At 60.0% G+C, this 55,141-nt stretch carries 50 protein-coding genes and 2 pseudogenes; 33 read left to right on the forward strand and 19 right to left on the reverse strand.

Going from position 1 to position 55,141, the window contains the following annotated elements:
* Positions 1 to 76: 76 nt before the first annotated feature.
* Positions 77 to 1,638, forward strand: a protein-coding gene (locus AB5Y97_RS17405; RefSeq protein ID WP_088813959.1) for an IS3-like element ISAs20 family transposase whose coding sequence is annotated in 2 segments (ribosomal slippage) — positions 77 to 539 and positions 539 to 1,638 — 1,563 coding nt in all. Because the reading frame shifts where the segments join, the coding sequence is not laid out codon by codon here.
* A 35-nt stretch (positions 1,639 to 1,673) separates the two neighbouring features.
* On the opposite strand, the pseudogene AB5Y97_RS17410 reads toward AB5Y97_RS17405, so the two are convergent.
* Positions 1,674 to 2,354 (reverse strand): annotated as a pseudogene (locus AB5Y97_RS17410) (MBL fold metallo-hydrolase); the annotation flags it as partial.
* Between the two features lie 126 nt (positions 2,355 to 2,480).
* Here AB5Y97_RS17410 and AB5Y97_RS17415 point away from each other — a divergent pair.
* A complete protein-coding gene (locus AB5Y97_RS17415) occupies positions 2,481 to 3,380 on the forward strand; it encodes a LysR family transcriptional regulator (RefSeq protein WP_005362277.1) in 900 nt (299 codons plus the stop codon).
* A 66-nt stretch (positions 3,381 to 3,446) separates the two neighbouring features.
* On the opposite strand, the gene AB5Y97_RS17420 is transcribed toward AB5Y97_RS17415, so the two are convergent.
* Positions 3,447 to 4,226 (reverse strand): BPSS1780 family membrane protein, encoded by a 780-nt coding sequence (locus tag AB5Y97_RS17420; RefSeq protein WP_021229782.1) that lies wholly within the window; start codon positions 4,224 to 4,226, stop codon positions 3,447 to 3,449.
* A 303-nt stretch (positions 4,227 to 4,529) separates the two neighbouring features.
* Between AB5Y97_RS17420 and AB5Y97_RS17425 the strand changes: the two genes are divergently transcribed.
* Complete coding sequence (locus AB5Y97_RS17425) at positions 4,530 to 5,351, forward strand: peptidoglycan DD-metalloendopeptidase family protein (protein WP_201946267.1); 822 nt, start codon at positions 4,530 to 4,532, stop codon at positions 5,349 to 5,351.
* Positions 5,352 to 5,439: 88 nt separating this feature from the next.
* Here the strand turns inward: AB5Y97_RS17425 and AB5Y97_RS17430 are convergent, their stop codons facing one another.
* Positions 5,440 to 6,777 carry an MATE family efflux transporter gene (locus AB5Y97_RS17430; protein WP_201946269.1) on the reverse strand — a complete coding sequence of 446 codons (1,338 nt, stop codon included), beginning with the start codon at positions 6,775 to 6,777 and terminating at the stop codon, positions 5,440 to 5,442.
* Positions 6,778 to 6,932: 155 nt separating this feature from the next.
* Here AB5Y97_RS17430 and mscM point away from each other — a divergent pair, with 155 nt between their 5' ends.
* The 10 genes from mscM to AB5Y97_RS17480 all read left to right on the forward strand — a co-directional run bounded on the left by mscM (position 6,933) and on the right by AB5Y97_RS17480 (position 19,352).
* Entirely contained in the window at positions 6,933 to 10,214 is a 3,282-nt protein-coding gene (mscM, locus tag AB5Y97_RS17435) for a miniconductance mechanosensitive channel MscM (RefSeq protein WP_368158572.1), read from the forward strand.
* Positions 10,215 to 10,238: 24 nt separating this feature from the next.
* Positions 10,239 to 10,922 carry a glycerophosphodiester phosphodiesterase gene (locus AB5Y97_RS17440; RefSeq protein ID WP_201946273.1) on the forward strand — a complete coding sequence of 228 codons (684 nt, stop codon included), beginning with the start codon at positions 10,239 to 10,241 and terminating at the stop codon, positions 10,920 to 10,922.
* A 155-nt stretch (positions 10,923 to 11,077) separates the two neighbouring features.
* Positions 11,078 to 12,955: a methyl-accepting chemotaxis protein gene (locus AB5Y97_RS17445; protein WP_005335052.1), complete on the forward strand. Its 1,878-nt coding sequence runs from the start codon at positions 11,078 to 11,080 to the stop codon at positions 12,953 to 12,955.
* A gap of 509 nt (positions 12,956 to 13,464) precedes the next feature.
* Positions 13,465 to 15,249, forward strand: a complete 1,785-nt coding sequence (frdA, locus tag AB5Y97_RS17450) for a fumarate reductase (quinol) flavoprotein subunit (RefSeq protein WP_005335056.1) — start codon at positions 13,465 to 13,467, stop codon at positions 15,247 to 15,249.
* Entirely contained in the window at positions 15,242 to 15,976 is a 735-nt protein-coding gene (locus tag AB5Y97_RS17455; protein WP_005335057.1) for a succinate dehydrogenase/fumarate reductase iron-sulfur subunit, read from the forward strand. The genes frdA and AB5Y97_RS17455 overlap by 8 nt, the downstream gene beginning before the upstream one ends.
* Before the next feature lie 16 nt (positions 15,977 to 15,992).
* On the forward strand, positions 15,993 to 16,391 hold the full coding sequence (locus tag AB5Y97_RS17460) for a hypothetical protein (RefSeq protein WP_005335058.1): 399 nt from the start codon (positions 15,993 to 15,995) through the stop codon (positions 16,389 to 16,391).
* A gap of 10 nt (positions 16,392 to 16,401) precedes the next feature.
* The gene (frdD, locus tag AB5Y97_RS17465) at positions 16,402 to 16,758 is read left to right on the forward strand and encodes a fumarate reductase subunit FrdD (protein ID WP_040066869.1); all 357 of its coding nucleotides are present in this window, start codon (positions 16,402 to 16,404) and stop codon (positions 16,756 to 16,758) included.
* Positions 16,759 to 17,009: 251 nt separating this feature from the next.
* On the forward strand, positions 17,010 to 17,738 hold the full coding sequence (locus AB5Y97_RS17470; protein ID WP_005335061.1) for a nucleoside recognition domain-containing protein: 729 nt from the start codon (positions 17,010 to 17,012) through the stop codon (positions 17,736 to 17,738).
* The gene (locus tag AB5Y97_RS17475) at positions 17,735 to 18,202 is read left to right on the forward strand and encodes a YjiG family protein (RefSeq protein ID WP_005335063.1); all 468 of its coding nucleotides are present in this window, start codon (positions 17,735 to 17,737) and stop codon (positions 18,200 to 18,202) included. Before AB5Y97_RS17470 ends, AB5Y97_RS17475 begins: the two co-directional genes overlap by 4 nt.
* A gap of 25 nt (positions 18,203 to 18,227) precedes the next feature.
* Complete coding sequence (locus AB5Y97_RS17480; RefSeq protein ID WP_201946275.1) at positions 18,228 to 19,352, forward strand: M20 family metallopeptidase; 1,125 nt, start codon at positions 18,228 to 18,230, stop codon at positions 19,350 to 19,352.
* An 89-nt stretch (positions 19,353 to 19,441) separates the two neighbouring features.
* On the opposite strand, the gene AB5Y97_RS17485 is transcribed toward AB5Y97_RS17480, so the two are convergent.
* The 3 genes from AB5Y97_RS17485 to AB5Y97_RS17495 all read right to left on the reverse strand — a co-directional run bounded on the left by AB5Y97_RS17485 (position 19,442) and on the right by AB5Y97_RS17495 (position 22,223).
* Complete coding sequence (locus tag AB5Y97_RS17485) at positions 19,442 to 20,227, reverse strand: ABC transporter substrate-binding protein (protein WP_201946277.1); 786 nt, start codon at positions 20,225 to 20,227, stop codon at positions 19,442 to 19,444.
* Between the two features lie 55 nt (positions 20,228 to 20,282).
* A complete protein-coding gene (locus tag AB5Y97_RS17490; RefSeq protein ID WP_368158574.1) occupies positions 20,283 to 21,509 on the reverse strand; it encodes a winged helix-turn-helix domain-containing protein in 1,227 nt (408 codons plus the stop codon).
* Between the two features lie 72 nt (positions 21,510 to 21,581).
* Complete coding sequence (locus AB5Y97_RS17495) at positions 21,582 to 22,223, reverse strand: class I SAM-dependent methyltransferase (RefSeq protein ID WP_201946281.1); 642 nt, start codon at positions 22,221 to 22,223, stop codon at positions 21,582 to 21,584.
* 144 nt (positions 22,224 to 22,367) lie between these two features.
* On the opposite strand from AB5Y97_RS17495, the gene AB5Y97_RS17500 reads away from it, so the two are divergent.
* The 7 genes from AB5Y97_RS17500 to AB5Y97_RS17530 all read left to right on the forward strand — a co-directional run bounded on the left by AB5Y97_RS17500 (position 22,368) and on the right by AB5Y97_RS17530 (position 28,981).
* Complete coding sequence (locus AB5Y97_RS17500; protein ID WP_201946283.1) at positions 22,368 to 23,042, forward strand: thermostable hemolysin; 675 nt, start codon at positions 22,368 to 22,370, stop codon at positions 23,040 to 23,042.
* Positions 23,039 to 24,535, forward strand: a complete 1,497-nt coding sequence (locus AB5Y97_RS17505; protein ID WP_368158577.1) for an AMP-dependent synthetase/ligase — start codon at positions 23,039 to 23,041, stop codon at positions 24,533 to 24,535. The genes AB5Y97_RS17500 and AB5Y97_RS17505 overlap by 4 nt, the downstream gene beginning before the upstream one ends.
* On the forward strand, positions 24,532 to 25,185 hold the full coding sequence (locus AB5Y97_RS17510) for a TenA family transcriptional regulator (RefSeq protein ID WP_100645292.1): 654 nt from the start codon (positions 24,532 to 24,534) through the stop codon (positions 25,183 to 25,185). The genes AB5Y97_RS17505 and AB5Y97_RS17510 overlap by 4 nt, the downstream gene beginning before the upstream one ends.
* Before the next feature lie 42 nt (positions 25,186 to 25,227).
* Positions 25,228 to 26,097 carry an SDR family oxidoreductase gene (locus AB5Y97_RS17515; RefSeq protein WP_139731166.1) on the forward strand — a complete coding sequence of 290 codons (870 nt, stop codon included), beginning with the start codon at positions 25,228 to 25,230 and terminating at the stop codon, positions 26,095 to 26,097.
* Position 26,098: 1 nt separating this feature from the next.
* Entirely contained in the window at positions 26,099 to 26,731 is a 633-nt protein-coding gene (locus AB5Y97_RS17520; protein WP_219296442.1) for a tetratricopeptide repeat protein, read from the forward strand.
* 130 nt (positions 26,732 to 26,861) lie between these two features.
* Entirely contained in the window at positions 26,862 to 27,548 is a 687-nt protein-coding gene (locus AB5Y97_RS17525) for a response regulator (protein WP_005335091.1), read from the forward strand.
* The gene (locus AB5Y97_RS17530; protein WP_236303485.1) at positions 27,545 to 28,981 is read left to right on the forward strand and encodes an ATP-binding protein; all 1,437 of its coding nucleotides are present in this window, start codon (positions 27,545 to 27,547) and stop codon (positions 28,979 to 28,981) included. Before AB5Y97_RS17525 ends, AB5Y97_RS17530 begins: the two co-directional genes overlap by 4 nt.
* Positions 28,982 to 29,012: 31 nt before the next feature.
* Here AB5Y97_RS17530 and AB5Y97_RS17535 read toward each other — a convergent pair whose 3' ends face one another.
* Positions 29,013 to 29,507, reverse strand: a complete 495-nt coding sequence (locus AB5Y97_RS17535; protein WP_236303484.1) for a RimK/LysX family protein — start codon at positions 29,505 to 29,507, stop codon at positions 29,013 to 29,015.
* A gap of 381 nt (positions 29,508 to 29,888) precedes the next feature.
* Here AB5Y97_RS17535 and AB5Y97_RS17540 point away from each other — a divergent pair, with 381 nt between their 5' ends.
* The 5 genes from AB5Y97_RS17540 to AB5Y97_RS17560 all read left to right on the forward strand — a co-directional run bounded on the left by AB5Y97_RS17540 (position 29,889) and on the right by AB5Y97_RS17560 (position 34,838).
* Positions 29,889 to 30,932: a GMP reductase gene (locus AB5Y97_RS17540; protein ID WP_005348017.1), complete on the forward strand. Its 1,044-nt coding sequence runs from the start codon at positions 29,889 to 29,891 to the stop codon at positions 30,930 to 30,932.
* A gap of 96 nt (positions 30,933 to 31,028) precedes the next feature.
* The gene (gene earP / locus AB5Y97_RS17545; RefSeq protein ID WP_368158580.1) at positions 31,029 to 32,225 is read left to right on the forward strand and encodes an elongation factor P maturation arginine rhamnosyltransferase EarP; all 1,197 of its coding nucleotides are present in this window, start codon (positions 31,029 to 31,031) and stop codon (positions 32,223 to 32,225) included.
* A gap of 45 nt (positions 32,226 to 32,270) precedes the next feature.
* Complete coding sequence (gene efp / locus AB5Y97_RS17550; protein WP_005335100.1) at positions 32,271 to 32,837, forward strand: elongation factor P; 567 nt, start codon at positions 32,271 to 32,273, stop codon at positions 32,835 to 32,837.
* 134 nt (positions 32,838 to 32,971) lie between these two features.
* Positions 32,972 to 33,736: a DUF3530 family protein gene (locus tag AB5Y97_RS17555; RefSeq protein ID WP_201946293.1), complete on the forward strand. Its 765-nt coding sequence runs from the start codon at positions 32,972 to 32,974 to the stop codon at positions 33,734 to 33,736.
* A gap of 145 nt (positions 33,737 to 33,881) precedes the next feature.
* Positions 33,882 to 34,838: a D-2-hydroxyacid dehydrogenase gene (locus AB5Y97_RS17560; protein ID WP_005362328.1), complete on the forward strand. Its 957-nt coding sequence runs from the start codon at positions 33,882 to 33,884 to the stop codon at positions 34,836 to 34,838.
* 96 nt (positions 34,839 to 34,934) lie between these two features.
* Here AB5Y97_RS17560 and AB5Y97_RS17565 read toward each other — a convergent pair whose 3' ends face one another.
* Entirely contained in the window at positions 34,935 to 35,417 is a 483-nt protein-coding gene (locus AB5Y97_RS17565) for a YMGG-like glycine zipper-containing protein (protein ID WP_021229759.1), read from the reverse strand.
* Positions 35,418 to 35,664: 247 nt separating this feature from the next.
* The gene (locus AB5Y97_RS17570; protein WP_201946302.1) at positions 35,665 to 37,215 is read right to left on the reverse strand and encodes a sensor domain-containing diguanylate cyclase; all 1,551 of its coding nucleotides are present in this window, start codon (positions 37,213 to 37,215) and stop codon (positions 35,665 to 35,667) included.
* 248 nt (positions 37,216 to 37,463) lie between these two features.
* Between AB5Y97_RS17570 and AB5Y97_RS17575 the strand changes: the two genes are divergently transcribed.
* A complete protein-coding gene (locus AB5Y97_RS17575) occupies positions 37,464 to 38,066 on the forward strand; it encodes a nitroreductase family protein (RefSeq protein ID WP_042082707.1) in 603 nt (200 codons plus the stop codon).
* A gap of 114 nt (positions 38,067 to 38,180) precedes the next feature.
* On the opposite strand, the gene AB5Y97_RS17580 is transcribed toward AB5Y97_RS17575, so the two are convergent.
* Both AB5Y97_RS17580 and AB5Y97_RS17585 read right to left on the reverse strand, forming a co-directional pair.
* Complete coding sequence (locus AB5Y97_RS17580; RefSeq protein ID WP_201946304.1) at positions 38,181 to 38,831, reverse strand: HAD-IA family hydrolase; 651 nt, start codon at positions 38,829 to 38,831, stop codon at positions 38,181 to 38,183.
* A 20-nt stretch (positions 38,832 to 38,851) separates the two neighbouring features.
* Positions 38,852 to 39,097: a hypothetical protein gene (locus tag AB5Y97_RS17585; RefSeq protein WP_201946305.1), complete on the reverse strand. Its 246-nt coding sequence runs from the start codon at positions 39,095 to 39,097 to the stop codon at positions 38,852 to 38,854.
* A gap of 116 nt (positions 39,098 to 39,213) precedes the next feature.
* Between AB5Y97_RS17585 and AB5Y97_RS17590 the strand changes: the two genes are divergently transcribed.
* On the forward strand, positions 39,214 to 40,122 hold the full coding sequence (locus AB5Y97_RS17590; RefSeq protein ID WP_201946307.1) for a LysR family transcriptional regulator: 909 nt from the start codon (positions 39,214 to 39,216) through the stop codon (positions 40,120 to 40,122).
* 94 nt (positions 40,123 to 40,216) lie between these two features.
* Here the strand turns inward: AB5Y97_RS17590 and AB5Y97_RS17595 are convergent, their stop codons facing one another.
* The 4 genes from AB5Y97_RS17595 to AB5Y97_RS17610 form a co-directional block, all read right to left on the reverse strand.
* On the reverse strand, positions 40,217 to 41,155 hold the full coding sequence (locus AB5Y97_RS17595) for a sensor domain-containing diguanylate cyclase (protein ID WP_069526425.1): 939 nt from the start codon (positions 41,153 to 41,155) through the stop codon (positions 40,217 to 40,219).
* Between the two features lie 199 nt (positions 41,156 to 41,354).
* Complete coding sequence (locus AB5Y97_RS17600; protein ID WP_201946354.1) at positions 41,355 to 42,035, reverse strand: excalibur calcium-binding domain-containing protein; 681 nt, start codon at positions 42,033 to 42,035, stop codon at positions 41,355 to 41,357.
* Positions 42,036 to 42,167: 132 nt separating this feature from the next.
* Positions 42,168 to 42,734: a cysteine hydrolase family protein gene (locus tag AB5Y97_RS17605; RefSeq protein ID WP_201946308.1), complete on the reverse strand. Its 567-nt coding sequence runs from the start codon at positions 42,732 to 42,734 to the stop codon at positions 42,168 to 42,170.
* A gap of 49 nt (positions 42,735 to 42,783) precedes the next feature.
* Positions 42,784 to 43,947 carry an FAD-dependent oxidoreductase gene (locus tag AB5Y97_RS17610; RefSeq protein ID WP_201946310.1) on the reverse strand — a complete coding sequence of 388 codons (1,164 nt, stop codon included), beginning with the start codon at positions 43,945 to 43,947 and terminating at the stop codon, positions 42,784 to 42,786.
* A 265-nt stretch (positions 43,948 to 44,212) separates the two neighbouring features.
* Between AB5Y97_RS17610 and miaB the strand changes: the two genes are divergently transcribed.
* The 5 genes from miaB to lnt all read left to right on the forward strand — a co-directional run bounded on the left by miaB (position 44,213) and on the right by lnt (position 49,878).
* Positions 44,213 to 45,646: a tRNA (N6-isopentenyl adenosine(37)-C2)-methylthiotransferase MiaB gene (gene miaB, locus AB5Y97_RS17615; RefSeq protein ID WP_110302606.1), complete on the forward strand. Its 1,434-nt coding sequence runs from the start codon at positions 44,213 to 44,215 to the stop codon at positions 45,644 to 45,646.
* A gap of 54 nt (positions 45,647 to 45,700) precedes the next feature.
* Positions 45,701 to 46,744 (forward strand): PhoH family protein, encoded by a 1,044-nt coding sequence (locus AB5Y97_RS17620; protein WP_201946311.1) that lies wholly within the window; start codon positions 45,701 to 45,703, stop codon positions 46,742 to 46,744.
* A complete protein-coding gene (gene ybeY, locus AB5Y97_RS17625) occupies positions 46,741 to 47,205 on the forward strand; it encodes an rRNA maturation RNase YbeY (RefSeq protein WP_005354089.1) in 465 nt (154 codons plus the stop codon). The genes AB5Y97_RS17620 and ybeY overlap by 4 nt, the downstream gene beginning before the upstream one ends.
* Before the next feature lie 95 nt (positions 47,206 to 47,300).
* The gene (gene corC, locus AB5Y97_RS17630) at positions 47,301 to 48,185 is read left to right on the forward strand and encodes a CNNM family magnesium/cobalt transport protein CorC (protein WP_005354092.1); all 885 of its coding nucleotides are present in this window, start codon (positions 47,301 to 47,303) and stop codon (positions 48,183 to 48,185) included.
* Positions 48,186 to 48,333: 148 nt separating this feature from the next.
* Positions 48,334 to 49,878: an apolipoprotein N-acyltransferase gene (lnt, locus tag AB5Y97_RS17635; protein ID WP_201946313.1), complete on the forward strand. Its 1,545-nt coding sequence runs from the start codon at positions 48,334 to 48,336 to the stop codon at positions 49,876 to 49,878.
* Between the two features lie 67 nt (positions 49,879 to 49,945).
* Here lnt and AB5Y97_RS17640 read toward each other — a convergent pair whose 3' ends face one another.
* The 3 genes from AB5Y97_RS17640 to AB5Y97_RS17650 all read right to left on the reverse strand — a co-directional run bounded on the left by AB5Y97_RS17640 (position 49,946) and on the right by AB5Y97_RS17650 (position 53,651).
* Complete coding sequence (locus AB5Y97_RS17640; protein WP_201946314.1) at positions 49,946 to 51,130, reverse strand: MerR family transcriptional regulator; 1,185 nt, start codon at positions 51,128 to 51,130, stop codon at positions 49,946 to 49,948.
* A 177-nt stretch (positions 51,131 to 51,307) separates the two neighbouring features.
* The gene (gene recJ, locus AB5Y97_RS17645) at positions 51,308 to 53,038 is read right to left on the reverse strand and encodes a single-stranded-DNA-specific exonuclease RecJ (protein ID WP_201946316.1); all 1,731 of its coding nucleotides are present in this window, start codon (positions 53,036 to 53,038) and stop codon (positions 51,308 to 51,310) included.
* Entirely contained in the window at positions 53,004 to 53,651 is a 648-nt protein-coding gene (locus AB5Y97_RS17650; RefSeq protein ID WP_005335146.1) for a disulfide isomerase DsbC N-terminal domain-containing protein, read from the reverse strand. The genes recJ and AB5Y97_RS17650 overlap by 35 nt, the downstream gene beginning before the upstream one ends.
* 316 nt (positions 53,652 to 53,967) lie before the next feature.
* Here AB5Y97_RS17650 and mscL point away from each other — a divergent pair, with 316 nt between their 5' ends.
* Entirely contained in the window at positions 53,968 to 54,378 is a 411-nt protein-coding gene (mscL, locus tag AB5Y97_RS17655; RefSeq protein WP_005335147.1) for a large-conductance mechanosensitive channel protein MscL, read from the forward strand.
* Positions 54,379 to 54,645: 267 nt separating this feature from the next.
* Here the strand turns inward: mscL and AB5Y97_RS17660 are convergent.
* A pseudogene (locus AB5Y97_RS17660) lies at positions 54,646 to 55,141 on the reverse strand (ISAs1-like element ISAs1 family transposase); the annotation flags it as partial.

The raw sequence follows: 55,141 nt of genomic DNA on the forward strand, positions 1-55,141 counted from the left end.
CCCCCGGTGTCAGAATAGTTGTCGCCTAATCTGAATAATCTAAATGTGAAGACCGGGGGCGGATAAAGAGTGTCGAATGGCTCGTTATTCAAGTGAGCGCAAGGCTGCTTTGCTCAAGAAGCTGCTGCCGCCCATCAATATGTCGGTGGCCGAGTTGGCTCGGCAGGAAAACATCAGCGAGGTCACTCTGTATAATTGGCGCAAACACGCCAAAGACGGAGGGTCTCCTGTGCCCGGGGACAACAAACTGACCGATGAATGGCCCGCCGAGGCCAAGTTCGCCGTCGTGCTGGAAACCGCTGCGCTTTCCGAGATTGAACTCAGTGAGTACTGCCGCCGTAAGGGTCTCTATCCCGAGCAAGTCCAGCAATGGCGCCAAGCCTGTATTCTGGGCCAGCAATCCGCTCGTACCTTACAACAGGCGGAGAAGGCACAGGCCAAAGCGGACAAGAAGCGTATCCGGCAACTGGAGCAAGAGCTGCGGCGCAAAGACAAGGCCCTGGCCGAGGCAGCAGCTCTGCTGATATTGCAAAAAAAGCTCGATGCCTACTGGAGCAACGTCGACGAGGACAACTGACCTCGTTGCCAGAGCGGCAGCAATACGTTGCATGGTGGCGCGAAGCGCTTGAAGCTGGCGCCCGCAAGCATCCTGCGGCCGAGGTGTTGGGGCTGAGTCTGCGCACGCTCCAGCGCTGGTTGGCCGGGCCTGAGCTGAGTGCCGATAGGCGACCGGATGCGGTTCGTTCCATACCTGCTCATGCATTGAGCCCAGAGGAGCGGCAGGCCGTGCTGGACGTCTGCAATAGCCAGGAGTTCGCCTCGTTGCCGCCGAGTCAAATTGTGCCACGGCTGGCCGACCAGGGGCGCTACTTGGCCAGTGAGTCGAGCTTCTATCGCATCTTGCGGGCGGCTGACCAGCAGCACAGGCGTGGCCGGAGCCAGCCACCGCGCCATGTGCCGGTACCAACCAGCCATACCGCGACTGGGCCCAATCAAGTGTGGTCCTGGGATATCACCTACTTGCCGTCACTCGTGCGCGGCCAGTATTACTACCTCTATCTGATAGAGGACATCTACAGCCGCAAAGGGGTGGGCTGGGAAGTGCATGAGCAAGAGTGCGGTGAACGGGCGGCGGCGTTGCTGCAACGGAGCATCATCCGCGAGCAGTGCTGGAAGCAGCCGCTGGTCTTGCACTCGGACAACGGCGCGCCAATGAAGTCAGTCACGCTGCTGACCAAGATGCATGACCTGGGTGTCACGCCCTCGCGGGGACGGCCTCGGGTCAGCAACGATAATCCGTACTCGGAGTCATTGTTCAGGACGCTGAAGTACTGTCCGCAGTGGCCATCAGACGGCTTTGCCAGTCTGGAAGCGGCCAGGGAGTGGGTGCGCGACTTTATGGCCTGGTATAACGAAGAGCACCGGCATAGCCGTATCCGCTTCGTCACACCCAACGAGCGGCATCGGGGTGACGATAAAGCCCTGCTGGCGAAACGGGATGCTGTGTACCAGGCCGCCCGAGCACAACACCCAGCGAGGTGGAGTGGCAAGACGCGAGACTGGACACCTATCGGTGCCGTGATGCTAAATCCGGAGCGGCCCGAGAAACCCGAGCCGGAGCAAAAAGAGGCTGCTTAAAACAGCTTTGCGCGACAACTATCTTGAAAAACGCCGGGAGCAGTCCCCAGGAAGTGGCCCGGTACCACGCGCTCGGGTTTCAGGGCCAGCAGGTTGTCCAGCGCCTTGACCCAGTTACTGCGGGCCGCCTTGGTCTGGCTGTCCGCCATCCAGACATGCACCCCGTGGTAGACCGGTACACCACCAAAAGCAGTCTTGATGGAAGGGGCCCAGAGGTAGGCATTCGGGGTGTTCATCTCTTTGATCTCAATCTTCTCGCCATCCAGCGTCAGGTGGCTGGCGGTCATCACTTGCGGCACGGTCAGGCTCTTCGGTGCGCCCTTGCCGAGGATCGGGCTCCAATAGCTCAGCTTGGCATCCTTGGTCTGGTTGATGTGGTCAACCACGTGTTGATCGGCCAGCACTTTGACATCCGGGAACGCCGCCATGACCGGCTCCAGACCGAAGTAGAAGTCGGGGTCACCGGCACTGATATAGACAGTGGTCAGCTTCTTGCCACTCTTCTTGATCATGTCGACCAGTGCCTGACCATTCTGCACGTCGAATTGGGCATCGATCAGGATGGCCTCTTTGTCACCGGTCACCAGTGAGGAGGAGACCGGGAAGATCGCCTTCTCGCCAGGATTGTAGACGGTCACGCTCAGGGGGGCGGCCAGTACGGCGCCACTCAACAGGGTGGTAGCCAGAGTCAGGTTGCGGATCAGGGTGTTGTTCATCATCTATTCCTCATTAAGTATTCGGGGGTTCATTTGATGGACACAGTGTATTGGATCACTTAAGGTGCAAATACAGCATAAAAAGCACATCACTGTTGCACATATCGAACATATAGAGAGCCGTACATGGATCGACTGACCGCCTTGCGGGTCTTTGTCAGCGTAGTCGAACAAGGGAGCCTGAGCGGCGCCGGAGAGAAACTGGATATGTCGCGCGCCATGGTGTCGCGCTATCTGGCCGAGCTGGAGAGCTGGATGGGCGCCCGCCTGCTGCACCGCACCACCCGTCGTTTGAGCCTGACAGGGCCAGGAGAGGAGGCGCTGAACCGGGCCCGTGCCATGCTGGCTCTCGGCGAAGAAATGGAGCAAATCGCCGTGAAGGGGGATGACGCCCCCAAGGGGCAACTGCGGATCACCAGCAGCTACTCCCTGTCAGAAGCACTGCTGGTCGGGGCGGCCAACGACTATCTGGCGCAATACCCGGGGACGGCCATCGACATTCTGCTGCTCGACAGAACCGTCAATCTGGTGGAGGAGCGGATCGATCTGGCGGTGCGCATCACCAACGACCTCGACCCCAATCTGGTGGCGCGCCGTCTCGGCACCTGCCACTCGGTAGTCTGTGCCAGCCCGGCCTATCTGGCCCGTCATCCGATGCCACACAAGGTGCAGGATTTGGCGCTGCACAACTGCCTCACCTACACCTACTTCGGCAAGAGCCTGTGGGAGTTCAATGGACCGGACGGTCCCGAGTCAGTACCGGTCAGCGGTAACCTGAGCGCCAATATCTCCAACCTGCTTCTGGAAGCAACGTTGGAAGGCGCCGGTATCAGCCTGCAGCCCCGCTACTCGGCCCAACCCTATCTGGAGCGCGGAGAACTGGTGCCCCTACTGACCGACTGGCAGCCCAAGCGCCTCGGAGTCTACGGGGTGTATGCCACCCGCAAGCAGATGTCGCCGCTACTGCGCAGCTTCCTCGATTTTCTGCTGGCTCGCATGGCGGCGGATCCCATCTGGCAGGAGTAAGCACTCCGCACACCCAAACATAACGAAGGGGCCGCTGCGGGCCCCTTCTTCACTCTGATCCCTTGATCAGGCTTCAAATCCGAATGGTTCTGAGTGCGGTGCTTCCGGCTGCGCACTCTCGTCCAGGAAAATATCCCGATAAGCCACATAGATGGAGTAGTTGAGCGCCGGGATCACTACCAGCAGACCTACCAGCAACAGCACAGCGCCAAACAGCAACAAAATGGCTGAGAGCAGCCCCCACCAGAAGAAGGGCCACATATTGCGCCAGCAGCCGAAGAAGCTCAGCCGTACCGCCTGGATGATGCCGATATCGTGGTGGTAGATCAGCGCAGGAGCAAAGGTGACCCCCATCAGCACGGGAATGATGAGCAGCATCCCCACCAGCAATACCAGCAGCAGTTGTTGCAACTGGCTGGCTGAGACCACCATGCTCTCGGGATCCTGCGTCAGCAGCGGGAGCAGCCCCCACATGGAGAGCAGACCGAGACAGACGAGGCCCACCAGGCTGAACAGCAGCAACACCAGCAGACCGCCTAGCATCAGCGGGGTCAACTTGTGGCGAAAACCGGCGAAGAGATCGGCAAACTGCAGCGGCTCCCCCCGATAACCCCGAGCGGCGACCGCCACCCAACCCGCGCCCCACACCATGTAGAGCAGCTGGGAGATAAGGCCACCCGCCGGCAGTTGCTCCAGCAGCATACCCACCATAAACCAGACCAGCACCATGGCCACGCTGATCCCCATCCCCTTGTTGAAGATATCGAACCCGCTGCGAACCCAGAGCCAGCCACGACCTGTCGTGTACCGGGCCGGTGTGGTGCGCAAAGGGGGTAATCCGTTCATATCGTCTCCTCGGAGTGTCGGTGGCATCAGTGCCGGAAGCCGATTCTAGAGCCAGGGCGGGGGCGACTCAATGACGAAGCGGCCCGACCACGACATAAAACCTGACGCAGCTATGCACAAAAGGGGCGTCAGCCACGCCCCGCCACTGGCTGCCCCGACCATAACGAGGCACAATCTGTCCCCTTCCCCAGCCGCGCCTGTCGTGGCCAGCGTGCCGTGATCATCCTTTAGTGATCGACGAATGCCGGACAGGGGGGTTGTCATCCCGCCATCCCGGGCGCTTTAACATCGAGTGGTATCGTCATGAGAGTTGTTTGTTGTCTGTTGTTGTTACTGGCCAGCCAGTCGGCCCTGGCCGAGGGTTTTATCAGTCGCCTGCTCAACCATCCGGTGCCGGGTGGCGTTGCGGTGATCCCTCTTGGCGCATCTGCCACTGCCCCCACGGCCCGCTATCACGACAAACCCGTGCTGGTGGTGCGCGAAGACAACCAGTGGATCGCCATCGTCGGCATCTCTCTGAAAAGCATGCCCGGCGCCCAGCAACTGACCACAGGTGATGGCCGTACTCTCGGCTTCACCGTCACCCCCAAGCACTATCGCGAGCAGCACATCAAGCTCAAGAACAGCCGTCAGGTCAATCCACTCGCCGAGGATATGACTCGTATCAACCGCGAGCTGGCGGAGCAGACCCGGGCTTACCAGACCTTCAGCCCCAACCAGCCGAGCAACCTGATGTTCGACAAGCCGGTCAACGGCCCCCTCTCCAGCCCGTTTGGCCTGCGTCGTTTCTTTAATGGCGAGGAGCGTAATCCCCACTCCGGCCTCGACTTCGCAGTGGGCGCCGGCACCCCGATCAAGTCCCCCGCCGCCGGCAAGGTGATCCTGATCGGCAACTACTTCTTCAATGGCAATACCGTCTTTGTCGACCACGGTCAGGGGCTCATCAGCATGTTCTGCCACATGTCAAAGATCGATGTGAAGCTCGGTCAGAGCCTGCCGCGTGGCGGCATCGTCGGACGAGTCGGTTCGACCGGCCGCGCTACCGGCCCCCATATGCACTGGAACGTCAGCCTCAACGACACCCGGGTCGATCCCGCCATCTTTATCGGCGCCTTCAAGCCCTGAATCGGCAGAGCCCGTTAACAAAACATCCTCTAACAAAACAGGCAGCCCATGGCTGCCTGTCTGCTATCTGCACGTCGAACCTGATTACCTATCCGGCCAGCGCGTGGGCGCCGGACTCCCGACGCATCGCCCGCCACATCACCAACACCAGCAATGAGCTGCACGTTGGCAATGCAAGCCAGACCCCGGGCACGCCCCACAGGGTCGAGAATCCCCACAAGAAACCGCCGATCAGCACCAGCTTGCCACCGGTGAGCAGGGAGGCGATGCGGGCCCGATTGATGGCCTGGAAGTAAGTGGCCCCCACCAGCAGCAAGCCCTCCATCGGCAGCCCCCAGAAGTAGAGCCAGATCCCGAGGCTCGCCACCGGCAGCAGGGTGGCGTTGTCCCCGGCAAACAGATAGACCGCCGCCTCCGGCCACAGATAGAGCGGGAACATGGCGCACAGGGCGATCCCCAACGTCACTCCGAGTGCCAGATTGCGGATCCGCAGCACCCGCCGCCAGTGACCGGCTCCTGCGTTGAAGCTGGCGATGGGCTGGATACCCATGGCGATCCCCTCGAACACCAGATAGAAGAAGGCCTCGGTGTAACTGATCACCCCGTAGGCCGCCACATGCAGCGAAGTACCCACCGCCAGCAACGCCTTGTTGTGCAGCGCCAGCACCACAGAGAGATAGAGGTACATCAGAAAACTGGAGATCCCGAGGCGCACCGTCTCGCCCATCAGCCGCAGATCGGGGCGCAAGGTGTCCCAGCTTATCCGCAGCTGGCTGCGCGGCGTGAAGAAGTACCACAGACAGGCGAGGCCCGTCACCGCCTGGGAAAGCATAGTGGCCGTCGCCACCCCGGCCAGTCCGAACGGAAACACTACCATCAGCAGATAGTCGAGCAGCACGTTGAGCAGCCCCCCGACTACCATGATGAGGGTGACAAATCCGGGGCGGCCATCGTTGCGCAGCAGGGAGCTGAACGCCATCGACAGCACCGCAAAGACACCCAGCCAGGCGTAGGCCTGCAGGTAGGAGAGCCCGGCGCTGAAGATCTCCCCCTCCGCCCCCATCCAGGCCAGCATGGGCTCGCCATAACGGATCCCGATAAAACTGAGCAGTGCCGAGGCCAGCAACACCATCACCAGGGCATTGCCGACGATATGGCGGGCTTTGGCCGGATTGCCCTGCCCCAGATAGAAGGAGACCAGCGACGAGGCCCCCATGCCGATCAGCGCCCCCACCGCATAGAGCACGGCGCAGATGGGATAAGCCAGCATCAGACCGGCCATCCCATCCTGACCCAGCACATGGCCAACGAAGATGCCATCGATGGTGACATAGATGCCGGTGATCAGCATGGCCGCCACGGTCGGGGTTACGTAACGCCAGAAAAGGCGAGATAGCGGGGCTGTGCCCAGATCAACAGCTGACATATTCGACTCGGTGGAGAGAAAGCGGCCGGGATCATAGCGAAACGGCAGCACGACTTCCTGTTATTTGTGTTATGAATCATTAATATAGACTGCTTTACCCGCCTCCCTGCCCTGTTTTAGGCTAGGGCCACCTCTTCTGAACGGAAACGAGCCTCATGTTGCAACGCCTGCTCACCCTCTTGCTGCTCTCCCTTATCTTGTTGCCGCCAGCCGTGCGCGCCGACGATGCCATTGCCCAGGCCGAATCCCTGTTGCAGAGCGTGCCCAAGAGCGATACCCCGGAAAACCAGAAGCTGCGGGAGAGCTACCAGCAGGCGCTGCAATTTGCCAGAGAGGCCGAGCGCTATCGGGAGCAGAGCAAAGCCTATCAGCAGATCCTTATCGATTACCCCAAGGAGTCGGCACGCCTCAAGGAGAGCCTGCACAACTATCAGCCCGCTGCTCGCCCGCCGCTGGCGAGCCTCAAGGAGGAGGCGCTGCGCCAGGCCATAGGCCTGAGCAGCAACCGCCAGCTCAACCTGCGCAAGGAGCGGCAGGGGGTAATGGACAGCCTCAACCAGCTGGAGAGCACCGGGCAGGAGTATCACCTGCGGGTGGATGATCTGCGCAAACAGCTGCAACTGACCCGCAGCCAGCTGGAGCGACTGAGCTTCAGCAGCGAATCGGATCGCCAGCAGGAGGCCCAACTGCTGCTGACCAGAATGAAGGAGCAGAGCCTCTCTGACCGGATCCAGATGTTGGAGCTGGAACAGCTCTCGGCCCAGCAGCGCAACGATCTCGGCAAGCTGAGGCTGCAGGAGCTCAATCTGGCCATCGCCGACGAGGATGAGTGGCAAGCCAGCCTGCTGACCCAGCAGAACCAGCTGCGGCGGGAGAAGACCGAGCAGGCGCTGGAGGAGAGCGAACGGCTGCGCAAGCAGCTCACCACCGACATGCCGCTGCTGCTGGAGCTGCAACAGCAGAATCAGGCGCTCTCGATCCAACTCGGCACACTGGAAGATCAGATTGAGCGGGTGCAGGACGAGCAGCGCAGCGTCGACAAGAATCTGTTTGAACTGAATGAGCTGGTCAACTCGGTACGCGAACAGCTGGAGTGGCTGCAGATCAGTAATGCCTACGGCGAGAACCTGCGCAGCAAACTCTCCGACCTGCCTCCCCAGTTTCCCCTCGACAAGCTGGAGTCCGCCATCGTCAGCGCCCGCATGGCCAAGTACCAGTACGAGAGCGAGCAGGATGGGCTCAAGGATACCCGCCAGCTGCGCGACAAGCTGATGGCCGAAGAGGAGGTGACGCTCGATCGGCCGCAACAAGCGGTGCTCGACAACCTGCTCAAGGCCCGGCGCCAACTGCTGACCCGGCTCAACGACGCCTCAGACACCCTCATTCAGGAGCAGACCCGTCTCAAGCTGCTCTACAGCCGCCAGAACAGCAAGATCGACGAGATCCGCGAAATAAGCGCCAGCCACTTGTTCTGGATGCCGGATGTGCGCCCCTTTACCCCACAGGTGATGCTCGGTATTCCTGCCGCGCTGACCCTGGCCTTCAACCCGGACAACTGGCTGCAACTGCCCTACGCCATCGCCGAAAACAGCCCGCTGAGCCTCACGCTAGCCGGTATTGGTCTGCTGGTGCTGGCCTGGAGCTGGTTCAAGCTGGCCCGTCATCTGAGCCTCTATTGCGACCATATTGCGCCGCGGATCGGCAAGGTAACTCAGGACAAATTCAGCCTCACCAGCCGCTTGCTGCTGCGCTCCCTGCTTGCCGCCCTCCCCTTGCCCGCCATGGTGCTGATGGTGCGCGGCCTGCTCGAAGGGGCCTGGCAATACCCGTTTGCGGTGGCGGTGGCGCGCGGTCTTGGCGAGATCTGGTTCCTGCTGCTGGCGCTGGTGATGGCCCGCCATCTGACGCTGGAGCGGGGGATTTTGATCCACCACTTCCGCTGGCCTAGGGAACAGGTGCAAAAGGTATGGGGGCAGTTTCGCACCCTGCTGCTGGTGCTGATCCCGAGTTTCTTTGTGCAGGGGATGGCCAACAGCTATCAGGAGCACGCCTTCTACGACTCTCTCGGCCGGATGGCCTTCATGATCGGTGCACTCTGGCTGCTGCTCTTCTTTGCCCGCCTCAACCGGGAGCGATTGCCACTCACCTGGGGCCAGACCGACATGACCAAGCCCCATCTGCTGCACCACTTCATCTGGAACAGCCTGATGCTGGCGCCGCTGCTGGCGGTGATTGGCGCCCTGTTTGGCTACTTCTATACCTCGCGCACCCTGCTGCGCCAGCTGGAACTTAGCCTGCTGATGGGGCTGGGTTGCCTGCTGGTCTACTATCTGGCCAGACGCTGGATGCTGATCCAGCGCCGCCGCCTCGCCTTCGAGCGCGCCAAGAGCAAGCGCGCCGAGATCCTGGCCCAGCGCGGCCGGGAAGAGGGGCATGACGAGCTCAGCTCCGAGACCCCGGACGTGGTGGAAGAGACTGAGCTGGATCTCGATACCATCAGCGCCCAGTCGCTGGGACTGGTGCGCACCCTGCTGATGCTGGGCTTCACTATGCTGGTGGTGGTGCAATGGTCGGATCTCAACTCCGCCTTCAGCTTCCTCAGCAATATCGAGGTGTGGCAGGTGAGCAGCAAGATTGGCGGCATTGAGCAGCTCTCGGCCATCACCTTGCAGGATCTGATGCTGACCGCCTTCATCTTCATCCTGACCGTGGTGACAGCCCGAAACCTGCCGGGGCTGATGGAGCTGACCCTGTTGCAGCACCTCAGCCTCTCCCCGGGTACCGGCTTTGCCCTCACGACCACCAGCAAGTATCTGGTGATCCTCGTTGGCGCCCTCACCGGTTTCTCCATGCTCGGTATCGACTGGTCGAAGACCCAGTGGCTGGTCGCCGCCCTCTCGGTGGGACTGGGTTTCGGTCTGCAGGAGATCTTCGCCAACTTTGTCTCCGGCCTCATTATCCTGTTTGAGAAGCCGATCCGGCTCGGTGACACAGTCACCATCCGCGATCTCACCGGCACCGTCACCAAGATCAAGACCCGGGCCACCACCATAGTGGATTGGGATCGCAAGGAGATCATCGTGCCCAACAAGGCCTTCATCACCGAACAGTTAATCAACTGGTCGCTCTCCGATGCCATCACCCGGGTCAAACTGCGGATCCGGATCGGCCTGACCCGGGATCCGAAACTGGTGCAGCGCATTTTGGAAGAGTCCATCCAGGCATCGACCCTGGTATTGGAGACGCCGACCCCAGAGGTCTTCCTGATCGAATTCACCGACTCGGCACTGATCTACGAGATCCGCCTCTACGTCAACAACATGGATCACCGGATGCCCATCACCCACGAGGTTCACTCGCTGGTGCTGGAGAAGATGCAGCAGCAGGGACTTACCCTGCCCCATCAACAGATCGACATTCATCTGAGCCGCGGCTGATCCGCGAGGTAAAAGGAGCAGAACATGCAGATTATTGCCCACCGTGGCGCCAGCGGCCTGGCCCCCGAAAACACTCTCAAGGCGATAGCCAAAGCGCTGGAGCTGGGAGCATCAGCCATCGAGATCGACGTGCAGGCGGCCGATGGCGAGTTGTGGGTCTTCCACGACCGGCGGCTGGAGCGCTGCACCAATGGCAAGGGGGTGCTGACCGAGCAATCCCGCTCCTATCTGGAGCAGCTCGATGCCGGTGAGGGAGAGGTGCTCCCGACCCTGTGGCAGGTGATGGAGATCATCGCCGGACGCTGCGAGCTGCACATCGAGCTCAAAGGCACCCATACCGCCGATGCGGTGGCAGCCCTGACCCGACGGGCAGAGGCCGAGCTGGGCTTTACTCCCGGCCAGTGGGTGGTCTCCTCCTTCCATCACCCGGAGCTGGCCCGATTTGCCGCCTTGCGGCCCGATATCCGGCTCGGTGCCCTGACCGCCAATCAGCCACTCAACCTGGCGCAGTTTGCCGACGAGCTGGGGGCCTGGTCCATCAATTGTGATGTTGATTTCATCGACGCCGCGCTGGTCGATGATGCCCATCGCCGGGGACTCAAAGTACTGGTTTATACCGTTGATTATCCAGAAGATTATGAAACGCTCTCTAGCATGGGGGTCGATGGAATCTTCACCAATCGACCAGATCGTTTTCTGGCGCAGTGAGGGGGGGATACGCACATGGATAACCACTGATTTAGGCACTAACTTTAAATAGCTGACCGGGATACAAAGAGTTCAACTTCAGCCGATAAACAGAGGCTCATAACAATAACTAGATTCCACACACACTTCAGACTGACGCTCACAAGGATGTAACTATGAACTTATCCATTAAAAACAAGCTTGTTCTGGCTATCGGGGTCATCATTCTGGTGATCACCTGCCTGCAGGTCTGGTACAACACCTCGCAACTGCGCAGCGAGACCCAGCGACTGGTCTGGAACATCATCGACGAAAGCTCCATGGCCAACGTCAAGGGGATCTCCCGCTGGGTCGACTCCCGGATCAGCATGGTTAGCACCACCAAGGAAGCATTCGCCAAAGAAGATGAGCCCATCAGTCATCTGGCCCAGTCCATGAATGCCGGTGGCTTCGACCTGGTCTATGCCGGTACCGCAGACGGCAAGATGATCCAGAGCAAACCAACCGACTTGCCCGCCGGTTATGACCCACGTCAACGCCCCTGGTACAAGGACGCGGCCGCCGCAGGCAAACTGGTCATCACAGCCCCCTATGCCGATATCTCCACCGGCCAGCTGATTGTCACCATTGCCGAGCCGTTCCAGCGCGGCAATACCCAGGGGGTCATCGCCGGTGACGTCTCCATCAGCTCACTGATTTCGGACATTCTTGCGGTCACCACCGAGGGCACCTACGCCATGCTGGTGGACAGCAATGGCACCATCATCGCGCACCCCGATGCCTCCCTGAGCCTGAAATCCGCCACCGCTCTGGCACCGGAACTGACTGCGGCCTATATCAATCAGGTCGCCCATGACGGCATGATCAACGAGCTGGTGATCAGCGGCAAGAAAGAGGTCTACGACTTTAACGCCATCCCCAATACCAACTGGTATTACGGCATGATGGTGGATGAAGAGATCGCCTACCAGTCGGTACGCCGCATGGTTACCTCCTCCTTCATCCAGGGGCTTATCACCATACTGATCGTGGCTGGCTTCTCCTATGTCGCCATCAACGGATCGCTGGCCCCTCTGAAAACCCTGGGCGAAGCGATTGCCGATCTCTCTCGTGGCAACGGCGATCTGACTCGCCGCATCAAGATTGAACGTGAGGATGAAGTAGGCGCGGTTGCCAAACACGTCAACACCTTCATCGAGCGGATCCATGTGATGGTGCAGGATATCTCCAACTCCTCCGGCCAACTCAATCAGCAGGCCAAGTCCTCCCACAGCATGGCGGAGAAGGCCAATCAGGGGCTGGCACGCCAGCAAAACGAGATCTCCCAGATAGCCACTGCGGTACACGAAATGTCGGCCACCGCAGTCGAGGTCGCCAGCAACGCAGAGCAGACCGCCGAAGCGGCCCGCAGCTCCTCCAGCAGCTGCGAGCATGGCAAGCAGGTGATCGCCCGCAACCAGCGCTCCATCACCGATCTGGCCACCCAGGTGGAACAGGCCTCCAACATCATTCAGGAACTGGAGAAAAACGCTCAGGAGATCAACACCATCCTCTCCACCATTCAGGGCATCGCCGAGCAGACCAACCTGCTGGCACTCAACGCCGCCATCGAAGCGGCACGTGCCGGTGAACAGGGCCGCGGCTTTGCGGTGGTTGCCGACGAGGTGCGCGTCCTGTCACAGCGTACCCACAGCTCCACCGTCGAGATCCGCAATATGATCGAAACCCTGCAACGCAATACCCAGGGAGCGGTCAGCACCATGCACGAAGGCCAGCTGCTGGCCCAGAACAGCGTGGATGACGCCAACAACGCCACCCATGCGCTGGAGCAGATCACCACCTCGATCAACCAGATCTCCGACATGGCGACCCAGATCTCCAGCGCGGCTGAAGAGCAGCGGGCCGTCACCGACGAGGTAAGTCGCAACATTCAGGCAGTGAAAGATGTCTCGGACGAACTGGCAGTGGATGCAGACAGCTCACGCCATCTCTCTGAACAACTTAAAAATATTTCGGGTGAACTGAGCAATCAGGTCGGCATGTTCCGCATTTGAGCATGAGCAAAAGGGGCCGTACAGGCCCCTTTTATTTTTCTAAATAGCGCTTAATTTTCAGTGAGTAATCTCACATTACCCGCCAAATACCCCGCCTTGAAATCCTTGTAATTCGTCTGGAATTATCAGATCACCGCCGTGGTCACCTCCGCACTTCGGATTACTTATTTCTATCCGAATAGATAAATGCCAATAATTCTCATTAAAAAATTACAATAAAAAACTTAAAATTTTTTTCGCGAGTACCTAAAAAGAGAGGTGATTCGCATTTTATTGAAAGAAAACTACGTACAATCCAGAAGTTAAAGTGCTCGTAGCTAGGTGTTCAACTGCTCAGTAACACCAAAAAATGACGATAATAACGACATTTTCATCCAGGGATTTGGGTGTTTTATAGAAAAATAACCAATAAAAAGGGAATAAAACCTAGCAGTTTGACTTGCATCAAGCCTGAATTTTTTTCATAGAGCAAAATCGTGCCCAGCAAATCTATCCCTAAGGAGGCAGATGTGGATATTATCAAGACCGATGTGGCCATCATCGGTGCTGGCGGTACCGGCTTACGCGCCGCTATCGCTATAGCCGAATCACAGCCAGACCTGGACATCGCCCTGATTTCCAAGGTTTACCCGATGCGCAGCCACACGGTTGCTGCCGAAGGCGGCGCCGCCGGTGTCGTCCGTGATGACGACTCCCTCGAAAACCACTTCAACGACACCGTCTCCGGTGGTGACTGGCTGTGCGAGCAGGACGTAGTGGAATACTTCGTCAACAACGCGACCAAAGAGATGATCCAGCTGGAGCACTGGGGTTGCCCCTGGAGCCGCAAGCCGGATGGCAAAGCCAACGTGCGTCCGTTTGGTGGCATGAAGGTTCCGCGTACCTGGTTCGCCGCAGACAAGTCCGGTTTCCATATTCTGCACACCCTGTTCCAGACCTCCGTCAAATACCCGAGCATCAAGCGCTTCGACGAGCATTTCTGCCTTGATCTGATCGTGGACGACGGCCGTGTCCAGGGCGTACTGACCTTCGACATCCAGAACGGTATCACCCGCTTCATCCAGGCCAAATCCGTGATCGTGGCAACCGGCGGTGCTGGCCGTGTCTATCGCTACAACACCAACGGTGGCATCGTCACCGGCGACGGCATGGCACTGGCCTACCGTCACGGCGTACCACTGCGTGATATGGAGTTCGTCCAGTATCACCCGACCGGTCTGCCGGGCACCGGCATCCTGATGACCGAAGGTTGTCGTGGTGAGGGTGGTGTCCTGCTGAACAAGGATGGCTACCGCTACCTGCAAGACTACGGCTTGGGCCCGGAAACCCCGATCGGCCAGCCGAAGAGCAAATACATGGAACTGGGTCCGCGCGACCGCGTTTCCCAGGCATTCTGGCAAGAGCAGCAGAAAGGCCGCGTCATTCAGGGCCCGATGGGCGATGTGGTTCACCTCGACCTGCGTCACCTTGGCGAGAAGTACCTGAAAGAGCGTCTGCCGTTCATCTGCGAACTGGCCAAAGCCTACGTCAACGTGGATCCGGCCAAAGAGCCTATCCCGGTACGTCCGACTGCCCACTACACCATGGGTGGTATCGAGACTGACAACAAGTGTGCCACCCGTCTGCCCGGCCTCTACGCCGCGGGCGAATGTGCCTCCGTCGGTCTGCATGGTGCCAACCGTCTGGGTTCCAACTCCCTGTCCGAGATCGTGGTATTCGGCAAGCTGGCCGGTGAGCAGGCAGGTGAATTTGCCAAGACTCAGAAGCATGGCAATACCGAAGCGCTGGCCGCCAAGGCCGAGGCGCTCATCAAGCAGCACCTCTCCCTGATGGACGTAGACGGTACCGAAAACCCGGCCGATATCCGCAACGAGCTGGGCATGTCCATGGAAGCCGGCGTCGGTATCTACCGTACCGAAGAGCTGATGCAGGGCACCATCGACAAGATCAACGAGCTGAAAGCCCGTTACAAGAAGGTCAAGATCAACGACAAGTCCTCTGTCTTCAACACCGATCTGCTGTACGCCATCGAACTGGGTTACATGCTGGACGTGGCTGAAGCCATGGCACACTCCGCCATCAATCGTAAAGAGTCCCGCGGTTCCCACCAGCGTCTGGATGGTTACGAAGAGCGCGATGACGTGAACTTCCTCAAGCACACGCTCTCGTTCTACAAAAATGGCGAAACGCCCTCCATCGATTACTCCGATGTGAAGATCACTAAGTCCCAGCCGGCAAAACGCGTGTACGGCTCCGAGGGTGAGAAACAAGACGAGGCTAAGAAGAATGGCTGAGATGATTGAAATTGAGATCCTGCGCTACCGTCCGGAACAGGATAACGAGCCCTGGATGCAAACCTTCCAGGTGCCCTACCAGAGAGAGATGTCTCTGCTGGACGCCCTGCAGTACATCAAGGATCACCTGGACTCTACCCTGAGCTTCCGCTGGTCCTGCCGGATGGCGATCTGCGGCTCCTGCGGCATGATGGTCAACGGTGTGCCCAAGCTGGGTTGCAAGGCGTTCCTGCGCGACTACCTGCCGGGCAAGATGACCGTCGAGCCGCTCAACAACTTCCCGATCGAGCGCGATCTGGTGGTCGACATGTCCGACTTCATCGAGAAGCTGGAGAGCATCAAGCCGTACATCATCCCGAGCGAGCCGCGCAGCCTGTGTGATGGCGAGTACATCCAGACGCCGGCCCAGATGGCGCAGTACAAGCAGTTCTCCCAGTGCATCAACTGTGGTCTCTGCTACGCGGCCTGCCCGCAGTACGGCATCAACAAGAAGTTCACCGGCCCGGCGGCACTGGCTCTGGCCTATCGCTACAACGTCGACAACCGTGATGCTGGCGCCAAAGAGCGTATGCGCATCATCAGCCAGGACGAAGGCGTCTGGGGCTGTACCTTCGTGGGCTACTGCTCCGAAGTGTGCCCGAAGGGCGTCGATCCGGCGGCGGCCATCCAGCTTGGCAAGGTCGAAAGCGCCAAGGACTACATGATCGCCATGTTCAAGCCAGATTGAGAGCAGGATTGAGACCATGAACAACACTGATAGCAAACGTAAACCTTACGTCCGCGAAATGAAGAAAGACTGGTGGCTGAAGAACGCCTTCTACACCGGTTACATGATCCGTGAAGGCACCAGTATCTTCGTCTCCATCTACGCCGTTGTGCTGATGTGGGGCCTGATGCGCCTGGTTCAGGGTCAGGAAGCGTTCAACGGCTGGCTGGAATCCCTGCAAAGCCCGATCGCCATCCTGTTCCATGTCGTCGCTCTGGCGGCGTGCCTGTTCCATGCCAAAACCTGGTTCGCCCTGGCGCCGAAAGCCATGCGTATCTTCCGTGGTGAAGACCTGGTACCGGAGAAGCCGATCGTTCTCGCCCAGTATGTGGCGCTGGCGGTGGTGTCCCTGCTTGTCCTGATCATCGTGGCCTGAGGAGAAAACAATGAGACGTTCTGACGAACCAATTTACTGGGGTCTGTTTGGTGCGGGTGGCATGGTCGTTGCCATGCTGCTGCCGGTCATTGTCCTCATCACCGGTCTGCTGGTGCCCATGGGCATCATGGACGTGGAAACCATGAGCTATGACCGCGTGCACGCGTTCGCCAGCTCCTGGTGGGGTGCCTGTATCCTGCTGGTGATCATCGCCCTGCCAGTCTGGCACGGCATGCACCGTATCTACCACGGTCTGCACGATCTGGGGATCCACACCACCAAGCTGCACCACTATGTGTTCTATGGCTTTGCCTTCCTGGTATCTGCCATTACCGTCGGCCTGCTGATGGTACTGGTACTCCAGTAATCACATCTGACTGATTGACCAAACCGGGCCTCGTGCCCGGTTTTTTTTGCCCCGCTATCCCACCCCTGCTTTTTATTCACTCAAACAATTCGATAAAAACCAGATGATCGTCCAATCATATGGCGATCACAGTCACATAACCCCAATACATTCGTCATTTGTAGCAAACCATTTTGACCACCATCAATTTAGTGACATCCATATCAATTACAATTATTCAGATTAAATAATTATTCATATGGAGCTAGCTAATGACAGACAAAACACGCTCGGTGAGCATAGGCAGTTACCTGGCACTGGCCTTCGCCGTGGTCTTCTTCTCCGGACTGTTGCAATCCGGCGAGTGGTACGGGGTATTCGATTTCACCACGCTGAACGGTTCGTTCGGTACCATGGTCCAGAGCGTCAGCGAGAATGGTGACGGCATCAAAACCGCCATGACCGACATGCGCGGCAAGGGGGGCAACGGCGCTCGCGATGGCTTTTTGTTTGCCCTGACCCTGATCCCCACCGTGATGTTTGCCCTCGGTATGATCAATGTGCTGGAGCACTACGGCGCGCTGGAAGCGGCCCGCAAGTTGCTGACCCCGCTGCTGCGTCCGCTGATGGGGATCCCCGGTAATACCGGTCTGGCGCTGATCGCCTCCCTGCAGAGCACAGATGCCGGTGCCGCCATGACTCGTCAGCTCAAGGATGAAGGGCTCATCACCAAGCGTGAAACCGACGTATTCACCATGTTCCAGTTCTCCGCTGGTGCCACCATCGTCAACTTCTTCTCCTCCGGCGCCGTGCTGTTCACCCTGACGCTGGCGGATGGCAGCCCTGCGGTCAGCTCCTCCATCGGTCTGGCTGTCATCGTGATGTTCGCCTTCAAATTTGTCGGGGCCAACCTGTTTCGGGTCTACCTCAATATGAGCGAAGGCAAGCAGACCGATAACAACACCCAGCAGACTCTCAACACTCAGGAGCAAGCCAAATGAGCCAGGCCAACATCAAGAAACCCATCGTCACCGATATCTTCGTCGAAGGGGCCAAGAAGGGCTGGGTCATCGCCACCACCTCCACCGTACCCAACGTACTGATGGCCTTCGTCATCATCAAAGCGCTGCAGATCACCGGCGCGCTGGATGCCATGGGCGCCATCTTCTCCCCTGTCATGGCCATCTTCGGGTTGCCCGGTGAGGCGGCAGCCGTGCTGATCGGCGCCTGGATGTCGATGGGCGGCGCGGTCGGTGTGGTCATTACCCTGTTCGATCAGGGCATCCTCAACGGCACTCACATCGCCATTCTGGCGCCAGCCATCTACCTGATGGGCTCCCAGGTGCAGTACATGGGCCGCATCCTCGGCTGCATCGGCACCGAAGGGCGTTACATCCCCATCATGGTCGCCATCTCGGTACTCAACGCCTTCGGCGCCATGCTGGTGATGAACATCCTTCTCTGACCCGAACCTGATAGTGGAGCAAGCAATGACTTTTTCTCTGGATCAATACCTGACCGAACTGGCCCCGCTGATCAATCTGGATTGCGGATCCCTGCACCAGCCGGGCATTGCGGCAGTGGCCGACCTGATGGCCGCCAAATATGAAGCGATGGGCGGCTGGCAGATCAAGCGGGTCGACTGTGGTGCCGCCGGGGTGGGACTGGAGATCCGCAACCAGCCTGATGCGGCGCAGATCGATGTAATGCTGATCGGCCATATGGATACCGTCTTCCCCCTCGGCACCGCCGCCGCCCGCCCGATGAGCGTCGATGGTGAGCGCGCTTACGGTCCCGGAGTCTCCGACATGAAATCCGGCCTGCTCAACATCGTCTATGCCCTGCGTGAACTCCCCCGCGAGGTGCGCGATCGCCTGAGCATCTGCGTCTGCATGAACCCGGACGAGGAGATCGGCTCCCTGCATTCCAGCGACTGGCTGGCAACGGTGGCCAAACAGGCAAAACAGGTGCTGGTGGCCGAAGCGGCCCGCGCCGATGGCTCGCTGGTCAAGGCGCGCAAGGGGATGGCCCGTTATCGCATCGACTTCACCGGCAAGGCGGCTCACGCGGGCAACGAACCGCAGAAGGGGCGCAGCGCCATCACCGAGCTGGGCCACTGGATCCTGGCTATCAACGCCCTGACCAACTTCGAGAGCGGCACCACCCTCAACATCGGCATTGTCGAGGGGGGCAATGGCGCCAACATAGTGCCGGCCCATGCCAGCGCCGTGGTAGACGTCCGCTTCTGGGACAATCAGGAGTACCACCAGATCGACGATCATCTGCTGACCCTGGCCGATCGTCCTTATCTGGATGGCGTCACCATCCAGCTGACCCGCGAGGCCCACAAACCGGCCATGGTGCCGTCAGAGGGCACCCAGGCATTGATGCAGCTGGTGGAGGAGTGTGGCGCCGAACTGGAGCTGCCGATCAGCTGGCAGGAGGTGGGGGGTGGCTCTGATGCCAACCTGACCGCCGCCCTCGGTATCCCCACTCTGGATGGCCTGGGCCCCATCGGTGCAGGTTTCCACAGTGACGAGGAGTATCTGGATCTGGCCAGCATTGCCCCGCGCATCGAGCTGCTGGTGAAGGTACTGACCCGTCTGGCAGCCTGACAGCCTCTCACGTAAAAAAGGGCCAGCCGGTTTGCACCGGCTGGCCCTCTGTCCATCTGCTCCTCCTGAATGACAGCCCCCCTTCGCTATTACTCCATCGGTGGCAAGAAGCGGCGCATCACCTCATCCGTATGCCCCCCTTCCTGAAATGCCACCAGCGACTGATTGAGGATGTTCACCAGCTGGTGGCCGCGGGGGGAGCCCTTGCTCACCAGCAGATAGAATCCCTTGCGGCTGGGCAGGGCGAGATTGAGCAACCCGCTCTCGCTGCGGTAGATGCCAAGGCTGATGCCTGCCACCAGAGGTTCGATTTCGCTCGGCAGAAAGTCGCAGCGATCCCGCTCCAGCATATCGAGCGCCTGCTGCAACTGCTTGACCCGGCGTGGCTCCTGCGCAAGCCCGTAGGGGGTGTAGTTGTAGCCAATCACCCCGCACACCCGGGAACGATTGACCGTCTGCAGATCCGGCGGTTCGGGGTAGCGGCGCTTGAGATAGAAGAAACCGAGGTGGGTGTAGTAGAGGGGAACGCTGTAGAAGGCAAACTCGGCCCGCTCCGGCTTGTAGCTGGCATCCCAGGTCAGCTCGCATAGACCATTCTGGCGATAATCCGCCAGCTCCTGCTGGACCCGCGCCCAGGGAAGATAGCGGATCTGATATGACAATCCGCTCTTTTCCAATGCATCGAGCACGAGTGTGGTCGCCGAACCGGTCAGACGGCTGGTATCGGGCACCCCGTCCTTGCGCTCCCAGTAGGTAAAGGGAGCCCACTCGTTGCCCTCCCCCAAACAGATCCGTACCACAGGTCCTTGTGCCCATAGCACGGGGGAGAGGCTAGCCAGCACAAGCCCAGTCAACCATGTCACCGCTCGTTTCATCTCCCGCTCCCGAACTGTTTTCTCCTCTTGCAGCTTAGTCCAGAAGGGATAGCGCTCATTCGTTAATAACACTTTCATGCCATAACGCCAGCAAATTGGCCGGAATGGCACCATAACGAAGCTGCGGGGTCTGGTGCCAATCAGCCAGCTTGTGCAGGGCTTTCACCAGATCCTGTGCAAGCGTGCGAGTCACTCTCACCCCGACTTCCAGATAGAGACTCTTGATCTCGAAGATCCCCTGCTGGCGATGGGCCTTGGCATCCATTCTGCCCACCAGCTTGCCGCGATGGAGCAAGGGCAACACAAAGTAGCCATACTGGCGCTTGGGGGCCGGGGTATAGCACTCGATGCGATAGTCGAAGTTGAACAGTTCACTGGCCCGTTTGCGATCCCACACCAGCGGGTCGAACGGCGACAAGGCCGTGGTATGGGTTGCCTTGAGACGGCCCTCCTTGACCTGCATCAGCTCATCGGCCAGAGATACGTGCACAAAGGCATCGTGCTGCCACCCCTCCACCCGAACCGGCAGCAGCTCACCTTCGTCCGCCAGCAGATGGAGCAGGACATCATATTTGCCGCGCCGCAGCCGATAGTAGTCCGCAACCCAGCCGGTTTTGACCAGCCCCAGCGCACGGCAACTGGCACGTACCATATCCCGCTGCGCCTCTGCAACACTCGGCAGATGCAGCTGGTCGCTCCATTCGGGAATGACCCGCTCTGCCAAGTCATAGACCCGCTGAAAATTGCGCCGCTCCCGCACCATCAACTGACCGGTGGTAAACAACACCTCCAGATGGCGTTTCTCCGGCTTCCAGTCCCACCAGCCGCTCCCCTTGCCTGTTGTGTGCTCAAAGTCGATCGCCCGCACCGGACCATGGTCACGAATGCGCTCGATAAGCTGGTCAATCTCCTGCTGATGGGTTGCAAGCCAGTTGGCCGAAAACTTCCAGCCCATGGCCGCGGGGCCGAGCATCCGGTGGCGCAACAGCCGGTAATCCTCGCGGGGTACAAAACAGGCCTCGTGAGCCCAATATTCGAAGATCTCGCCGTCGGCCAGCAACTGCTCCAGCCAGTTCGGTTCGTACTGGCCAAGCCGGCTAAAGAGCACCAGATAGGGGCTGCGGGCAACCACCGAGATGGTATCAATCTGCAGCAACGCCATTCGGCGAATGGTGGTCAGCAGATTGGCCGGGGTCGCCTTGCTGCGACGGGGGACGAGCAGCCCCTGCGCCGCCAGCTGCAGATGACGGGCATCTTGCAGTGAGAGGTAGGGTATGGACATGAAAACAGGGCATCCGTTCCAGAAGTCAGGCGATCAGCATGCCCAATCCATGATCAAATGAATACACCCAGTTCAAGGTTTGGTGATAACCGCCACATCGGTGTGGGGGAAGCTGAGCTCGGCCTGCCAGCTGGCGGCCTGCACCTGAAATGATGCCTCGGAAAAGAAGACGATGTGGGTCGGGTCGTGGCGATAGCGCCAGTTTTTAAACCGCTCGTCACCGAGTACCCGCTGGGTCTGCAGCACCAGCACACCGCCCGGCTTGAGGCAATCCCACAGTTTGTTCAGCACGGCACGCGGCTCGGCGATATGCTCGATCACCTCGGTACTGGTGATGAAGTCGTACTGGCGCGTCAGCAACTCGGGAAAATCGGCGTAGAACTTGTCATACCCCGCCATCTGGTAACCCGCCTCGCGCCCCATCGCCACCAGCGCTGGGCCTGGGCCACAGCCAAAATCGAGGCCGCAGGCAGGGGTTGGCACCCGGCTCAACACCTCGCCAAATGCCCGCATCAGAAAGGTGCGATAACGGGGATCATCCACCCGGTTGTCGTGACTGTCATAAACCGCCTTCTCGGCAGTCTCATCCAGATGATCCGCCTCATCCAGCCAGACCAGCTCGCACGCGAGGCAGCGATGATAGCGCTTGCCTGCCACCGGCAGGGGATAACTGCGATGACTGGCACACAGGGGGCAGCAGACGTTGGATGACATGACGGTTCCTCTTGGGTGCTTCCTGTTGGATAACAGCGGCGCAGATTGCCTGCCCGCTGCCTCGCTGACAACTTTTTTTGCTCCTTAAGGGTTTCTTAAGTTTGCCCTTTTACTCTCAAACCATCGCAAGAGAAGGAGTCACCCATGACCATTGAGATCCAAGCACCCTACCGGTTGATCCTGGCCGAGTCCCCGCAGCAGGTCATGGCGCTGCAAACCTATATCCAGGCCGCCTACACCCTCGAGTTCAATGCCCGTATTCCCCATTTTCTCCCCTGCCTGCTGGGTCTCTATCGGGCAGACGGGACGCTGGTCGGTGCCTGTGGTCTCAATCATGCCAGTGAGGGGACTCTCTATCTGGAACAGTATCTGGAGCAACCCATCGAGGCGGCCATCAACACCCGCCTCGGGGTCTATCCGGCACGCCACCGCATTATCGAAGTGGGCAATCTGGCCTGCAGCGAACCGGGCAATGCCCGCCTGATGTTTGCGGCCCTGTGTCGTCTGCTGTGTGAAAACGCCCTCGACTACGTGGTCTTTACCGGCACCGCCAAGCTGCGCAACAGCTTTGCCCGCCTGCAACTCAACCCGGTGGAGCTGGCCCCCGCCCAGGCCCATCAGGTGGGGGCCGACGCCGATGCCTGGGGTGAGTACTACCGTTGCCAACCCAAGGTGATGGTGGGCGACATCAATCAGGGGCGCGAGGTGCTGGCCCAGCGCAGCCTGCTACTCAATCTGCTGGCCCCCATGCCGACCCTGTTTGACGAGACCAGCAAGAGCAGTGATAACCAGACCCATCAAAAAAGGTGCGCCCAATGAGCCTGTTCGACGCCATCGCCAAACATGCCCGCGAGGATCCGCAATCCCCAGCGCTGCTGAGCAGCCAGCAGCGTCTCGATTACCAGACCCTGTGGCAACAGATCCAGCGTCTGGCCAGACAGCTGCAACTGCTCGACATCAGCCGTCTGGCGCTGCAACTGGACAACGGCCTGCCCTGGGCGCTGCTGGATCTCGCCTGCACCCGCGCCGGTATCGTGGTCATTCCGGTGCCCCACTTCTTCAGTCAGGCCCAGCAGGCCTGGTTGTTGGAGAGCAGCGGCGCCGATGCGCTGGTGGGCCCATATCATCAGGGGTGGCATGCCGCCGAGCCGCTCTCGCTGATCACCGGCGACCTGCCAATCTGGCGCCATACACCGACCAATCGACCGGCGCTGACCAAGGGCACAGCCAAGATCACCTACACCTCCGGCACCACGGGCCAGCCCAAGGGCGTCTGCCTGTCCCTGAGCCAGATGATGGCGGTGAGCCATGCGCTGGCCGAGCGGGTCGCGCCAGCCAAGGTGGAAAAACACCTCACCCTGCTACCGCTGGCCACCCTGCTTGAGAACATCACCGGCCTCTATGTGCCACTGCTGACCGGCGCCTGCAGCCGCATTCCGTCCCTCGGGGAGCTCGGTTTCACCGGCTCCAGTTCGCTCAATCCAGCCATGCTGGGGGAGGCGCTGCTGCGCTGGTCGACCCACAGTCTGGTGCTGGTGCCCGAACTGCTGCGCCTGCTGCTGGCGCTCTGCACCAGCACCCCGACGCTGGCCCAGCAGCTCAAGAGCCTGCGCTTTATTGCCGTCGGTGGCGGCAAGGTGGCTCCCGACCTGATCAAACATGCCCGCCAGCTCGGCCTGCCGGTGTATGAGGGATATGGCCTCTCGGAGTGTGGCTCTGTGGTGGCGCTCAACAGCCCGGATGCTGACAAGCCCGGCAGCGTCGGCCGCCCCCTGCCCCGCTGTCAGATCACCATCGCCAGCGACGGCGAAATTATGGTGAGCGGCAGTGCCATGCTGGGGTATCTCGGCAGCAACGAACCGACTCCCGAACAGATTGCCACTGGCGAACCTTCTGCCATGCAGATCGCCACAGGCGATCTGGGCCACCTCGATGAAGAAGGCTACCTCCATATCACCGGGCGCAAGAAGAATGTCCAGATCACCGCCTTTGGCCGCAACTTCTCCCCCGAGTGGGTGGAAGCCGAGGCACAGCTCTGCCCCGCCATCGCCCGCATCGTGGTCTTTGGCGATGGTCAACCCGCCAACGTGGCGCTGATCCAGCCCCTGCCGGGCAAAGAGGCGGATCTGCCACGCCAGATCGCCGGTCTGAACCAGCGGCTGCCCGATTATGCCCGGCTGCACCACTGGTTGCCGGTGGCACTGGATCAACATCCCGGCCTGCTGACCGCCAACGGGCGCCCCCGTCGCAACGAGATTTACCAACACTTTTCCCGGCAAATCAGCCAATGCCTTACAGGAGAATCGTCATGAGCTTCTACCAGACCCTGCAACAAGCCACTGCTCAGGAGCGTGAGCATCTGTTCAACGCCCCCATCATCGAAGCCTGTCGCCGTGGCGATATCAGCCGTGACACCTATCTCGCCTTTCTGGCGCAGGCCTACTACCACGTGCGCCACACAGTTCCGCTCCTGATGGCAACCGGCGGCAAGCTGGGTCAGGAGTACGAGTGGGTGCGCGGCGCCATTGCCGAGTACATCGACGAGGAGTATGGCCATCAGGAGTGGATCCTCAATGACATCCGCGCCTGTGGCGGCGATGCCGAGGCAGTGCGCCACGGCCAGCCCGGGCTGCCCATCGAGCTGATGGTCGCCTTCCTCTACGACCAGATCCAGCGCGGCAACCCCATGGGCTTCTTCGGCATGGTACAGGTACTGGAAGGCACCAGCGTGGCCATCGCCCTCACCGTCGCCGACCAGCTGAAAAAGGGTCTCGGCCTGCCACCCCAGGCGATGAGCTACCTGAGTTCCCACGGCGCCCTGGATCAGGAGCACCTCAAGTTCTTTGAATCCCTGATGGATCGGGTCGAGAGTCCGGCGGATCAGGCCGCCATCATCCACGGGGCCAAGGTGGTTTATCGCCTCTATGGCGAGATGCTCTACAACCTCACCGCCACACCGTAAGTCGGCAGCGGATCAGCAGACAGCAAAAAGGGAACCCACACCATGAACCTTGAAGGGAAACTCGTGCTGCTCACCGGCGCCAGCGGTGGCATAGGTGAGGAACTGGCGCAGGAGCTGGCCGCCCAAGGGGCACACCTGCTGCTGCACGGTCGTCGCGGCCCGGCACTGGAGCGACTGTGCAAGTCACTGCCCCACCCCGAGCGCCATCAGGTGGTGCTCGCCGACCTCGGCTCTGCACAGGAGCGGGCCAAGCTGCTGCAACACCCTGCGCTGGAGGATGGGATCGACATCCTGATCAACAACGCTGGCTGCAACCAGTTTGCCTGGCTGGAAGATCAGAGCTTCGAGCAGGTAGAGCGCCAGCTGCTGCTCAATATCGAGGCGCCCATCCAGCTCACCCGAGCCCTGCTGCCAACCATGCGCAAGCCGGGGATCATCATGAACATGGGGTCGAGCCTGGGCAGCATCGGCTACCCCGGTTACAGCGTCTACTGCGCCAGCAAATTTGCCCTGCGCGGCTTTAGCGAAGCGCTGGGACGGGAGCTGGAGGGGAGTGGCATCAAGGTGCTGCATTTCGCCCCACGCGCCACCCGCACCAAACTCAATTCCGAGGCCGCTTACGAGATGAATGCAGCGCTCGGCACCCAGACCGACAGCCCGCAGGAAGTGGCCGAAGAGGCGGTCATCGCCCTGTGCAACGAAACCCGCCGCAGCTGGCTCGGCTGGCCGGAAAAACTGTTCGTGCGGCTCAATGCCCTGCTGCCCGGCATCGTCGACAAAGCGCTGGCCAGACAGCTGCCGATCATCAAACGTTATGCCCGTCATCTTCAGCCAGGGACGACTGATACCGGCGCCAACAGTGCGCCACAACCAGACTTGTCCCGCCCGATCCCGACCAAGAAGGAGCATTAATATGAATTTTTTCCGTCAATCCGTGACCTCTTGTGCCATCGCCATCCTGCTGGGATCCACCTCAGTCATGGCCGCGAGTGATGCCCTCGTCCCCATCCAGCAACAGTGGGCCGCCTGCCAGTATCAACAGAGCGGCAAGGCGAAAGAGAGCTGCCTCGAAACCTTGAGCACCCAGGCCGAAGCGGCCAGCGCCAAGGAGCCTTTTCGCGCCGATCTGCTGATCTGGTCGGCCATCGTCAAGAGCACCTGGGCGGGGGCCAAAGGGGGGCTGGGGGCACTGGGTCTGGTGAAAGAGGCCAAAGCCAAGCTGGAGCTGGCACTCAAACAGGATCCCAAGGCGCTGGACGGCTCCGCCTATACCAGTCTGGGCTCCCTCTACTATCAGGTGCCCGGCTGGCCGGTCGGCTTTGGCGATGACGAAAAGGCAGAGCAACTGCTCAAGCAGGCGCTGGCCATCAATCCGGATGGCATCGATCCCAACTTCTTCTACGGTGACTTCCTGCTGGATCAGGGTCGCAAGGCCGAGGCCAAAACCTATCTCGACAAGGCGCTGGCCGCCCCGGCCCGCCCGGGTCGCGAAGTGGCCGATGAAGGGCGCAGAATGGAGATCCGCGATCGGCTGGCCAAGCTATAAAACCCTGATGGATCAAAGAACTATTTAAACTCTGCCCACCAGCTTGCATACTGGTGGGCAGGGTTGTTTATGCCACGGCACGCCCTGGCGCTGAGCCAGATCGCGACACCCAACAAACAGGGAGAAAAGAATGCGGATCCTGCTGGTGGAAGATGATGTGATGCTGGGAGATGGTATGCAGGATGCACTGCGCCATAGCGGCTATACGGTGGACTGGCTGCAACAGGGGTTGCCCGCTCTGGCAGCCCTCAAGAGCGACGAATTCGCCGCCCTGATCCTCGATCTCAACCTGCCCGACATCGATGGCCTCAGCCTGCTGCGCAAGTTGCGGCGTGAAGGACACCAGTTGCCGGTGCTGATCCTCACCGCCCGCGATGCGCTGGACGATCGGGTAGTCGGCCTCGATGCCGGCTCCGACGACTACATGGTCAAGCCCTTCGCCCTGCAGGAGCTCAACGCCCGCCTGCGCGCCCTGGTTCGCCGCAGCAAGGGGCAGGCTCAGGCGGTTCTGGAGTATGGCGACATCCTTATCTATCCCGAATCCCAGCAGGTCACCTATCAGGGGGAGGCGGTCAAACTCACCCCCCATGAATACAAGTTGCTGCAGGAGCTGATCAGCCAGAGCGGCCGGGTGCTGAGCAAGGATCAGCTGCAACAGAGCCTCTACGGCTGGGATGAAGGCGCCGAGAGCAACGCGGTAGAGGTGCATATCCACCATCTGCGCAAAAAGTTCTACAGCGACCTCATCCGCAATATTCGCGGGGTCGGCTACATCATTCCCCAGCTCGAACAGCCAAGCCGGACACCCGCACGATGAAACGTCCCCGCTCCATTCGCCGCTTTCTGCTCACCGGTATCCTGACGCTGGTGAGCCTGAGTCTCACCATCAGCGCCTTTATCGGCTACATGGAGGCGAGCCACGAGATGGAGGAGCTGTTTGATGCCCGCCTCGCCCAGTCTGCCCGTATCACCAACCAGCTGCTGGCCCGCTATATGGCCCAGCAGGGGCAGTTGCCCGCCAATGGCACCGTCTATCAGGAGTGGGAGGCGCAGAACCCCGATGAGTGGCAAAAAGACCCCAGCCTCAACCTGACCGGCGAGGATCGGGAGATCACCCCCTACGGCCACGAGTTCGAACGCAATCTCTACTTCCAGCTGCTCGATGAAAAGGGCGGCTTGCTGCTGCGCGCCCCCAGCGCCCCGGATCAGCCGCTGGTCACCCTGGCCATCGGCTTTGACACGGTCGAAAAAGATAACCACCAGTGGCGCACCTTCACCCTCTACAACCAGCAGGAGCAGACCTGGCTGGTGGTGGCCGAGCGGGACGACGAGCGCAGCGAACTGGCCAGCAAGATGGCCACCCTCACCATGCTGCCGCTGCTGATCACCCTCCCCTTCCTGCTGGCCCTGCTCTGGTGGCTCATCACCCGCGGGCTGGCCCCCCTTCGTCAGCTGGCCCAGGCCATCAGCGAACGTCACCCAGCCAACCTGAGCCCCCTCAGCCTCAAGATAAGCGCTCAGGAGCTGACCCCCCTCACCAACGAGATCAACCGGCTGATGCAGGCGCTGGCGGAGACCATAGAGCGGGAGAAACAGTTCACCAACGAGGCGGCCCACGAGCTGCGCACCCCGCTGGCGGTGCTGCGGATCCACAGTGAAAATGCCCTGGCTGCCGAAGATGAAGTGAGCCGCCAGCAATCTCTACACAAGATGCTGCAGGCCCTAGACCGCAGCGATCGGCTGATCCGCCAACTGCTGACCCAGGCCCGTATCGACAACCAACAGGGACTGGTACTAACCGAGCTGGAGGTGGGCCACCTGCTGCAAGGCACCCTGGCAACGCTGGCTCCCATCGCGCTCAAGAAGGATCAGCAGCTGTCGCTGGAATGTGAAGTGCCGCAACTGGTGATGGGGCAGGCCACCCTGCTCGAACTGCTGTTCAGCAACCTGATCGACAATGCGCTGCGCTATACCCAGCCGGAGGGCGAGATCAGGGTGCGGGTACTGCGAGAGGGCAACCGGGTGAGGGTAGATGTGAGCGACAACGGTCCCGGCATTCCCGCCAACGCCTTGCCCCGGCTGTATGAACGCTTCTTTCGGGTCAATCCCCAGCAGGGGGATGGCGTGGGTCTCGGCATGGCCATCGTCTCACGCATCGCCCAGCTGCACGGCGCCGACCTCGATGTCCACAACCGGCCGGAAGGGGGGCTGGAGGTGAGCGTGTTACTCCCGCTCCCGCCAGCAAGATAAGTAAAGAGCCCGCGATGCGGGCTCTTTACTTTCAATGACAATCTGGCTGCACGGTAAAGGTTCGACTGGCATCCACCGGGCCCAGCTCCGCCAGCAGACGTCGACCCAGCAGCACCGGATAGATCATCTTGCTGCGATCCCGCAGGGTGAACCACTCCTCATACACCTTATCCCCCAGACAGATGGACATGGTCACCGTTGGCCGCTGCTCCATGCCGCCCGCACCACGCACCGTCACGCTGCGCTCGACCCGCCGTTCGAACTGTTGTTTGACCAGTTTGCCGCTGTCGGCATCGGTCACCACCAGCATGAAGCGCACCCAGTGCTTGCCATCCCGTTTGAATCTGGTGATGGAGCGTGCATCGAGGGAAGAGGTGAGCGCCCCGGTGTCGAGTTTCATCTTTACCGCCACGCCGGTGGGCAAAATAAGTCCCTTCTCGATCCAGCCATAGCTGGTCGGGGTCTCAGCCAGCGCACTGCCACACAGTGCCAGCATCAGGGTGATCCCCACCATCATCTTGCCCATTTTACTGCCCTGCCTTGTCAATCCTGCGCCCAGATCTACCACAGTCCCATTGTGGGTCAATCCGATTTATTTCAGCTACTTGGATAATATCTGGCGGATCAGGAGAGAGACGACAAAGAGTGGCCGAACGGCGGCCCAAGCGAGCGGGAATATCGAAGGAGAGCAAGGCACCGAACGGTGCTGGATGAAACTGGTTGTTAACCTCAGGTTGTGACGCCAAAGGCTACCACAAGGATTTACAAATTATCAGTCTTGTTCTGAAGGGATTTTTGCCTACACTGTTGTAAACCGGAGGGCCTGAAAACCACCGGTTTTTTTGCGCCTGCCGAAAATTTGCCACTGCAAAAGTGACTTTCAACAAGGCTCAATAAGGAATTTGTAATGCGTATCGAAGAAGACTTGAAGCTCGGTTTCAAGGATGTCCTGTTCCGCCCCAAGCGCTCTACTCTCAAGAGCCGTTCCCAAGTAAGCCTGACCCGTCAGTTCACCTTCAAACACACTCAGACCCAATGGCAAGGCGTACCCGTTATCGCCGCCAACATGGATACCGTCGGCAGCTTTGCCATGGCGCGCACGCTGGCCGGTTTCGAGATGATGACCGCGGTACACAAGCACTACAGCCTTGAGCAGTGGCAAGCTTTCGTCAACGAGACCGATCCGGCGCTGCTGGGCCATGTGATGGTCTCCACCGGCACCTCAGCTGAAGATTTCGCCAAGACCCGCCAAATCCTCGCCATGTCCGAAGCGCTGCGCTTCATCTGTGTCGACGTGGCCAACGGCTACTCCGAACACTTCGTCGAGTTCGTACGCAAAATTCGTGAAGCCTGCCCCAACCACGTCATTCTGGCGGGCAACGTGGTGACCGGCGAGATGGTCGAAGAGCTGATCCTCTCCGGCGCCGACATCGTCAAGGTTGGCATCGGCCCGGGCTCTGTCTGCACCACTCGCGTCAAGACCGGCGTCGGCTATCCGCAACTCTCCGCCATCATCGAGTGTGCCGATGCGGCCCACGGCCTCGGCGGCCAGATCGTCGGTGACGGCGGCTGTACCTGCCCGGGCGACGTCGCCAAAGCCTTCGGCGGCGGCGCCGACTTCGTCATGCTGGGCGGCATGCTGGCAGCCCACGAAGAGTGCGGTGGCGAGATCGTCGATGTAGACGGCGAACCCTTCATGAAGTTCTACGGCATGAGCTCCTCCAGCGCCATGGACAAGCACGCCGGCGGCGTCGCCGAGTACCGTGCCTCCGAGGGTAAAACCGTGCTGCTGCCCTACCGCGGCCCGGTCGAGAACGCCGTGCGCGACATTCTGGGCGGCGTGCGCTCCACCTGTACCTACGTGGGCGCCAGCCAGCTGAAAGAGCTCACCAAGCGCACCACCTTTATCCGGGTACGCGAGCAAGAGAACAACGTCTACGGCAAGGAGTAACCTGCCACAGACCGCCGTCACGCGCTGACGGTTAGAAGCCAGTCAACCGGTGTGCTACCCTGCGCACCGGTTTTTTTGCATCTGGGATCCCGAGCCATGACAACTCCCCTGCCCCCGTTTGACTGGGACATCTTCTGCTGCGTCGTCGACAACTTCGGTGACATCGGTGTCACCTGGCGACTTGCCCGCCAGCTAAAGCGGGAGGGGAATATTGCGGCACATGGCGATGAGGTTCAGGTGCGGCTCTGGGTGGACGATCTGGCAAGTTTCGCCCGCATCTGCCCCGGGCTCGACCCGGCGCAGGATGGCCAGTGGGTCGAGGGCATCTATATCCAGCACTGGCATGAGACCCTGCCGCGCGACATGGCACCGGCCAAGGTGGTGATCGAGGCCTTTGCCTGCGAGCTGCCCGCCCCCTTCATAGAGCTGATGGCAAGCCAACCCAACCCCTCATGCTGGATCAATCTGGAGTACCTCTCGGCGGAGAGCTGGGTCGAGGATTGCCACGGCCTCGCCTCGCCCCAGCGTGTTGGCAATAAAAGCCTCAACAAATACTTCTTCTTCCCGGGCTTTACCGCTAAAACCGGCGGCCTTTTGTGCGAGCACGACCTGATCGCCGAACGGGAGCTGTGGCAGCAAGATGATGCGGGACTTACCGCCTACTGGTCCAGCCTCGGTTTGCCGCCCAGACAAGAGCACGAGCTGCGGGTCAGCCTCTTTACCTACGAGAGCGATGCGCTGAAGAGTCTGGTCGAGAGCTGGTGCCAGAGCGCCACGCCCGTTACCCTGCTGCTGCCGCTGGGGCGCTCTCTCAACGATGTGCTCACCGGTGCCGGTCTGACTGATGCCATCCCTGCAGCCAAAGCGGGGGATATGCTCCACGCGGGCAACCTCACCATCAAGCTGCTGCCGATGACCGATCAGGCTGGCTACGATCGACTGCTGTGGAGCTGCGATCTCAATCTGGTGCGTGGGGAGGACTCCTTCGTACGGGCCCAGTGGGCGGCTCGTCCTTTCCTCTGGCACATCTACCAACAGGAGGAGGAGGCCCATCTGGTCAAGCTGGAGCAGTTCCTTGACCACTATCTTGCCGCTCTGCCCGTCGAATGTGCTCAATGGCTGCACCGCTTTAATCTGGCTCTCAACCGTGGCGAAGATTGCGGCGAACTTTGGGCCCAATGGCCCCGATATAGCGCCATTTGGCAGCAACATGGGCGAAGCTGGTCACAGAAGTTGCTCCGGGATGGGGATCTCGTCACACGGTTGGTGAAATTTTTAGAAAGCCGTATATAATCTGGCAGTTTTTATCCGTCCGTTTCACGAACAGGAATTTTTTACATGAAAACCGCACAGGAAATCCGCGCTGGTAACGTAGTCATGATCGGCACCGAGCCGATGGTGGTTCAGAAGGCTGAATTCAACAAATCCGGCCGTAACTCCGCCGTGGTCAAAATGAAGCTGAAGGGCCTGCTGAACGGCAGCGCTACCGAGACCGTCTTCAAGGCCGACGACAAGCTGGACGTTGTTCAGCTGGAACGTAAAGAGTGCACCTACTCCTACTTCTCCGATCCCCTGTATGTCTTTATGGACACCGAGTACAACCAGTACGACGTAGAGAAAGACAACCTGGGTGACGTGCTGAACTACCTGGTAGACGGCATGGAAGATCTGTGTGAAGTGACTTTCTACAACGAGAAAGCCATCTCCGTAGAACTGCCGACCACCATCGTGCGCGAAGTTGAGTACACCGAACCGGCTGCCCGTGGCGACACCTCCGGTAAAGTGACCAAGCCTGCCCGTCTGAAAGGCACTACCTACGAGCTGGCTGTTGCCGCTTTCGTAGAGATCGGTGACAAGATCGAAATCGATACCCGCACCGGCGAATTCAAGCGTCGCGTCAACTAATTGACCGCTTTGAATTGATTGCAAAAAAGCGAGCCACCGGCTCGCTTTTTTATTGCCTCCGGGTTGCCATCACATCGCCCGCCTTCAGAAAATCCCGCCGCCGCCGCTAACCCAGATAACCGGGGGTGCACACTATGGCCAGATTATCCTTATCACTGCTGTTATTGACCTTGCTGGCTGGCCATGGGGCAGAGGCGAGCGAGGTCGCGCCCCCCGTTGCCGAGCCAATGCCCCTCGACCATTGGCAAGCGAGCGACTGGAAAGGGCTACCCGATGCCACCCAGATCGACAAGCAGACGGTGCTGTTCGCCAAACACGACAGTGAAAACTATCTGGGGCTCGCCATTTTACTGCCCGACTGGCAGCGCAGCGGCCAGCTGTGGCAACTGACTCGCGCCCTCGGCCGACTGGGCTTTGATACCCTGCTGCTGCTGCCCTCCCCCCAGCAGACCGAACTGGACCCAGCCGCCGAGAAAAAAGCGAAAAACAGCGATGAGTTTCGCAAGCAGTTTGCCGAGCGGATCAGCAAGCTGGCGGACGCCAAGCTGCAGGAGGGGGGCTTCAAGCTGATCCTGGCGCAAGGTACCGGCGCCGCCTGGACTGCCAACCTCATCGCCAGCGAACAGTTGCCCGCCCCCGATGCACTGGTGCTGCTCGATGGTTTTTTCCCTAACCAGCAGAGCAACCAGACCCTGGCCAAACAGGTGGCTCAGGCGGCCATCCCCACTCTGGACCTCTATCAGGAGGATGGCGGTCGCTGGCCCCTGCTGGCTGCCGAAGCACGCCAGACCGAGAGCCGACGCAGCCACAAGCTCAACTATCGCCCCTACGCCCTGATGGAGCTGGAGGAGACCCCCACCCGCATTCAGGGCTGGCTCAACCATCTGGGCTGGCTCTAAACCAGCCGCCACCGTGGCGCAATAAAGCGCGCGCCAGCTCACATCTGCCGGATAAAGCCCAACCCTACCACGGCGACGATCTGGCCCTGACCGCATCCTCTTTGGCATCATGGCCTCTCGAACCTGAACAATGGCAGGAAGGCCCATGCAGCAGATTGTGTTTCTCGACAGCGATACCCTGGATGCGGGCATCACCCTGCATCACCCCGACTTCCCCCACCACTGGCAGAGCTATCCAAGTACTACCCCGGAACAGGTGGTGGAACGGCTCAAAGATGCCAGCATCGCTATCATCAACAAGGTACGGATCGGCGCCGCCGAACTGGCTCAGCTGCCGGAGCTCAAACTCATCGCCCTGGCCGCCACTGGCAGCGACAACGTGGATCTGGAAGCGTGCCGCGCCGCCAACGTCGGGGTGTGCAACATTCGCAACTACTCGGGTCCCTCGGTGCCGGAGCACGCCATGGCGCTGATGCTGGCCCTGTCGCGCAACCTCTTCTGCTGGCGCCAGTCGCTGCTGGAGGGGCGCTGGCAACAGAGCGGCCAGTTCTGCTTCTTTGACCACAACATCATGGATCTGCACGGCAAGCAGCTTGGCATCATCGGCAAAGGGACGCTCGGACAGGCGCTCGGCGAGCGAGCCAAAGGGATGGGGATGACAGTGCGTTACGCCCAGAGCCAGGTCGGCGCCAGTCACGACGAGGATCGCTTGCCCCTCGACGAGTTGCTGCAAAGCTCGGACGTCATCAGCCTGCACTGCCCGCTCACCCCCTACACCCGCAACCTGATTGGCGAGCGGGAGCTGGATCTGATGAAACCGGGCGCCCTGCTGATCAACGTCGGCCGTGGCGGGCTGGTGGATGAGGAGGCGCTGCTGCAAGCGCTGGCCAACGGCCGCCTCGGTGGCGCCGGTTTCGATGTGGCGAGCGTCGAACCCCCGCCCCCCGACCATCCCTTGATGAAAGCGCTGCAATACCCCCACTTCATTCTGACCCCCCATGTGGCCTGGGCCAGCGAAGAGTCGATGCAGCGTCTCGCCGATCAGCTGATCGACAACATCAACGCCTTTGCTGCCGGTCGCCGCCAGCACCGGCTGGTGTAACCGCACGAGCGAGTAACCGCAAAATCGAGTGACCACACCATGCAAAACGGGACCAACAGGCCCCGTTTTGCATCTTTCGCACTCACTGCGCGCACATCAATCGTCGTCATGCCATCTGTGCTTCTTATGCTTTTTGTACTTCTTGTGGTGCTTGTGATGGTGATGATCGTCGTCATCATCGTAATAGCGATCCTGGCTCTTGTGGCCATCGCCGGTCTTGGCACCGATGGCCGAACCGCTCGCCCCGCCGACCCCGGCGCCGATCAGCTGCCCGGTATCACCACCGACACTCTTGCCGATGGCGGCACCGCCCAGCGCCCCCACCGCGCCGCCAAGGGCCGCTTCATTCTTGTTGCCCTTGTTGGCCGTCGCAGCCCCACCAGCAGCACCGCCCAACGCAGCCCCCACCAGCGCACCGGTATCGCCACCCAGCTCCTTGCCGATCATGGTGCCCGCCACACCACCTGCGCCGCCACCCAAAATGGTATTGAGGGTCTCGGAGGCGTACACGGTCGTGCTGCCAGCCAGCAAGGCGCCCAGCAGTGCCAGTGCGCGAAGAGCACGCGAATTCATCTCCATGGGTACTCCTGTCAAACCTGATTAATATTCAGCGGCACTATACAAAGCGCCACGGGGTTCGCCAGCCAGCAGAAATGAGGGATGCGACAGTCAATGGCCGCACGGCTACTGCCAAAAATGGAAGAGTAAAATCAAGCGATTGAATTTAAAGATTAAAATCACCAAAAAGCCAAACTATTACGGCAGGGTGACCCACAATCGGGTTGTCGTGTCCCGGCACAGGCCCGCCGCGCTGGGACAAAAGCTGTCAGTCAGCAGCCTCATCCGCCAGATGCCAGCAGTCCCGGCCAGCCTCCTTGCTACGATAAAGGGCTGCATCAGCACGCTCGAAGATGGGGTCGGCAACGGGTGAATGGCAGGCACCGCCGATACTCAAGGTGACCTGTCCCTTGTGCTCACGCCACTGCTGATGTCGCACCACGTCAAGCAGACAATTGAGCTTCTCCGCCAACTCATCCTGCGGCTGTTGCAGCAGAGCGGCAAACTCATCGCCACCAATCCGGTAAACCGTGCTCACCCCCAGCACATCAGCAAGGCAATTGGCCACCCGACACAGCACCTGATCGCCGAAGGCATGACCCCGACTGTCATTGAGTCCTTTGAAGTGATCAATATCAAACAGCAGCAGCCAGAAGCGCTCCCCCCTCAGCTCCAGCGCGCTCTTGTGCTGCTCGAAGGCTAGCCGGTTCATGATACCGGTCAGAGGGTCCCGCAACAGCGCATCCTGCCCCTTGAGGAAGCTGGCCCTGACCTGATCGATCTCGTTCAGGCTGCGTCGCACAAACCAGGTATTGGCCTTGGTGATGGGGGGAGAACTCTCCAGATTGCGCACGATACCGGTCAGTGAACCCGACACCAGCGCCTGCTCCTGGCGGAAGATCCGCACCAGCAGACTCAGCGTGCAACACCAGATGGCAAACAGGGAGATCAATGGCAAAACCACCATCTGCAGCGCCTCATAGAGGCTGTTGCGGAACAGCACGGGCGGCAGATAGATATTGAGATCCCAGCCAATATCCGCCAGCTCGCGCTTCAGGAAAGTACCATGACACAACACATCCAGACCGAGCCACTGCTGGCCCTGATGCTGCTCGATGGGGTGATCTGCCAGCAGATCCATATTGCTGCCCACCACCAGCTGGCCGCTGTCGCGCAAGGTAAGATAGAGTGCGGCCTGATTGCCGCCAACCGTCCGCTGTAGCGCCTGCTGCAGCGAGTCGAACGACATGTCGACCATCAGCAGCCCCAGCAGTTGCCCCTGATCGTCCCGCACCCGTTTAATCAGGCTGAGTATCAGTTCATTGGTATTGTATTCAGGGTAGGGGCCAAACCAGACGAGCTCGTCGCCCGGCATAGTGGTCACCTGATACCAGGGTCGCAGCGCCGCCTGATAACCGGGGGGCGGTAGCCAGTCCGGGTAGCTGTCGATACGATCCGCGTTCAGGTTGTAAAAGTAGATGTAGTGGTTGCCTGGTTTGATCTTGTGCGCAATGGCCCAGATGGGGGAGTCGGCCAGCCCGCCGCGAGCGATCTTCTCCTTGTCAAGCGAGGCCTCCAGCACCGCCAGTTGCCGCTCATTGACCTTCACCATCTCGTGGATCAGGGACGCTTCAACGGAGGATGCCATGTGGCCGAAGCCGGATACCGTCATGTCGATATCCCTCAGATAGCTGGCAATAGCCATGATGATCGTCACTATCAGGATCATCAAACCAATCAATGCCGAGAGGGGGACCAACACATAGTAGCGTTTATTGAGATACGAACGGCTCACATCACATCCGAACCAAGAAAACATACGGGGATTGTGGGAGAGAAAGGAGAGTGAATCATTGATTAATATCACTTTCGCGCCCCTTAAATGACATTTCCAACATTAACGAAACGTCAGGGTTCGCAAACGAATATCAACTGACAGGAAAAACGCTAGTTACCCCGGGTTAACCCCGCTCTGCATCGCGGGTGTTATAGTCTATACCTGATTCGGCAGGCGCTGGACAAACCGTCCATCACCGGCTGCAACGCCAAGCAGAACAAGGAGATGTTATGAGCAGTCCGTTTATCGAACAGATCAAAGCACGTCGTACCATCTATGCCCTGGGCGACCAGGTGTCCCATACGCCGGAGCAGCTGACGACCCTGATCCAGGATGCCATCAGGCACAGCCCCTCCTCCTTCAACTCCCAGAGCTCCCGTGCCGTCATCCTGTTTGGCGCCCAGCACCACAAGCTGTGGGATATCGTCAAAGCCGAGCTGAAAAAGATTGTGCCGCCGGAGGCCTACGCCCAGAGTGAGGCCAAGGTAGATGGCAGCTTTCGCGCAGGCTTTGGTACCGTGCTGTTCTTCGAAGACACCGACGTCATCAAGGATCTGCAGCAAAAATTCGCCCTCTACGCAGACAACTTCCCCATCTGGTCGGAACATGCCACCGGCATCGCCCAGTTTGCGGTCTGGACAACGCTGGCGCAGGAGAAAGTCGGTGCCTCCCTGCAGCACTACAACCCCCTCATCGACGAGGCGGTACGCAAGGAGTGGAACCTGCCCGCCAGCTGGCTGCTGCGTGCCCAGATGCCCTTTGGCAGTATCAAGCAACCGGCCGGCGACAAGACCTTTATCGACGACGCTACCCGTTTCCGCGTTTTCAAATAACCATTGAGATAGCAAAACGCCCCCGCATCTCGGGGGCGTTTTTATTGCGGCATACAGCGTTGATGGCGATGGTTCATACCGCAATCTGCAGTCGTAAGACGCTCTATCCACCGCTCAGGCGGGCAGCTTTACCAGCAGGGACTCGCTTTCCTCCAACTCCACCTTCACCTCGCACCAGTCGCGGATCACCGCCACCACCGCCGGATTGAGCGGCGCATCGTCCCCTACCTGCACCACGGTGCAACCTGCACGCAGGGCACTCTCGATACCGGCCGGGGCATCCTCGAACACCAGACAACGAGCGGGAGACACGCCAAGCCGTTTGGCTCCCAGCAGATAGGGCTCGGGATCGGGTTTGCCATTGATCACAGCTTCGGCCCCCACGAGCACGGCCGGCAGCGGCAAACCGGCACAATTCAGGCGGTGACGGGCAACCCGCTCACTGGCGGAGGTCACGATGGCCCAAAGCTCTGGCGACAAGCGGCCCAGCAACTCGCCAGCCCCAAAGATGGCGTCGCCACCGGTATGTTCCATCTCCAGATCGTCGAGGCGCGCTGCCTCCCGCTCCACATCCAGTTGCGGGGCCAACGCCCGGATCACCTCACGCGAGCGCATACCGTGGCACATAGCCAGTACCGGCTCTGGGGCAAGCTGATGATGCTGACACCAGAGCCGCCACACCTTCTCCACATCGCCGGTCGAGCAGACCAGGGTGCCATCCATATCGAGCAGCAGGGCGGATACCGACAGGGTGATCGTGTTCATGCCTGCACTCATACAGACACTCATACAGGCCCCCCGGCCAGCTCGGGCAGAGAGCCAGATAGCGCATCGGCAAAGGCCTGCTGCTGGGCGGCACGCTCATAACAGGCCAACGCCTGCTCGGCACTGCCTGCCCACACTTGCAAGGGGCCGACCACAAAACCCTGTCGCAGCAGGCTGGCGAGCAGCTCCCCCGTCTCCGGGGCCGCCAATGGCTGGGCCAGCACCAGCTTGCCCTTGATCAAAAAAAGATAACGTTGAGTGGACATGATATGGCTCCTTGTTCCGGTTCAGAGGAGGGCGATTCCCCCCTTGCAGAGCCATTAGAACAAGGCGATTAGATAATTTATAATCAATAAATCGCCACTTTGGATAACCAATTGGAATGAGATTCGACTTGAGGCAACTGCAGGCGTTTGTGACGCTGGCCGACACCGCCAACTACCGGGAAGCGGCCAGCCGCCTCTTTATCACCCAGCCGGCCCTCACCAAGCAGATCCAGGGGCTGGAGCAGACGCTGGGCTGCACCCTGTTCAAACGGGGCCGCCACGGCGCCGAGCTGACGGCGCTCGGCGCCCAGCTGCTCACTCAGGCAAGCGCACTGGTCAAACACGGCAGGGAGTTTGAACGTCACGCGCTGGCAGTGGCGAGTGGCGTGGCCGGTCGGCTCAAGATTGGCTTCGGTCTGTCGAGTTTCGCACTGGCCCCTGCGCTGGTGGCCCGCTTCAAGCAGCAGGTCCCGGACGTGATGGTCCATCTGCAGGATATGCCCTCCGCGATCCAGCAGGAGCAGCTGCTCTCCGGCCAGTTACAACTTGGCTTTATGCGCAGACCTCAGGTGCCGCAGTTACAGGAGCACAGACTGCTGATCGACCGGCTGGTGCTGGCGGTGCCGACACGAATGACCGAACCAGACCCGGCCGCATTCGACGTCCAGCAGGCACTGATCAGTCAACCCCTGTTGCAGATGGTGGGCCACCGCTGCCCTGGGCTCAGCCAGCAGATCGCCGGTTTTCTCGGCGCCAATCGGCTGACCGGCATGGTCCAGGAGGCCGAGGATATCCAGACGCTGGTGGCATTGGTCGCGGCGGGCATAGGCAACGCCATCCTGCCACGCAGCGTCAGCTTTATCGCAGGCCCCGATGTCACCCTCTATCCCCTCTCTGGTCCCAGCTCCGAGTGGGAGGTCAGCATGGTATGGAATCCGGACTTTGCCGACCCCATCCGGGATCACTTCGTCAGGCAGGTGATCGCCAGCCATCCCCTGCCGGTGTCAGCCACGCCCGAGCGCTGAAACCAACCCTTGCTGGTAGCTAACACCGTGACCAGCCAAAAAACAGTGCGCCCCCATCAAGGGGGCGCATGCAGGAAAAAAGCGGCAATGCGGCTCAACAGCTGGCGCAGTGACTACGGTTTTTACCCGCCCCCTTGGCGCAATAAAGCGCCGCATCGGCCGCGGCCAGCAACGCCCCTTCTCCCTCCAGCAGTTGCTCAGCCGTGTAGGTGGCAATGCCAATACTGGCGCTAAGCTGAATATTATTTGCCACCACGATGTCGAGATCGTTGATGGCCTGGCGGATCTCCTCTCCAATCCGCTGGGCCGCATCTCGATCGGTATTGCCGAGGATCAGGGCAAACTCGTCACCACCAAAACGGCAGGGCAGATCCGCCGGACGCTGGCAGAAGGATTGCAGAAGATGGCCCACCAGCTGGAGGGAGCCATCCCCCATCTGATGACCAAGATGGTCATTGCACGCCTTGAAGTTATCCAGATCCAGCATGATGAGGGAGAGCGGGGTATGTTCACGCATGCTGCGCCGCCACTCGTTATGCAAAAAGCTGTTAAACAGCCGCCGATTGGCCAGTCCGGTCAGGGGATCATGTTGGGAGAGGCTGGCAACTTCCAGCTCCAGCAGCTTGCGCTCGGTGATATTGATATGGGCGATGGAAAAAAACTCGGCGTCAAGCCCGGGTACCGGCGCGACTCGCATCATAAACCAGCGCTGGGTGTCGGGGCTGTGGCAGGGGTATTCCAGATAGAACTTCTCCTGCTGATGACGGATGACCCGGAGGATCCCCTCCACGGCAGCCAATCCAGAGGGCTCGGATTCAGCGTCACAAGCCCCCATATAATTGACCCCAATCCAGTTATATCCCTTGGGCATGCCGTTTTGCTCGGCAAACAGATCCCAGGCGAGATTGGTGTAATGGATCACGCCATCCCGATCTATCACCGATATCTGGTCTTCCAGCGAATCCAGCAGCGCAGCCAGATGATGGGCTCGCTCGGCGAAGTGACTCTGCCGCGTCTGTATATCATCCGCCATGGTGGCCATCCTGTGGCAAAAGTGGCATACCGCCATCTATTAACAATTAAGTCAGCAGATAGAGTAAAGCACCCCGTTCCCACTTAGCCAACTGAGACCAAATTTCACCATCGCACATCATCCGGCAAGGTTTCAGGCCAGTTTCCCTGTTCCGGATAACAAGAGCACATCATGAGCATATGTGTCTGATAAGTCACATTTAATGCCCACACCACTGATTTTCGCAGGGGATGCCATCGCCCTCTCCGTCCATTTTGGTGTTCGGGCAATGTTGCAAAAACCAGGTTGCCTCCTCGCAGGAGGTCATCTGGGAGCAATGCTGCCGACCATCACACTGGCGAATAAAGGTCGTTCCCTGTGGCGTGCTGACCTCCTCCTGATTGAAAGAGGAGACCGGCAATGGCGCCATCGACTCGGCCGAGAAACGGGAATAGATGGAAAAGAGGCCGACGAGCACCAGCAGAGGGATCAATTTGCCACTCCAGCTGCTCTTGCGACGTCGATAGGGGTTACTCCGCTCTCTGGTAGAAGTGGGTCGTGGCGGCTGACTTGCCGCCCAAAACGATGGCGCCGCCGACGATGCGGCCGATCTTGCTGCTGATGATTCGGCCGAGGGCACTGCATCCGCCAACGTGAGCGGGCGATCGGGGAAAAAAACCTGTAACGCCCTCGGTTTGCCATCCTGGCCACTGCCGATCAGATAGGTGACACGCTCCCCCGGCTCTGGCACGCGGCCATCTGATTGCAGCGCCGTAACATGCACAAACAGCCCTGCACTGCGTGCTCCATTGATTGCCTGCTCGGCGCCATTTTGCTCCGGCGTAATAAATCCAAAGCCGCGCGCCTCGTTCCAGCTCGCGATCCGTCCCTGATAACGCATCTGTCCATCCTTGTTGTTATCCATGTGAGCACTATCTTGCCCGACAATCATGTTGCCCAAAAGCGCTGCGGCCCGACAGAGGGCCGCAGAGTCAATCTCAACACGGTGCTCGGGTGCTGCCTGCGTTAAGGATCAAGCCAGCTGGGACACCTTGATGATCTCGGCGATGCGACCCAGCATGCGCAGCGAGGTGTGATGCTCGGTGGCATCTGCGGCGGCGCAGGCATCCTCCAGAATGGTGATGGCGTAGTCGCGATCGTGACCATCCCGCGCTGCCGCCTGAATGGCCCAGCTAGTGCTCACCCCGCACAGATAGAGGTGGTCGATGTGATTGGCACGCAGCGCAGGCTCCAGCACCGTGCCATAGAAGGGGCTCACTCTGGGCTTGGTCAGCACCAGATCGCCGGGCTGCACATCCAGATCAGGATGAAAGTCGGTGCCGCTGTCAGCCAAAGAGAGCGCCCCCAACTGGTGAGCGTGACCAAACATGGGAGATCCCTTGGGTTGCAGCTGATAGCCGCCGTCAAAGCCCACCTTGATCAGCGCCACCAGCCAGCCGTGGGCGCGGGCATGGGCCAGCGCCTGATTGGCATGCGCAATGGCATCCTGCTCCAGCACGTGGGCTGCGGAGGCGGCAATGCGCCCGTCGGGATGGGCAATATCGTTGATAAAATCGATCACCAACAGTGCCTTGTTCATCACCTTTGCTCCTTCACGCATTCTGCCCGTGTTACCTGGTTTCTACCTGTCAAACCAGCCCCAGTGCATAGCGCAGCGCCATCTCCTTCAATGGGCCCGCCTTGTCCGCCAGGTTGAGGGCCAGATTGCGGGCCAGCTTGAGCGGGCCAATCTCGTTGCTGAACACCCCGTAGAAGAGATCCATCCCCGACTGCATCAGCAGGTTGTCAGGACGACGGCGCCGCTCGTAACGCTCGGCCAACGCCAGTTGATGCCAGTCGGCGCCAGCTCCTTGCAGCAGATCAGTCCAGCAGGCCACATCCTTGAAGCCAAGGTTGACCCCCTGCCCCGCCAGCGGGTTGATGGTGTGGGCAGCATCGCCAAGCAGCACCACCCGACCGGCGTGATAGTCGTTGGCGTGGCGGCGCACCAGCGGGAAGCTCCCCTTGCCGCTGACGGTAAATCCGCCGAGCCGGCTTGGGAAGTGGCGGCGCACTTCGGCGGCAAGCCCTTCGTTGCTCATGGCCGCCAGCGCGCGGATACGGACCGGGCTGTCATACCACACCAGAGAGCCGTGCTGGCCTGGTAGTGGCAGGAAGGCGCGCGGGCCGCTCGGGGTGAACTGCTGCCAAGTGATATCTTCCTGCGCAAAGTCGGTGTCGATATTGATCAGCATGCAGTGCTGGCGGTACTCGAAGCGCGATACGCCGATACCCGCCAGCTTGCGGGTGTGGGATTCGGCACCATCGCAAGCCAGCACCCAGCGAGCCGCCAGCTCGGTGCCGTCGTCCAGAGTCAGCACAGCTTCATCTGCACTCTGGCGCAGGCTGGTCACCGCCGCCGGGGTGTGGGTCTGGATGGTGGGAAAATCCTCCATCCGCTTGAGCAGGGCGAGCTGCACCAGCCGGTTTTCGATGATGTAGCCGAGCTGGGGCAGACCGAGATCGGCGGAATTGAAGCGGGTGGCAAAACCGTCCAGCTCCCAGGTCTCCAGTCGGCGGTAGGGGCAGAGCCGCATCTGCTGCAGATGGTGCCAGGCACCGGCCTGCTCCAGCAGCGCCACCGAGGCCTGACTGATGGCGGAGACCCGCAGATCCAGCGGCTGCTCCGGCGCGTAATGCTCCGGCAGTTGGGTCTCGATGACCCGCACCGAGAGACCCTGAGCCGCCAGCAGACAGGCAGTGGCGGCGCCCACCATGCCGGCGCCGACGATGGCGATATCACACTGTTCCATACATTTATTCCTGAAAGGGTGCGTCCGGCGACAGCGCCCGGACGTGAACCGGATGGCTGCATGATAGCGCAAGGGCGGCTGATAAACAGTGAGACAAACAGGGAATTGCTGCGTCAAATCAAGGAGAAAGCTTATTGAGCTTGCTGGCAACAGGTATCGGGTGAGCACCATTGCCAGCTGGATATTAGCTAGGCAGTATCCAGATTGCGGAGTAAAATGCGCGGTCCTTTGACCATGCCGATTTCAAAACAAGTCAAGAGAAGCAATGAGCAAGAAACTTCACATTAAAACCTGGGGTTGCCAGATGAACGAGTATGACTCGTCCAAAATGGCCGACCTGTTGGATGCCAGCAATGGCTACACGCTTACCGAAGAGCCCGAAGAGGCAGATGTCTTGCTGCTGAATACCTGCTCCATCCGCGAAAAGGCGCAGGAGAAGGTGTTCCACCAGCTGGGACGCTGGAAAAAGCTCAAGGCCAACAAGCCCGGTCTGGTGATCGGCGTGGGTGGCTGCGTTGCCTCTCAGGAGGGCGATGCGATTCGCCAACGCGCTCCCTATGTGGATATCGTGTTCGGCCCGCAGACCCTGCATCGCCTGCCCGCCATGATCAAGGAAGTGCAAGAGGGCCATGGTGCCCAGGTTGATATCGCCTTCCCCGAGATCGAAAAATTCGACAGCCTGCCCGAACCGCGCGCCGAAGGGGCCACCGCGTTCGTCTCCATCATGGAAGGCTGCTCCAAATACTGTACTTACTGCGTGGTGCCCTACACCCGCGGTGAAGAAGTGAGCCGACCGCTGGACGACGTGCTCTACGAAATCGCCCAGCTCGCCCAGCAGGGCGTGCGCGAAGTAAACCTGCTCGGCCAGAACGTCAACGCCTACCGCGGCCCGACCTTTGATGGCGGCATCTGCACCTTCGCCGAGTTGCTGCGTCTGGTGGCCGCCATCGACGGTATCGATCGCATTCGCTACACCACCAGCCACCCGATCGAGTTCACCGACGACATCATCGAAGTCTACAAAGACACCCCGGAAGTGGTCAGCTTCCTGCACCTGCCGGTGCAGAGCGGCTCCGACCGTATTCTGACCATGATGAAGCGCCCGCACACCATCCTGGAGTACAAATCCAAGATCCGTCGCCTGCGTGCCGCCCGTCCCGACATCACCATCAGCTCCGACTTCATCGTTGGCTTCCCGAACGAGACGGACGAAGACTTTGAAGCGACCATGAAGCTGATCGAGGATGTGGGTTTCGACATGAGCTTCAGCTTCATCTTCAGTCCGCGCCCGGGCACCCCGGCCGCCGACATGCCCGACGATGTCGACATGGAAGTGAAGAAAGCCCGTCTGGCCCGCCTGCAGCACGTCATCAACAACCAGGCGATGCAGATTGGCCGTGCCATGCTGGGCACCACCCAGCGCATCCTGGTGGAAGGGCCCTCCAAGCTCGACCCGATGCAGCTGTGTGGCCGCACCGAGAACAACCGGGTGGTCAACTTTGAAGGCCAGCACACCCTGATCGGCGGCTTTGCCGACGTGGAGATCACCGAGGTACGTCCCAACTCCCTGCGCGGCAAGTTCATCCGCGGCGAGAGCGAGATGAACCTGCGGATCGCCACCGCCCCGAGCGAAATCCTGGCCCGTCGCCCGGATAACGTACCGGACGAGCTGGGCGTGGCCGCTTTCACACCCCATTAATCCCCTCCTCCCCATTCGCCCGGCGGATGGGGAGCGCCTTGAGACGAGGATATTTTGAGCCGACACATCTCGACCCTGAATCTGCATCTGGAGCCCGCCGACAACCAGCGCCTTGCCAGCCTCTGCGGCCCCTTCGATGACAACATCAAGCAGCTGGAGCGCCGCCTCGGCGTCGAGATCAGCTACCGTGACAGCCACTTCCAGCTGGTGGGCAAACCGGCCCAGCTGGATGCCGCCGCCGTCATCCTCAAGCACCTTTATGTGGAAACCCAACCCCTCAAGGGTGGCAAGGTGACCGACATCACCCCCGACATGGTCCATCTGGCCATTCAGGAGTCGCGGGTGCTGGAGCAGGATGACGAACCGGCGCCGAGCATCCCCTATGGCAAGGAGGTGACGGTCAAGACCAAGCGCGGTCTCATCAAGCCACGCAGCCCAAATCAGGCCCAGTACATTGCCAATATCGTGCGCCACGATATCTGCTTCGGCATCGGCCCGGCCGGTACCGGCAAGACCTATCTGGCGGTGGCGGCGGCGGTGGATGCGCTGGAGCGTCAGGAGATCCGCCGCATTTTGCTGACCCGTCCGGCGGTGGAAGCGGGGGAGAAGCTGGGCTTCCTGCCCGGCGATCTCTCCCAAAAGGTGGATCCTTACCTGCGCCCCCTCTACGACGCCCTGTTCGAGATGCTGGGCTTTGAGCGGGTCGAGAAGCTGATGGAGCGCAACATCATCGAGGTGGCGCCGCTCGCCTATATGCGCGGAAGAACCCTCAATGACGCCTTTATCATTCTCGATGAGGCCCAGAACACCACCACCGAGCAGATGAAGATGTTCCTCACCCGCATCGGCTTCAACTCCAAGGCAGTGGTCACCGGTGACATCACCCAGGTAGACCTGCCGCGCAACGCCAAATCCGGCCTGCGCCACGCGCTGGAAGTGCTGCCAGGGGTCGATGGTCTGTCATTCAACTTCTTCGAGTCCAAAGACGTGGTGCGCCACCCGGTGGTGGCCCGTATCGTGCAGGCTTACGAGGCATTCGATGCCAAACAGGCAGCCGAAAAAGCAGCACCCCATTCCGGCAAAGAGAGTGAGCAATGAGCGTAACCCTGGATCTGCAGCTGGCCAGTGCCAGCACTGACGGCCTGCCCACCGAAGCCCAGTTGCAAGGCTGGCTCGACGGCACCATTCTCGGCTTCCAGCAGGAGGCTGAAGTGACGGTGCGTATCGTCGACGAGGCGGAGAGCAACGAGCTCAACCTCACCTATCGCGGCAAGGACAAGCCCACCAACGTGCTCTCCTTCCCGTTCGAGGCGCCACCCGGTCTGGAGCTGCCGCTGCTCGGCGATCTGGTGATCTGCCGTCAGGTGGTAGAGCGCGAGGCCGAGGAGCAGGGCAAGCCCCTGATGGCCCACTGGGCCCACATGGTTGTGCACGGCAGTCTGCATCTGCTAGGTTATGACCATATCGAGGATGAGGAAGCCGAAGAGATGGAAGCGCTTGAGCGCGACATCATGCAGGAGCTCGGTTTTGCCGATCCTTATCTGAACGACGAAGAGTAAAGAACCGGATGGTCATCGTCTTGAAACAGCAGATGGCCATCCTTATATAACCCGAACTATTTCAAGTGTGTTCATACGAGTAACCAAGAGAGAAAATGACCGACGATCACCCTAGTACCGGCTCGCCGAAGAAAACCTGGCTCGACAAACTCAGCCAACTCTTCCAGGGCGAGCCAAAAGACCGCAATGATTTGGTAGACGTGATAGCCGATGCCGAAGAGCGCGACCTCATCGATCAGGACACCAAGGACATGATCGAGGGGGTGCTGGAGATCGCCGATCTTCGCGTGCGCGATATCATGATCCCCCGCTCCCAGATGGTGACCATCGAGAAGTCCCAGCCGGTGGATGCGATCCTGCCGGTGATCATCGAGTCCGGCCACTCCCGCTTCCCGGTGATCAACGAGGACAAGGATCATGTGGAGGGCATTCTGCTCGCCAAGGATCTGCTCCCCTTCGGGTTTGGCGGCCATCACGCCAGCGAGCCGCTGCAGCTCGAGAAAATCTTGCGCCCCACGGTGATCGTGCCGGAAAGCAAACGGGTTGACCGTCTGCTCAAGGAGTTTCGTGAAGAGCGCTACCACATGGCCATCGTGGTCGACGAATTTGGTGGCGTCTCCGGTCTGGTGACCATCGAAGACATACTGGAACTGATCGTTGGCGAGATCGACGACGAGTTTGACGACATCGAGGATGAGCCGGACGAAATCCGCCGCCTCAGCAAGCGGGTCTTCTCCATCAGCGCCCTGACCGAGATCGAGGATTTCAACGACTTCTTCGGCACCAAATTCAGCGATGAAGAGGTGGATACGGTGGGCGGTCTGGTGATGCACGCCTTCAGCCACCTGCCCAAGAAGGGCGAGGAGATCGAGCTGGACGGCTACCTGTTCAAGGTGATGCATGCCGACCGGCGTCGTCTGCAGCAGCTGCAGGTGAAGATCCCCGAGCACCACGCGGCGGCGCAATCCGAGCCGCAATAGGCAGATCCGCTCGATGTGTGAAACAACGCCCCGACCTCGGGGCGTTGTGCTCTCTGCCACCGGCATCGAGGCTCGCCGTTGCCCCGCTTACAGGTTAAGATACCGGCCATTCGACCCCAGTTGCACACCAAGACGAGCACCATCGCCCGTGAGATTATCCCCTGTTACTTCCAAAATTCTGTTAAGCCTCAGTGCATTGGCCTCTGGTGCCATCGCCGTGCTGGCCTTCTCCCCCTTCGGCTACTGGCCGCTGGTGATCCCCTCCCTGCTTGGCCTCTACGCCCTGCTGGACAAAGCTACGCCGAAACAGGCCACCTGGCGCGGTTTTGGCTACGCCATGGGACTCTTTTTGCCAGGCCTGTGGTGGATCCATGTCAGCATGACCGAGTTTGGCGGCATCCCGCTGCCGGTCGCCTTTGTGCTGCTGGCCGGGCTCTCCGCCTATCTGGCACTCTACCCGACGCTCGCCTGCTGGGTCTTTGCCCGCTTCTTTGGCGGCCGTCACTGGAGCCGCTGGCTGCTCGCCTTCCCGGCCCTCTGGTTGGTCGCTGACTGGCTGCGCGGCTGGGTGATGACCGGCTTCCCCTGGCTCTGGTTTGGTTACAGCCAGATCGACGGCCCGCTCAAGGGCTTTGCCCCCATTCTCGGGGTGCAGGGCATCACCCTCGCCCTGTTGCTGTCCGCCTCCGCTATCTGGCTGGTGTGGAAATCCCGCTCGCCACTGTGGCTGGCGGTGCCCGCCCTGCTGGTGGCCGGTGCCCACGGTCTGATGCAGCTCAACTGGGTGACCCGTGGCGAACCGGTCAAGGTGGCACTGGTGCAGGGCAATATCGCCCAATCCCTCAAATGGGATCCGGAGGCGCTGGCCCCCACGGTGCGCACCTATCAGGACTTGAGCCGCGAGAATCAGGATGCCGACATCATCGTCTGGCCGGAGTCGGCGATCCCGGCCATCGAGAAGGCGATGGGCCCCTATCTGGAGAATCTGGACAAGGCGATGAAGGTGAACGATACCGGCCTGCTGGCGGGGATCATTCACTACGACGAGCAGCAACAGCGCTTCTACAATACCGTGCTCGGCATGGGGGTGCAGGATGCGGATGGCAAGGAGTCCTACTTCTACAACCACTCCAACCGCTACAACAAATACCACCTGCTGCCCATCGGCGAGTTCGTGCCGTTTGAAGATCTGCTGCGCCCCATCGCCCCCTTCTTCAACCTGCCGATGTCCTCCTTCAGCCGGGGTGACGAAGTGCAGCCCAACCTGATCGCCAAAGGGCTCAAGTTTGCCGCCGCCATCTGCTACGAGATCATCTTCCCGGAGGAGGTGCGCCGCAACGTCAATGCCGATACCGACTTCCTGCTGACCGTCTCCAACGATGCCTGGTTCGGCACCAGCATAGGCCCCTGGCAGCATATGGAGATCGCCCGGATGCGTGCGCTGGAGCTGGCTCGTCCGCTGCTGCGGGACACCAACACCGGCATCACTATCGTCACCGAGATCGACGGCAGCATCATCGGCCAGATCCCGCAGTTTGAAGCGGGCGTGCTGCGCAGCGAGGTGCGTCCCGCCCACGGCGAGACCCCCTACATGCGCTTTGGCAGCTGGCCCCTCTACGGTCTGACCGTACTGCTGCTGGGTCTGGCGCTGGCGCTGCGCCCCAAGGCGCACCCCTGGGCCCGCGAGCTGTAATGGCCATCCGCAATCCCTGATAAACAACGAGGCGCCCGCAGGCGCCTCGTTTTTTTACGACAGCTAATCACGCATCTTTTTGCAGGCAGCAGATCACATAGCCGTAACTGCCCAGATATTGGCGGTGGATGGCCACTTCCCGGCTCAAGTCCTGCCAGGCAGCACTCTCCCCCAGCTCGTCTCGATAGCGCACCAGATTGACCTCGATAGGGTCCAGATAGTTGTTCCAGGCGCTCATCGGCAAGGGAGTATGTGACAGGCAGCGGTAGCCTGCCGCTTGTATCGTTTCAAGCAGGCCCGCCAGCGTCTGCATGGCGGGATAATCCTGCTGCCAGAATGCCAACGCCTCCTCGGGCGGGTTATCGGTAAGCCAGACCGCATCACTCAGCACGATGCAAGCCTGCGGGCTCGCGAGCAGCGGACGCCACGCCTTCAGCGCATTGGCAACTCCCATCACGTAAGCGCTCCCCTCTGCCCAGATGAGGTCGGCCGGGGCCAGATCGTCCGGCAGTGCCGCCATGTTGGCGCAGAGGGTGGAGACATGCTCAAAGCCCGCAGCACGGGCGGAGTGCGCCACGGCGGCCAGTGCCTCCTCTTCCAGATCGATGGCCACAATGTCAGCATCGGTCACCTGAGCCAGCGCCATGGTCGAGGCACCGCGCCCGCAGCCCATGTCGAGGATCCGGCGCGGCCGGATGGGCAAGGCGGCAAACTGCTGCTGAGTGAAGGCGCGATCCCCCGGCCCCCAGTAACTCATGCCATCCAGCAGCTGGATAAAATCCTTGATGTAACGCTCATGTTCATTCATGTCTTTGCTCAACCATTGCAAGTGGTAGCGATCTTTCTCGCTAAAACCCTGTTTCATCACCCACGCGAAGTAGGCCTCCGGTGCCTCGCGCTGCAGTTGCAGCTGCCAGGCCTTGAATTCCTCACCGGAGCGCGGGCGCAGCCCTGCCAAGTCTGCCAGCAGATCCCGAGCACGCTGCATCCGCACCAGCTCCTCATCGAGCTCCCTGACCCGGGCCTGCAATGCCGCCTGATCTATCTCGCCAGCCAGACAGGCGAGGCACTGCTTGAGGCTGAGACCACCAGCCTGCAGGGCCTGCACCATCTGCAGTCGCTGCAGATCCCCCTCGTCATAATGGCGATAGCCGTTGACGGCCCGGGTGCCGGCAATCACTCCCAGTTTCTCGTAATAGAGCAGGGTGGAGCGGGCAAGACCGCAGCGGCGGGCCAGTTCGGATATTTTCATGGCAATCACTCACGGTGCGGGCCCTCAGGTGGCCCGATAGAGACGAGCTTAAACTGTTAAGCCATAGACAGGTCAACGCCCTTTTCCAGAGATCCGCCAACAAAAACGGCCACCCAAGGGTGGCCGTTGTCAGCGCTATCTGTGATAAAGCGGCGATAGAGCAGCGATGCTACCGGCTCAAAGACCGGCTGCCTCCAGATGCTCCACCAGCAGTTGCACGCTGCGGTTGCCGCGCCACTCGTTGACATCAAGCCGGTAGACAAGCCGCACCCGCTTCACCGAGGCATCGGGCCAGCGCTTGAGATCGACGCCAAAGGCGATGGCATCCACCGCGTGACCAGAATCGGTTGTCAGCATCATTTTGAGGTGCTTCTCCCCTACCAGCCGCTGCTGCACCAGCACGAACTCGCCGTCAAACAGCGGCTCGGGGAAGGCCTGACCCCAGGGGCCTGACGCGCGAATAAGCTCCGCCAGCTCGAGGTTGAGCTCATCCGGCAACAACTCGCCATCGGTGAGCAACACCCCGGTCAAAAGCTCCGGTGTCACCAGCTCGCTGATGACCGCCTCAAAGGCCCGACCAAACGCCTCGATATTGGCCTTGGGCAGGGTCAGCCCTGCCGCCATGGCGTGGCCGCCAAACTTGCCCATAAGGCCCGGGTGGCGGGTATCGAGCAGTTCCAGCGCATCGCGCAGGTGCACGCCGGGGATAGAGCGGCCGGAGCCCTTGAGCTCGCTCTCGCTGCTCTCGGCAAAGGCAATAACCGGGCGGTAGTACTTCTCCTTCACCTTGGAGGCCACCAGCCCCACCACCCCCTGATGCCACTCGTCCCGGTGCAGCACTATGCCCGACGGCACCTCGCCATCGCGAAAACGGATCTGCTCCAGAGTGGCGAGGGCCTCCTGCTGCATCCCCTGCTCGATCTCCTTGCGCTCCTGATTGAGGCTGTCCATCTCGGCCGCAAGCTGGCGCGCCAGATTGAGATCATCGCAGAGCAGACAGGCGACCCCGAGGGACATGTCATCGAGGCGTCCCACCGCGTTGAGGCGCGGCCCCAGCGCAAAACCGAGGTCGGCAGCGGTGAGACGGCGACCATCGCGACCCGACACGTCCACCAGCGCCTGAATGCCGGGGCGACAGCGCCCGGCCCGGATCCGCTGCAACCCCTGATGGACCAGGATGCGGTTGTTGCCATCGAGCGCCACCACATCGGCGACCGTGCCGAGGGCCACCAGATCGAGGTAATCCGCCACATTGGGGGCTCGCAACCCTTGCCGTTCGTACCAGCCGAGCTGACGCAGATGGGTGTTGAGGGCCGCCATCAGGTAGAAGGCCACCCCCACCCCGGCCAGGGACTTGGAGGGGAAATCGCAACCGCGCTGGTTAGGGTTGACGATGGCATCGGCATCAGGCAGCTCCTGACCCGGCAAATGGTGATCGGTAACCAGTACCTGCATACCAGCCGCCTTGGCAGCCGCCACCCCGGCGATGCTGGAGATGCCGTTATCCACCGTGATAAGAAACTCGGCGCCGCGGGCCACCGCCAGCTCGACAATCTCGGGGGTGAGGCCGTAGCCAAACTCGAAGCGGTTGGGCACCAGAAAATCGATGTGGCGACCGCCCATGGCGCGCAGGGCCAGCACACACAGGGCCGAACTGGTGGCGCCATCGCAGTCGAAGTCGCCGACGATAAGGATCCGTTTCTGGGCAGTCAGAGCCTCCGCCAGCAGCGGCACCGCCTGTTCCATGCCATAGAGACGCTGGGGCGGCAACAGCTGACTGGCGCTGCGCTCCAGCAGGGCGGGATCCTCTACGCCACGGCTGGCGAAGATTTGGCGAAGCAGGGGATGCAGGGTGGCAGGCAGATGGGAATCATCAACTCGCGGACGACGACGGATTTGCAGGGACATCAATATGATCCAGTATCTTGAGCAGCTGTTCGGGGCTCTGATACCCGCGCACCAGATCCCCGTCGGAGGAGACCCAGGCCGGCAGTACCTTGACCCCCAACCATTGGCTCAGGCCAATATTTTGGATAAGGGTCTCACTACATGCCGTTTGAGGCAAATAGGCTTTTAACGGATCATTTTGCAGCAGGGGATCGCTGCACCAGTCGGCGGCCCGTTCGGCGTGATCAATCACCGGATAGAGAGCCACGCTCACCCCGGATGCCTGCAGGTGTTGCAAGGTGCCGGAGAGCTGACGACGTTTGGCGTCCTGCTCGCCGAGAAACAGAGCGACCCGGTGACGCTCATCCCTGGCCTTGAGCACGATGGGGGCATGGGCCACCTGTGCCAAGCCAAGTCGGCGCTGCTCGCGCATACCCGAGATGGTCAGGTTCTTCATGTCGCGGGTCATATCCAGCATGACCCCCTGCACCACATAATCCCCTTTGGCATCGCTGTAGAGCACCCCCTGTGAGGTGCCCAGCATATACAACCCCGCGATCGGGGTCGGTTCAACCAGATAGACGGGGACCCCCAGCCGGGCTGTGATGGTCTGTTTCAAGGCTTGGGTATCCATCCCCGCTCTGGCAGCAAATGTGCACAAAAGCATCATTCCCAGTAGTAAATACTTCACTTGTTTACTCACGTGGTATGAATGAATCGACCCAGCAAACTACAGCAGCACAGCTCATCATTCAACCAGCTAATTACCAAAAAATTAATATCACTTTGTACCAAAAAAATGGCTCCCCCCGATTGCCAAGGACTCATAACGCCCGCAAGCTAGTCAGGACGACAGGAACAACGCGGCTTAGCCTCTGTTTTTCCTGACAAGAGTTCGCCCTTTGGCAAGGGTAATCAACGCGCTATCTTGTTTAATTTCGGAGGAAATAATGAGTCTGATTCAAGAGTTCAAAGCCTTTGCCGCCCGCGGCAACGTCATCGATATGGCGGTCGGTATCATCATTGGTGCCGCCTTCGGCAAAATTGTCTCCTCTTTTGTCGGTGACGTAATCATGCCGCCCATCGGCCTGATCCTGGGCGGCGTGGACTTCAGCGACCTGGCGGTCACTCTGAAGGCCGCAGAAGGTGCAACACCCGCCGTAGTTATCGCCTATGGCAAGTTCATCCAGACCATCATCGACTTTCTGATCATCTCTTTTGCCATCTTCATGGGACTGAAAGCCATCAACACCCTCAAGAAAAAGCAGGAAGAGGAAGCCGCCGCCCCGGCAGGCCCAACCAAGGATCAGGAGCTGCTGACCGAGATCCGTGATCTGCTGAAATCTCAACAGGAGCGTTAAGCCGACTCCCCAGACTAGTGTGTATGTGTGTCACGATGCCCATGGGCTATGGTTAGATGGCGTAAAGTTATATAGGCGTCGTGACTATGCAAACCTCCACTGCTGCAAACTCCAATCACAGCTTTATTCTCCGTTTTCTTTTGCTGCTTGCGCTGCCACTTGTTTTGACCACATTGGGTAGTGCGTACCTTTTTTCTGTTATGCAGAAAAACACCTTGCTAAGCACCGCCAGATTTTTTCAGGGCGGGAGCACACTTTGTTGATATTTTAACCAAAGAATAACTGAGCCCGATAGTCGTCATTCCAGCCGGCTCTTTTTAGCTTGTTTCTCTGACTTCGAGCACCACAATTGCTCTGTTTTACGATATTCAATACGAACCGCCGGAATAGCGCCATATTCTCGACCGCATCCTCCATCGCTATCCTGGAAGCATCCTCGTTGAACACCACATCAAGAATGTAATGCTGGCTGTTCTCTATCCGCCAGTGCTGCCGTATATAGTGCCCTAGCAGCTTGTGCTTGGGGGATAACGAGCTGACATAGTAAGAGGTATCTACCGTTCCTTTTCCGTTGGCGCTGCGGTGACGCTCAACGGCAATGATGCTGCGGATTGTCGGCCATTTCTCCGTCAACTCTGGCGGTAATTTGGCTTTTAATTGAAATACATAACGCTCTTCCTGGCGGCCATGTCCACTCTCTTTGTGCTCGACGACAATCTTCTCTTTCTGGGCGTCAAACAGTGACTGGAATTGCGATTGAACC

The organism is Aeromonas sp. R10-2, assembly GCF_040908445.1.
Lineage (GTDB): Bacteria > Pseudomonadota > Gammaproteobacteria > Enterobacterales > Aeromonadaceae > Aeromonas > Aeromonas veronii.

What these genes read in the sequence shown, in the direction of transcription:
- AB5Y97_RS17495 (WP_201946281.1), bottom strand. Translation starts at nt 22,223, where the DNA reads ATGTCATCCAACGTCTGCTGCCCCCTGTGTGCCAGTCATCGCAGTTAT.
- AB5Y97_RS17535 (WP_236303484.1), bottom strand. Translation starts at nt 29,507, where the DNA reads ATGGGCAAGATGATGGTGGGGATCACCCTGATGCTGGCACTGTGTGGC.
- AB5Y97_RS17505 (WP_368158577.1), top strand. Translation starts at nt 23,039, where the DNA reads ATGAGCCTGTTCGACGCCATCGCCAAACATGCCCGCGAGGATCCGCAA.
- AB5Y97_RS17510 (WP_100645292.1), top strand. Translation starts at nt 24,532, where the DNA reads ATGAGCTTCTACCAGACCCTGCAACAAGCCACTGCTCAGGAGCGTGAG.
- AB5Y97_RS17485 (WP_201946277.1), bottom strand. Translation starts at nt 20,227, where the DNA reads ATGAAACGAGCGGTGACATGGTTGACTGGGCTTGTGCTGGCTAGCCTC.
- AB5Y97_RS17475 (WP_005335063.1), top strand. Translation starts at nt 17,735, where the DNA reads ATGAGCCAGGCCAACATCAAGAAACCCATCGTCACCGATATCTTCGTC.
- AB5Y97_RS17640 (WP_201946314.1), bottom strand. Translation starts at nt 51,130, where the DNA reads ATGAAAATATCCGAACTGGCCCGCCGCTGCGGTCTTGCCCGCTCCACC.
- AB5Y97_RS17600 (WP_201946354.1), bottom strand. Translation starts at nt 42,035, where the DNA reads ATGCGTTATCAGGGACGGATCGCGAGCTGGAACGAGGCGCGCGGCTTT.
- mscM (WP_368158572.1), top strand. Translation starts at nt 6,933, where the DNA reads ATGTTGCAACGCCTGCTCACCCTCTTGCTGCTCTCCCTTATCTTGTTG.
- AB5Y97_RS17500 (WP_201946283.1), top strand. Translation starts at nt 22,368, where the DNA reads ATGACCATTGAGATCCAAGCACCCTACCGGTTGATCCTGGCCGAGTCC.
- earP (WP_368158580.1), top strand. Translation starts at nt 31,029, where the DNA reads ATGACAACTCCCCTGCCCCCGTTTGACTGGGACATCTTCTGCTGCGTC.
- AB5Y97_RS17415 (WP_005362277.1), top strand. Translation starts at nt 2,481, where the DNA reads ATGGATCGACTGACCGCCTTGCGGGTCTTTGTCAGCGTAGTCGAACAA.
- AB5Y97_RS17585 (WP_201946305.1), bottom strand. Translation starts at nt 39,097, where the DNA reads ATGTCCACTCAACGTTATCTTTTTTTGATCAAGGGCAAGCTGGTGCTG.
- efp (WP_005335100.1), top strand. Translation starts at nt 32,271, where the DNA reads ATGAAAACCGCACAGGAAATCCGCGCTGGTAACGTAGTCATGATCGGC.
- AB5Y97_RS17445 (WP_005335052.1), top strand. Translation starts at nt 11,078, where the DNA reads ATGAACTTATCCATTAAAAACAAGCTTGTTCTGGCTATCGGGGTCATC.
- AB5Y97_RS17420 (WP_021229782.1), bottom strand. Translation starts at nt 4,226, where the DNA reads ATGAACGGATTACCCCCTTTGCGCACCACACCGGCCCGGTACACGACA.
- AB5Y97_RS17470 (WP_005335061.1), top strand. Translation starts at nt 17,010, where the DNA reads ATGACAGACAAAACACGCTCGGTGAGCATAGGCAGTTACCTGGCACTG.
- AB5Y97_RS17650 (WP_005335146.1), bottom strand. Translation starts at nt 53,651, where the DNA reads ATGGATACCCAAGCCTTGAAACAGACCATCACAGCCCGGCTGGGGGTC.
- AB5Y97_RS17490 (WP_368158574.1), bottom strand. Translation starts at nt 21,509, where the DNA reads ATGTCCATACCCTACCTCTCACTGCAAGATGCCCGTCATCTGCAGCTG.
- AB5Y97_RS17610 (WP_201946310.1), bottom strand. Translation starts at nt 43,947, where the DNA reads ATGGAACAGTGTGATATCGCCATCGTCGGCGCCGGCATGGTGGGCGCC.
- AB5Y97_RS17515 (WP_139731166.1), top strand. Translation starts at nt 25,228, where the DNA reads ATGAACCTTGAAGGGAAACTCGTGCTGCTCACCGGCGCCAGCGGTGGC.
- miaB (WP_110302606.1), top strand. Translation starts at nt 44,213, where the DNA reads ATGAGCAAGAAACTTCACATTAAAACCTGGGGTTGCCAGATGAACGAG.
- AB5Y97_RS17565 (WP_021229759.1), bottom strand. Translation starts at nt 35,417, where the DNA reads ATGGAGATGAATTCGCGTGCTCTTCGCGCACTGGCACTGCTGGGCGCC.
- AB5Y97_RS17605 (WP_201946308.1), bottom strand. Translation starts at nt 42,734, where the DNA reads ATGAACAAGGCACTGTTGGTGATCGATTTTATCAACGATATTGCCCAT.
- AB5Y97_RS17525 (WP_005335091.1), top strand. Translation starts at nt 26,862, where the DNA reads ATGCGGATCCTGCTGGTGGAAGATGATGTGATGCTGGGAGATGGTATG.
- AB5Y97_RS17580 (WP_201946304.1), bottom strand. Translation starts at nt 38,831, where the DNA reads ATGAACACGATCACCCTGTCGGTATCCGCCCTGCTGCTCGATATGGAT.
- AB5Y97_RS17540 (WP_005348017.1), top strand. Translation starts at nt 29,889, where the DNA reads ATGCGTATCGAAGAAGACTTGAAGCTCGGTTTCAAGGATGTCCTGTTC.
- AB5Y97_RS17460 (WP_005335058.1), top strand. Translation starts at nt 15,993, where the DNA reads ATGAACAACACTGATAGCAAACGTAAACCTTACGTCCGCGAAATGAAG.
- AB5Y97_RS17455 (WP_005335057.1), top strand. Translation starts at nt 15,242, where the DNA reads ATGGCTGAGATGATTGAAATTGAGATCCTGCGCTACCGTCCGGAACAG.
- AB5Y97_RS17595 (WP_069526425.1), bottom strand. Translation starts at nt 41,155, where the DNA reads ATGGCGGATGATATACAGACGCGGCAGAGTCACTTCGCCGAGCGAGCC.
- AB5Y97_RS17555 (WP_201946293.1), top strand. Translation starts at nt 32,972, where the DNA reads ATGGCCAGATTATCCTTATCACTGCTGTTATTGACCTTGCTGGCTGGC.
- recJ (WP_201946316.1), bottom strand. Translation starts at nt 53,038, where the DNA reads ATGTCCCTGCAAATCCGTCGTCGTCCGCGAGTTGATGATTCCCATCTG.
- AB5Y97_RS17590 (WP_201946307.1), top strand. Translation starts at nt 39,214, where the DNA reads ATGAGATTCGACTTGAGGCAACTGCAGGCGTTTGTGACGCTGGCCGAC.
- AB5Y97_RS17520 (WP_219296442.1), top strand. Translation starts at nt 26,099, where the DNA reads ATGAATTTTTTCCGTCAATCCGTGACCTCTTGTGCCATCGCCATCCTG.
- AB5Y97_RS17570 (WP_201946302.1), bottom strand. Translation starts at nt 37,215, where the DNA reads ATGTTTTCTTGGTTCGGATGTGATGTGAGCCGTTCGTATCTCAATAAA.
- corC (WP_005354092.1), top strand. Translation starts at nt 47,301, where the DNA reads ATGACCGACGATCACCCTAGTACCGGCTCGCCGAAGAAAACCTGGCTC.
- AB5Y97_RS17480 (WP_201946275.1), top strand. Translation starts at nt 18,228, where the DNA reads ATGACTTTTTCTCTGGATCAATACCTGACCGAACTGGCCCCGCTGATC.
- ybeY (WP_005354089.1), top strand. Translation starts at nt 46,741, where the DNA reads ATGAGCGTAACCCTGGATCTGCAGCTGGCCAGTGCCAGCACTGACGGC.
- AB5Y97_RS17430 (WP_201946269.1), bottom strand. Translation starts at nt 6,777, where the DNA reads ATGTCAGCTGTTGATCTGGGCACAGCCCCGCTATCTCGCCTTTTCTGG.
- frdD (WP_040066869.1), top strand. Translation starts at nt 16,402, where the DNA reads ATGAGACGTTCTGACGAACCAATTTACTGGGGTCTGTTTGGTGCGGGT.
- AB5Y97_RS17440 (WP_201946273.1), top strand. Translation starts at nt 10,239, where the DNA reads ATGCAGATTATTGCCCACCGTGGCGCCAGCGGCCTGGCCCCCGAAAAC.
- AB5Y97_RS17575 (WP_042082707.1), top strand. Translation starts at nt 37,464, where the DNA reads ATGAGCAGTCCGTTTATCGAACAGATCAAAGCACGTCGTACCATCTAT.
- AB5Y97_RS17425 (WP_201946267.1), top strand. Translation starts at nt 4,530, where the DNA reads ATGAGAGTTGTTTGTTGTCTGTTGTTGTTACTGGCCAGCCAGTCGGCC.
- AB5Y97_RS17530 (WP_236303485.1), top strand. Translation starts at nt 27,545, where the DNA reads ATGAAACGTCCCCGCTCCATTCGCCGCTTTCTGCTCACCGGTATCCTG.
- mscL (WP_005335147.1), top strand. Translation starts at nt 53,968, where the DNA reads ATGAGTCTGATTCAAGAGTTCAAAGCCTTTGCCGCCCGCGGCAACGTC.
- AB5Y97_RS17560 (WP_005362328.1), top strand. Translation starts at nt 33,882, where the DNA reads ATGCAGCAGATTGTGTTTCTCGACAGCGATACCCTGGATGCGGGCATC.